This window comes from Bacillus sp. V33-4, assembly GCF_002860225.1.
In the GTDB taxonomy this organism is placed as follows: domain Bacteria; phylum Bacillota; class Bacilli; order Bacillales; family Cytobacillaceae; genus Bacillus_BJ; species Bacillus_BJ canaveralius.
On sequence record NZ_PGVC01000042.1, the window covers coordinates 1 to 57671 of the forward strand.

At 44.1% G+C, this 57671-nt stretch carries 52 protein-coding genes, 1 tRNA gene, 1 riboswitch and 1 other annotated feature (1 of these 55 running past the window's edge); of the genes, 52 read left to right on the forward strand and 1 reads right to left on the reverse strand.

Annotated elements, in window-relative coordinates; genetic code table 11:
- Window positions 1-185 precede the first annotated feature (185 nt).
- The 21 genes from zapA (at window position 186) to CVD23_RS15300 (ending at window position 24308) form a co-directional block, all read left to right on the forward strand.
- Window positions 186-449, forward strand: a complete 264-nt coding sequence (gene zapA / locus CVD23_RS15195; protein ID WP_373270895.1) for a cell division protein ZapA — start codon at window positions 186-188, stop codon at window positions 447-449.
- 7 nt (window positions 450-456) lie between these two features.
- Complete coding sequence (locus CVD23_RS15200) at window positions 457-999, forward strand: CvpA family protein (RefSeq protein WP_101578184.1); 543 nt, start codon at window positions 457-459, stop codon at window positions 997-999.
- 160 nt (window positions 1000-1159) lie between these two features.
- On the forward strand, window positions 1160-2875 hold the full coding sequence (gene polX, locus CVD23_RS15205; protein ID WP_101666479.1) for a DNA polymerase/3'-5' exonuclease PolX: 1716 nt from the start codon (window positions 1160-1162) through the stop codon (window positions 2873-2875).
- Between the two features lie 39 nt (window positions 2876-2914).
- A complete protein-coding gene (locus tag CVD23_RS15210; RefSeq protein WP_101666480.1) occupies window positions 2915-5272 on the forward strand; it encodes an endonuclease MutS2 in 2358 nt (785 codons plus the stop codon).
- Between the two features lie 18 nt (window positions 5273-5290).
- Window positions 5291-5695 carry a DUF350 domain-containing protein gene (locus CVD23_RS15215; RefSeq protein WP_101578187.1) on the forward strand — a complete coding sequence of 135 codons (405 nt, stop codon included), beginning with the start codon at window positions 5291-5293 and terminating at the stop codon, window positions 5693-5695.
- A 286-nt stretch (window positions 5696-5981) separates the two neighbouring features.
- Window positions 5982-7685, forward strand: coding sequence for an AMP-binding protein (locus CVD23_RS15220; RefSeq protein ID WP_101578188.1), 1704 nt, complete (start codon window positions 5982-5984; stop codon window positions 7683-7685).
- Between the two features lie 274 nt (window positions 7686-7959).
- Window positions 7960-8550, forward strand: coding sequence for a TetR/AcrR family transcriptional regulator (locus CVD23_RS15225; RefSeq protein ID WP_101578200.1), 591 nt, complete (start codon window positions 7960-7962; stop codon window positions 8548-8550).
- A 30-nt stretch (window positions 8551-8580) separates the two neighbouring features.
- Window positions 8581-9354 (forward strand): enoyl-CoA hydratase, encoded by a 774-nt coding sequence (locus CVD23_RS15230; RefSeq protein WP_101666481.1) that lies wholly within the window; start codon window positions 8581-8583, stop codon window positions 9352-9354.
- A gap of 40 nt (window positions 9355-9394) precedes the next feature.
- Entirely contained in the window at window positions 9395-10168 is a 774-nt protein-coding gene (locus CVD23_RS15235) for an electron transfer flavoprotein subunit beta/FixA family protein (protein WP_101666482.1), read from the forward strand.
- A 77-nt stretch (window positions 10169-10245) separates the two neighbouring features.
- A complete protein-coding gene (locus tag CVD23_RS15240; protein WP_101666483.1) occupies window positions 10246-11223 on the forward strand; it encodes an electron transfer flavoprotein subunit alpha/FixB family protein in 978 nt (325 codons plus the stop codon).
- Between the two features lie 215 nt (window positions 11224-11438).
- Window positions 11439-11753, forward strand: coding sequence for a thioredoxin (gene trxA, locus CVD23_RS15245; protein ID WP_101578192.1), 315 nt, complete (start codon window positions 11439-11441; stop codon window positions 11751-11753).
- 273 nt (window positions 11754-12026) lie between these two features.
- Window positions 12027-13217 (forward strand): hypothetical protein, encoded by a 1191-nt coding sequence (locus CVD23_RS15250; RefSeq protein WP_101666484.1) that lies wholly within the window; start codon window positions 12027-12029, stop codon window positions 13215-13217.
- A gap of 117 nt (window positions 13218-13334) precedes the next feature.
- The gene (locus CVD23_RS15255) at window positions 13335-14285 is read left to right on the forward strand and encodes an NAD-dependent epimerase/dehydratase family protein (protein ID WP_101579560.1); all 951 of its coding nucleotides are present in this window, start codon (window positions 13335-13337) and stop codon (window positions 14283-14285) included.
- Window positions 14269-15186 (forward strand): lysylphosphatidylglycerol synthase transmembrane domain-containing protein, encoded by a 918-nt coding sequence (locus tag CVD23_RS15260; protein ID WP_101666485.1) that lies wholly within the window; start codon window positions 14269-14271, stop codon window positions 15184-15186. The genes CVD23_RS15255 and CVD23_RS15260 overlap by 17 nt, the downstream gene beginning before the upstream one ends.
- A gap of 6 nt (window positions 15187-15192) precedes the next feature.
- Window positions 15193-16662: an alkaline phosphatase family protein gene (locus CVD23_RS15265; protein ID WP_101666486.1), complete on the forward strand. Its 1470-nt coding sequence runs from the start codon at window positions 15193-15195 to the stop codon at window positions 16660-16662.
- Window positions 16655-17416, forward strand: coding sequence for a glycosyltransferase family 2 protein (locus CVD23_RS15270; RefSeq protein WP_101666487.1), 762 nt, complete (start codon window positions 16655-16657; stop codon window positions 17414-17416). Before CVD23_RS15265 ends, CVD23_RS15270 begins: the two co-directional genes overlap by 8 nt.
- A 103-nt stretch (window positions 17417-17519) precedes the next feature.
- Window positions 17520-18281, forward strand: a complete 762-nt coding sequence (locus CVD23_RS15275) for a hypothetical protein (protein WP_101579558.1) — start codon at window positions 17520-17522, stop codon at window positions 18279-18281.
- A gap of 55 nt (window positions 18282-18336) precedes the next feature.
- The gene (locus CVD23_RS15280; RefSeq protein WP_101579557.1) at window positions 18337-19266 is read left to right on the forward strand and encodes an FTR1 family iron permease; all 930 of its coding nucleotides are present in this window, start codon (window positions 18337-18339) and stop codon (window positions 19264-19266) included.
- 64 nt (window positions 19267-19330) lie between these two features.
- Window positions 19331-20836 carry a hypothetical protein gene (locus tag CVD23_RS15285; RefSeq protein ID WP_101666488.1) on the forward strand — a complete coding sequence of 502 codons (1506 nt, stop codon included), beginning with the start codon at window positions 19331-19333 and terminating at the stop codon, window positions 20834-20836.
- A complete protein-coding gene (uvrC, locus tag CVD23_RS15290; RefSeq protein ID WP_219619931.1) occupies window positions 20829-22601 on the forward strand; it encodes an excinuclease ABC subunit UvrC in 1773 nt (590 codons plus the stop codon). Before CVD23_RS15285 ends, uvrC begins: the two co-directional genes overlap by 8 nt.
- A gap of 70 nt (window positions 22602-22671) precedes the next feature.
- A riboswitch (Lysine riboswitch) is annotated at window positions 22672-22847 on the forward strand.
- A gap of 231 nt (window positions 22848-23078) precedes the next feature.
- Window positions 23079-24308: an aspartate kinase gene (locus tag CVD23_RS15300; RefSeq protein ID WP_101579553.1), complete on the forward strand. Its 1230-nt coding sequence runs from the start codon at window positions 23079-23081 to the stop codon at window positions 24306-24308.
- Between the two features lie 106 nt (window positions 24309-24414).
- On the opposite strand, the gene CVD23_RS15305 is transcribed toward CVD23_RS15300, so the two are convergent.
- Entirely contained in the window at window positions 24415-24867 is a 453-nt protein-coding gene (locus tag CVD23_RS15305; protein WP_101579552.1) for a YslB family protein, read from the reverse strand.
- Between the two features lie 464 nt (window positions 24868-25331).
- Between CVD23_RS15305 and CVD23_RS15310 the strand changes: the two genes are divergently transcribed.
- From CVD23_RS15310 to CVD23_RS15465, 31 genes are all read left to right on the forward strand, one after another.
- Window positions 25332-25940, forward strand: coding sequence for a succinate dehydrogenase cytochrome b558 subunit (locus CVD23_RS15310; RefSeq protein ID WP_101579551.1), 609 nt, complete (start codon window positions 25332-25334; stop codon window positions 25938-25940).
- A 58-nt stretch (window positions 25941-25998) separates the two neighbouring features.
- Entirely contained in the window at window positions 25999-27756 is a 1758-nt protein-coding gene (sdhA, locus tag CVD23_RS15315; protein ID WP_101666490.1) for a succinate dehydrogenase flavoprotein subunit, read from the forward strand.
- A 6-nt stretch (window positions 27757-27762) separates the two neighbouring features.
- Complete coding sequence (sdhB, locus tag CVD23_RS15320) at window positions 27763-28524, forward strand: succinate dehydrogenase iron-sulfur subunit (protein ID WP_101666491.1); 762 nt, start codon at window positions 27763-27765, stop codon at window positions 28522-28524.
- A gap of 187 nt (window positions 28525-28711) precedes the next feature.
- Entirely contained in the window at window positions 28712-29176 is a 465-nt protein-coding gene (locus CVD23_RS15325; RefSeq protein WP_101666492.1) for an acyl-CoA thioesterase, read from the forward strand.
- A 145-nt stretch (window positions 29177-29321) separates the two neighbouring features.
- A complete protein-coding gene (gerE, locus tag CVD23_RS15330) occupies window positions 29322-29546 on the forward strand; it encodes a spore germination transcription factor GerE (RefSeq protein WP_009796032.1) in 225 nt (74 codons plus the stop codon).
- 155 nt (window positions 29547-29701) lie between these two features.
- Entirely contained in the window at window positions 29702-30181 is a 480-nt protein-coding gene (locus CVD23_RS15335) for a MarR family winged helix-turn-helix transcriptional regulator (RefSeq protein ID WP_101576132.1), read from the forward strand.
- A gap of 10 nt (window positions 30182-30191) precedes the next feature.
- Window positions 30192-30992 (forward strand): glutamate racemase, encoded by an 801-nt coding sequence (gene racE / locus CVD23_RS15340; protein WP_101576131.1) that lies wholly within the window; start codon window positions 30192-30194, stop codon window positions 30990-30992.
- A 259-nt stretch (window positions 30993-31251) separates the two neighbouring features.
- A complete protein-coding gene (locus tag CVD23_RS15345) occupies window positions 31252-32079 on the forward strand; it encodes an SPL family radical SAM protein (RefSeq protein ID WP_101576130.1) in 828 nt (275 codons plus the stop codon).
- 212 nt (window positions 32080-32291) lie between these two features.
- On the forward strand, window positions 32292-33368 hold the full coding sequence (locus CVD23_RS15350; RefSeq protein WP_101666493.1) for a GerMN domain-containing protein: 1077 nt from the start codon (window positions 32292-32294) through the stop codon (window positions 33366-33368).
- 144 nt (window positions 33369-33512) lie between these two features.
- Complete coding sequence (gene rph / locus CVD23_RS15355) at window positions 33513-34280, forward strand: ribonuclease PH (protein ID WP_101576128.1); 768 nt, start codon at window positions 33513-33515, stop codon at window positions 34278-34280.
- 3 nt (window positions 34281-34283) lie between these two features.
- Window positions 34284-34895 (forward strand): XTP/dITP diphosphatase, encoded by a 612-nt coding sequence (locus tag CVD23_RS15360; protein WP_101576127.1) that lies wholly within the window; start codon window positions 34284-34286, stop codon window positions 34893-34895.
- Window positions 34892-35416: a metallophosphoesterase gene (locus CVD23_RS15365; RefSeq protein ID WP_101576126.1), complete on the forward strand. Its 525-nt coding sequence runs from the start codon at window positions 34892-34894 to the stop codon at window positions 35414-35416. Before CVD23_RS15360 ends, CVD23_RS15365 begins: the two co-directional genes overlap by 4 nt.
- A 127-nt stretch (window positions 35417-35543) precedes the next feature.
- A tRNA-Arg gene (locus tag CVD23_RS15370) sits at window positions 35544-35617 on the forward strand.
- Window positions 35618-35822: 205 nt separating this feature from the next.
- Entirely contained in the window at window positions 35823-36029 is a 207-nt protein-coding gene (locus CVD23_RS15375; protein ID WP_101576125.1) for a spore coat protein, read from the forward strand.
- A 17-nt stretch (window positions 36030-36046) separates the two neighbouring features.
- Window positions 36047-36406 (forward strand): spore coat protein, encoded by a 360-nt coding sequence (locus CVD23_RS15380; protein ID WP_101576124.1) that lies wholly within the window; start codon window positions 36047-36049, stop codon window positions 36404-36406.
- A gap of 18 nt (window positions 36407-36424) precedes the next feature.
- Window positions 36425-37564, forward strand: a complete 1140-nt coding sequence (locus tag CVD23_RS15385; protein ID WP_101666494.1) for a zinc-dependent alcohol dehydrogenase — start codon at window positions 36425-36427, stop codon at window positions 37562-37564.
- A gap of 491 nt (window positions 37565-38055) precedes the next feature.
- Window positions 38056-38961: a branched-chain-amino-acid transaminase gene (gene ilvE, locus CVD23_RS15395; RefSeq protein ID WP_101666496.1), complete on the forward strand. Its 906-nt coding sequence runs from the start codon at window positions 38056-38058 to the stop codon at window positions 38959-38961.
- Window positions 38962-38966: 5 nt separating this feature from the next.
- Window positions 38967-39233: a binding site (T-box leader), on the forward strand.
- A 111-nt stretch (window positions 39234-39344) separates the two neighbouring features.
- Window positions 39345-41060 carry an acetolactate synthase large subunit gene (ilvB, locus tag CVD23_RS15400; RefSeq protein ID WP_101576120.1) on the forward strand — a complete coding sequence of 572 codons (1716 nt, stop codon included), beginning with the start codon at window positions 39345-39347 and terminating at the stop codon, window positions 41058-41060.
- Window positions 41057-41575, forward strand: a complete 519-nt coding sequence (gene ilvN, locus CVD23_RS15405) for an acetolactate synthase small subunit (RefSeq protein WP_101576119.1) — start codon at window positions 41057-41059, stop codon at window positions 41573-41575. Before ilvB ends, ilvN begins: the two co-directional genes overlap by 4 nt.
- A 38-nt stretch (window positions 41576-41613) precedes the next feature.
- Window positions 41614-42636: a ketol-acid reductoisomerase gene (gene ilvC, locus CVD23_RS15410; RefSeq protein WP_101576118.1), complete on the forward strand. Its 1023-nt coding sequence runs from the start codon at window positions 41614-41616 to the stop codon at window positions 42634-42636.
- The gene (locus CVD23_RS15415; protein ID WP_101576117.1) at window positions 42623-44170 is read left to right on the forward strand and encodes a 2-isopropylmalate synthase; all 1548 of its coding nucleotides are present in this window, start codon (window positions 42623-42625) and stop codon (window positions 44168-44170) included. Before ilvC ends, CVD23_RS15415 begins: the two co-directional genes overlap by 14 nt.
- 23 nt (window positions 44171-44193) lie before the next feature.
- The gene (leuB, locus tag CVD23_RS15420) at window positions 44194-45306 is read left to right on the forward strand and encodes a 3-isopropylmalate dehydrogenase (RefSeq protein ID WP_101666497.1); all 1113 of its coding nucleotides are present in this window, start codon (window positions 44194-44196) and stop codon (window positions 45304-45306) included.
- Between the two features lie 50 nt (window positions 45307-45356).
- Window positions 45357-46769, forward strand: a complete 1413-nt coding sequence (gene leuC, locus CVD23_RS15425) for a 3-isopropylmalate dehydratase large subunit (protein ID WP_101666498.1) — start codon at window positions 45357-45359, stop codon at window positions 46767-46769.
- A 14-nt stretch (window positions 46770-46783) separates the two neighbouring features.
- Window positions 46784-47359 (forward strand): 3-isopropylmalate dehydratase small subunit, encoded by a 576-nt coding sequence (gene leuD, locus CVD23_RS15430; protein ID WP_101576114.1) that lies wholly within the window; start codon window positions 46784-46786, stop codon window positions 47357-47359.
- 97 nt (window positions 47360-47456) lie between these two features.
- A complete protein-coding gene (locus CVD23_RS15435) occupies window positions 47457-48485 on the forward strand; it encodes a tetratricopeptide repeat protein (protein ID WP_101576113.1) in 1029 nt (342 codons plus the stop codon).
- A gap of 163 nt (window positions 48486-48648) precedes the next feature.
- Window positions 48649-49941, forward strand: a complete 1293-nt coding sequence (tig, locus tag CVD23_RS15440; protein ID WP_101666499.1) for a trigger factor — start codon at window positions 48649-48651, stop codon at window positions 49939-49941.
- A gap of 581 nt (window positions 49942-50522) precedes the next feature.
- Window positions 50523-51788, forward strand: coding sequence for an ATP-dependent protease ATP-binding subunit ClpX (clpX, locus tag CVD23_RS15445; protein ID WP_101576111.1), 1266 nt, complete (start codon window positions 50523-50525; stop codon window positions 51786-51788).
- A gap of 150 nt (window positions 51789-51938) precedes the next feature.
- Window positions 51939-53606, forward strand: coding sequence for an ATP-dependent protease LonB (gene lonB, locus CVD23_RS15450; protein ID WP_101576110.1), 1668 nt, complete (start codon window positions 51939-51941; stop codon window positions 53604-53606).
- A 318-nt stretch (window positions 53607-53924) separates the two neighbouring features.
- On the forward strand, window positions 53925-56252 hold the full coding sequence (lon, locus tag CVD23_RS15455) for an endopeptidase La (protein ID WP_101576109.1): 2328 nt from the start codon (window positions 53925-53927) through the stop codon (window positions 56250-56252).
- A complete protein-coding gene (gene yihA / locus CVD23_RS15460; RefSeq protein ID WP_101666500.1) occupies window positions 56249-56830 on the forward strand; it encodes a ribosome biogenesis GTP-binding protein YihA/YsxC in 582 nt (193 codons plus the stop codon). Before lon ends, yihA begins: the two co-directional genes overlap by 4 nt.
- A 531-nt stretch (window positions 56831-57361) precedes the next feature.
- A protein-coding gene (locus CVD23_RS15465; RefSeq protein ID WP_245917325.1) for a transporter substrate-binding domain-containing protein crosses the window boundary here: on the forward strand, window positions 57362-57671 show its 5' portion. It continues 473 nt past the right edge of the window; the window shows 310 of its 783 coding nt (coding positions 1-310); it begins with the start codon at window positions 57362-57364; its stop codon lies off the right edge, out of view.

Sequence of the window (57671 nt, forward strand, 5' to 3'; positions counted from 1 at the left end):
TTGGCTCTAAACCATGAGAATGAATAGATTGAATTTTTCGACAGTATTTATGCAACACTAGTGTTATCGTTTATATAATATAAAATGTTGATGGCCACGTTCTTAATCTGTAATGACCCTTTGACTTTCCCTGATTTTACGTTCATGTTATAGTATAGATTAGGATTCTTAGATTGGGGGCATAAATGTTGTCAGATCGACAAAACACTCGCACTATTGTAGATATATACGGACAGCAATATGTCATTGTCGGTCCGGAAAGCAATAGCCATATACGGCTGGTCGCCACAATGGTCGACGATAAAATGCGCGAAATCAGCTCGAAGAATCCTTCACTCGACACGAACAAGCTGGCCGTTTTAACGGCTGTGAATGCCGTGAATGATTATTTAAATATAAAGGATCGGTTAGAACGGCTTGAAAACGAATTAAAAAGAGTAAAGGACTGAAAAGGTCATGCTGGATCTCGCAATTATTATTATTTTAATTTTTGGCTTTTTGATAGGTTTAAGAAGAGGATTTATATTACAGCTGATCCATTTGACAGGTTTCATTATTGCCTTCATTATCGCACATATGTATTATGATCAGCTGGCTCCCAAGCTGACGCTTTGGGTACCGTATCCTTCCTTTAACAGCGATGCAACCTTTGATATGCTGCTTGGGAACGCGGATTTGGAAAGTGCCTATTACCGGGCGATCGCGTTCGCTGCGATTTTCTTTGCTGTGAAAATACTGCTGCAAATCATCGGTTCGATGCTTGATTTCGTTGCTCATTTACCAATTTTAAAACAGCTTAACGTCTGGGCGGGCGGAATACTCGGGTTTGTAGAAGTTTATCTTATCATTTTTATTCTATTATACATAGCTGCGCTTCTTCCAGTTGAAAATATTCAAAGGCCATTAAACGATTCGCTAATGGCACAATACATAGTTGAGCATACTCCGTTTTTATCGCAGCAGATCAAAGAATTGTGGATTGAATATATGGCTGCATAACTTCTCTTTCATGGAGAAGTTTTTCTTTTCGTACCGACGGCTGCTGCTCAAGCTAGATTTAAGTAAGCTTTTCCTGGTTTGTGTTGTATCATGCAAGGACTGTTGACCAACTGAAAAGAATGGCGCTAACAAAATGCAATCGAAAAGGCAGGGACCATTTATGACTGTTAATAAGAAAGATGTTATTCGTTTGCTGGAAACGATCGCTATCTATTTGGAACTTAAAGGAGAAAATCCGTTCAAAGTTGTCGCATTCCGAAAAGCAGCTACTGCGCTTGAAATGGATGACCGCAGCCTTTCAGAGTATGACGACTTGACAAAACTGTCCGGTATTGGAAAAGGAACAGCGGCTGTTATCGAAGAATATATCGAAACAGGAAGCTCAACTGTGTTAAAAGAACTGCAGGAGGAAGTTCCGCCCGGGTTAATTCCGTTATTACAACTGCCGGGATTGGGCGGAAAGAAAATTGCCAAGCTCCATCAAGAACTTGGGATTGAAGATGTTTCCGACCTTTTGGAAGCATGTACGGCAGGAAAAGTTAAGGAGCTTCCCGGATTTGGGAAAAAGACGGAAGAGAAGATCATCGCTGCCATCAAAAATGCCGGCACGCGTCCTGACCGGCTTCCGGTAGCTTACATGCTTAAAATTGCCGAATCGATAGAAGCGGAGGTTTCAAAGATGCCCGGGGTTGTAAAGTTTTCCCGCGCCGGAAGCCTCCGCAGATTGCGGGAAACGGTCAGGGATTTAGATTTTATCATTGCGACCGAAAACCCGCTTGCAGTGAAGCAGCAGCTGCTTGAGCTTCCCGATATTAAGGAAACGATCGCAGCAGGAGAAACAAAGGTATCAGTGACGTTCGATTACAGTTACGATGTTTCCGCGGACTTTCGTCTTGTCAAACCTGAAGAGTTTGCGACTACCCTTCATCATTTTACAGGCTCGAAAGACCATAATGTCAGAATGAGGCAGCTTGCCAAGGAGCGGGGCGAAAAAATCAGTGAATACGGTGTTGAAGTGATTGAAACTGGTGAAGTGCTCACCTTCGATTCGGAACATAATTTTTACAAGCATTTTGGATTGCCGTTCTTTCCTCCGGAAATCCGTGAAGATGGCCGTGAAGTGGAGGAATATTCCGAGGAACTGGAGCTGATCAAGCTCGATGCGATAAACGGTGATCTTCATATGCACTCGACCTGGAGTGACGGTGCCCACACGATCGAAGAAATGATTGACGCGTGCAGGCAGAGAGGCTATAAATATATGGCAATCACGGACCACTCCCAGTATTTAAAGATCGCAAGCGGCTTAACGCCAGAACGGCTTCGTAAGCAAAAAGAACTGATCAGACAATTAAACGATAGATACGATGATATTGAGATTCTTGCCGGAGTTGAAATGGATATTTTGCCTGACGGGTCGCTTGATTTTGATGATGATTTGCTTGCGGAAATGGATATTGTCATCGCTTCGATTCATTCCGCTTTCTCGCAACCAAAAGAGAAAATTATGGAAAGGCTCAAAACAGCGCTGTCAAATCCCCATGTCGACATTATTGCCCATCCAACCGGCCGGGTGATTGGGCGCAGGAAAGGATATGAAGTCGATATGGATATGCTGATCAAGCTCGCAAAAGAAACAAATACCGCGCTTGAGCTAAATGCCAATCCGAACCGTCTTGATCTGGCAGCGGCGAATATTCAGAAGGCCCACGAAGCCGGTGTTAAAATCGTAATCAACACGGACGCCCATAAAATAGATACGTTAGCAGATATGGAAATCGGCGTGTCGGCGGCACGGAAAGGCTGGACACCAAAGTCTTCTGTTCTAAATGCTTTAAGCACAGATGAATTTTTGGACTTTCTGCACCGCCGCTAGAACTGGACGCCAATTACAGCGCGAAAGGAGAGAGTCTCCATGCAGGAAAGAGTATTAAAGGTTCTCGAATTTGATAAAGTGAAGGAGCAGCTGCTTGAGCATGTTTCTTCTTCGCTCGGCAGGGATAAGGCAAAACAACTGCTGCCATCGAGCGATTTTGCTGAAGTAGTAAAGCTTCATGAGGAAACCGACGAAGCTGTAAAAGTACTTCGATTAAAAGGTAATGTTCCGCTCGGGGGTATTTTTGATATCCGTCCCCATACAAAAAGAGCCGTTATTGGCGGAATGCTGAATCCGCATGAGCTTGTCGAGGCAGCAAGTACGATTCATGCGAGCAGGCAGATGAAAAGGTTTATCGAGGATATCCATGAAGAGACAGTGGAACTCCCGATCTTAACGGATTATACAGGCAAAATTACGGTTCTTGCTGATTTGGAGCAAAATATAAAAATCGCCATCGATGAAAGCGGCGAAGTCCTTGACAGCGCCAGTGAGGCGCTCAGGTCACTGCGGCATCAGTTAAGAACGAAAGAAGCGCGGGTCCGCGAGCGCCTCGAGAGCATGATACGTTCAACAAATGCCCAAAAAATGTTGTCGGATGCGATTGTCACGATTCGAAATGACCGGTTCGTAATTCCTGTCAAGCAGGAATACCGGGGCCATTACGGAGGGATTATCCATGATCAAAGTTCCTCAGGTCAGACATTGTTCATTGAACCGCAGGCAATCGTACAATTAAATAATGAGCTGCAAAGCATCCGTGTCAAAGAGCAACAGGAAATTGAAAGAATTTTGATCGACTTGTCGCTACAAGTTGGAGAAAGCAAAGAAGAACTGGACCGGATTGTCGATGTTCTGGCTGAACTTGATTTTATGTTCGCGAAAGCCAGGTACAGCAGCCGGATTAAAGCATCAAAGCCAAAAATGAACAATGAAGGGCGACTATTTTTGATAAAAGCCCGCCATCCGCTGATATCGATCGATGAGGTTGTCGCAAACGATATTTCGCTTGGGACGGATTTCTCAACGATTGTGATCACCGGCCCCAATACAGGCGGAAAAACCGTTACTTTAAAAACGGCCGGCCTTTGCACGCTAATGGCCCAGGCAGGTTTGCAAATTCCTGCGCTCGACGGTTCAGAGCTGGCAGTATTTGATGCAATTTATGCAGATATCGGTGATGAACAATCGATCGAGCAAAGCCTCAGTACCTTCTCATCACATATGGTGAACATTGTTGATATTTTATCGAAGGTTGATTTTAACAGCCTTGTCCTGTTTGATGAACTTGGGGCCGGAACCGATCCACAGGAGGGAGCAGCACTGGCGATCTCGATTCTCGACGAGGTTTATAAACGCGGGGCAAAGGTAATCGCAACGACCCATTACCCGGAATTAAAGGCTTATGGTTATAATAGAGAGGGAGTGGTTAATGCAAGTGTCGAATTTGATGTCGAGACATTGAGCCCAACCTATAAACTGTTAATTGGCATACCCGGCCGAAGTAATGCGTTTGAAATTTCGAAGCGGCTCGGGCTTAGTGATAACGTCATTGCCATTGCCCGTTCGCATGTAAGCGCAGACAGCAACCAGGTTGAAAATATGATTGCCTCGTTGGAAGCAAACAGGAGGCAGGCTGAGAACGAGCTTGAAGAAGCCCATCAGCTTTTAACGGAAGCAGAAATGCTGCGAAAAGATTTGCAAAAGCAAATGGCCGCTTATTATGACAAAAAAGACAGCTTACAAGAAAAAGCGGAGAAAAAGGCAGCCGATATTATCGAAACAGCCAAGCAAGAAGCGGAAAGTATTATTCGTGAATTAAGGCAGCTGCGCATCGAGAAAAATGCCGAGGTCAAGGAACATGAGCTAATCGATGCTAGAAGGCGTCTCGACGCGGCTGCCCCGCAGAAAAAAATGAACAAGACCACCGCAAAACAGAAAGAGCAAAAGGATGACTTTAAGCCTGGGGATGAAGTAAAGGTTCTGACTTTTGACCAAAAAGGTCATCTCATTGAACGCGTGTCTGAAACAGAATGGCAAGTTCAGATCGGCATTTTGAAAATGAAGGCTGACGAAAAAGATCTCGTCTACGTGGGCCGAGAGAAGCCTGTTGAAACGAAGCCGATTGCCACCATCAAGGGCAGGGATTACCATGTTGGACTTGAGCTTGATTTGCGGGGCGAACGATATGAAGATGCTTTGTCAAAGGTTGAAAAATATCTTGACGATGCCCTCCTGGCAGGCTATCCGCGAGTTTCAATTATTCACGGCAAAGGAACCGGCGCATTGAGGCAGGGAGTTCAGGAGTATCTGAGAAATCATCGTGCCGTGAAAAAAATTCGTTTCGGGGAAGCCGGTGAAGGCGGGTCCGGTGTGACGATCGCCGAATTTAAATAGTTGGCAGGGAGAATCGATATGAACCAATTTTGGGAGAACGAGTATGTATTGACGGCAGCGAATTATAGTGTAGTCATCCTTTGTATTGTTGTCTTTTTGGCCATGTTTGAACTAGTTACAAAATATAATAATTGGGAAGAAATAAAGAAAGGCAACTTGGCAGTGGCAATGGCTACAGGCGGGAAAATATTCGGGATCGCCAATGTTTTCAGCCATTCAATCGTGCAGCATGATACACTATTTACGATGATTGGCTGGGGGCTTTTCGGCTTCTTCCTGCTGCTGCTCGGCTACTTTATTTATGAATTTCTCACTCCAAAATTTAAAATTGATGATGAAATAAAAAATGATAACCGGGCCGTCGGCTTTATTTCGCTCGTTATTTCGGTTGGTTTGTCATTCGTAATCGGAGCGGGGATATAAGGGGAGACGAAGTTGGAAACATTAGCAAAGGTATTGTTGGCATTATGCGGCCTGTTCGTATTGATCGGCCTTGTTTATATGGTGTTTTTTGCATAAGTGAAACCGGGACTTGCTGAGCAGGTACCGGTTTATTTTTATCGATTAATCGTTGGGCCATAGCCGCAGAAGTCAAATTCGTGACAAATGCGTTCGGACTATTCTATTTGTCATGGAATCTTCATTATATTATAATTAGGTGGAAACAGTTTGAATGTTCTAAAAATTCTTCGCGAACAGGAGGAAGTGTATGTCAGAGAATAGACCATGGATCAAACATTACCCGGAAGAAATCCCCTCGACCCTTACTTACAGTAATGAGCCAGTCCATCAGTATTTAACACGGGCTGCAGAGGAGTTTCCCGAAAAACCAGCCATTCACTTCATGGGAAAAGAGCTGACTTATCAACAGGTTTATGACTCAGCACGCAAGTTTGCCGGTTATTTGCAAAGCCTGGGCATCAAAAAGGGCGACAGGGTTGCAATTATGCTTCCAAACACCCCTTCGGCGGTGATTGTCTATTACGGGATATTGCAGGCAGGAGCTATTGTTGTTCAAACAAATCCGCTCTATATGGAGCGGGAGCTTGAATACCAAATGAAGGATTCAGGAGCAAAAGTAATTATTACCCTTGATATCTTATTCCCGAGGGTAACGAAGGTGATGCCGAAGACTGATCTTGAGCACATAATTGTAACCGCTATCAAAGATTATCTCCCGTTTCCAAAAAATCTTGTTTATCCGTTTATTCAGAAAAAGCAATACGGAATAGTAGTCAACGTGAAGCATGAAGGGAACCATCATTTGCTGGCAGAAATACTTAAACAGCCGCTGAGGCCGATTGCAGAACATGAATTTGATTATGAAGAAGATCTCGCTTTGCTTCAATACACCGGCGGAACAACCGGATTTCCAAAAGGGGTGATGTTGACCCATAAAAACCTTATCGCCAATGCGGTAATGTGCCAGGCCTGGCTTTATAAGTGCAAGCGTGGCGAGGAAATTGTCCTCGGAATTTTACCGTTTTTTCACGTGTATGGGATGACTACTGTCCTTTTGTTGTCTGTCATGCAGGCTTACAAAATGGTGTTGCTTCCAAAGTTTGACGCGGAAACCACCTTAAAGACAATCCAGAAGCAGCGTCCAACATTGTTTCCAGGTGCTCCAACCGTTTATATTGGCCTATTAAACCATCCGGATTTACAAAAATACGATCTATCTTCAATTGATTCGTGCATAAGTGGCTCTGCCCCGCTACCTGTCGAGGTTCAGCAAAACTTTGAACAAGCAACCGGCGGAAAACTGGTCGAAGGCTACGGCTTGACGGAATCTTCCCCGGTCACGCATGCGAATTTCTTATGGGACCGTCCACGGGTTAAAGGCAGTATTGGAGTTCCGTGGCCTGATACGGACAGTACAGTTCTTTCAATGGAAACCGGGGAACCGCTTCCGCCAGGGGAAATCGGCGAAATTGCCGTGAAAGGGCCTCAAGTAATGAAGGGCTACTGGAACCGTCCGGAAGATACGGCACAAACATTGAAGGATGGCTGGCTGTTGACCGGAGATCTTGGTTATATGGATGATGATGGATATTTTTACGTTGTTGACCGGAAGAAGGACATGATTATTGCTGGAGGCTTTAATATTTATCCTCGTGAAATTGAAGAAGTCCTTTATGAGCACCCTGATGTCCAGGAAGTCGTTGCCGCAGGCATTCCTGATCCGTACCGCGGGGAAACGGTAAAAGCATACGTTGTTTTAAAAGAAGGTTCCTCTTTATCCAGTGCAGAATTGGATGAATTTGCCCGCAAGCATTTGGCAGCTTACAAAGTTCCAAGAGTGTATGAATTCAGAAGTGAGCTTCCAAAGACAGCGGTAGGGAAAATTTTAAGGAGAGCACTTGTAGAGGAAGAGAAAAAGCGGTTTGAAGAAGAAGAGAAAAAACAAGCTTAATTATTTTTTCTGTGATGATCACGGCTCTTTAATTCAAACAGGCAATGCTTGCCAGCCTGTTCACAGACTGTCATAATAAACTAGACAAGATCAAATGAAATAAACAGATATTTTCTTGACAGAAAACTTTTGTGCAACTATTATAAAAATATGAATGACTATTCATTCATATTTTTATAGGTTGCACTTTTTTATTGATAATTATGGAGAGTGGTTTTTCAATATGACAGTTTTGAAAAAACAAAGTCAGCATTTTTTGAAAGGGGGCAGCGGCTTGAAAAAAAGTAAGCCGAAATACATGCAGATCATCGATGCCGCGGTCATCATCATTGCCGAAAACGGCTACCATCAAGCCCAGGTATCTAAAATCGCCAAGCAGGCGGGCGTGGCTGACGGAACGATTTATCTATACTTCAAAAACAAAGAAGACATCTTAATTTCCCTCTTTCAAGAGAAAATGGGTGACTTTGTGGAAAAAATCGAACAAATGATTGCAGGAAAAGAACAGGCTGCAGAGAAATTATTAGTGATGGTCGAAAACCATTTCAGGATGCTGTCAGAGGATCACCATCTGGCGATTGTCACCCAGCTTGAGCTGAGGCAGTCAAATAAAGATTTACGTTTAAAAATCAATGAAGTGTTAAAAGGTTACTTGCAAGTAGTAGATAAGATTCTCTTGGAGGGCAAGGAAAATGGTGAGTTTTCAAGCGATCTTGATGTCCGGCTTGCCAGGCAAATGATTTTTGGAACGATGGACGAAACGGTGACAACCTGGGTAATGAACGAGCAAAAATACGATCTTACCGCATTGGCCGGCCCTGTCCACCGTCTGCTCGTCAATGGCTGCGGAAACGCGGGGCATTAATCTGCAAGATTTATACGAGGAGGAATGATAATGGAATTTTTAAAATGGTCCAGCTCTGATCGAGTCGCAACGATTATGCTTGAACGGCCGCCGGCCAATGCCCTTTCTTCAGGCGTTTTGAAAGAGCTTTCGGCCGTATTGGACGAGATTGAGTTCAATGATGATGTCAGGGTAGTTCTTATTCACGGAGAAGGACGCTTTTTCTCGGCTGGGGCAGATATTAAGGAATTCACAACCATCGAAACGGGTGAAGAGTTTGCCGTGTTGGCAGGCTATGGGCAGCAATTGTTTGAGCGGATGGAGCAATTTCCAAAGCCGATTATTGCCGCGATTCATGGTGCAGCTCTTGGCGGAGGTCTTGAACTTGCAATGGCCTGCCACTTCCGTCTTGTCACCGAGACTGCAAAGCTAGGGCTCCCAGAGCTGCAGCTTGGATTGGTTCCCGGTTTTGCCGGATCGCAACGGCTGCCCCGCTATGTCGGTGTGGCAAGGGCTGCGGAAATGCTGTTGACGAGTGACCCGATCACCGGTGTTGAGGCCGTCCAATTTGGACTCGCCAACCATGCCTATCCGGAAGGGGAGCTGCTCGAAAACGCTTATAAAATCGCTAAAAAAATTGCGAAAAAAAGCCCTGTTTCCGTCAAAGCAGCAATCGAGCTTTTAAATTACGAAAAAACAAGTGAATTTCACAGCGGCGTCCAAAAGGAGGCAGAGCTTTTCGGCAAAGTTTTTATGTCCGAGGATGGACAGGAAGGAATCAAGGCATTTATCGAGAAGCGCGAACCGGAGTTCAAGGGAAAGTAAGCTATGCAATTTGCCATAAATTTATTTTGGAGGGGACACAATGAACATTTACGTGTTGATGAAAAGAACTTTTGATACTGAAGAGAAAATTACGATTTCCGGCGGGAAAATCAATGAAGATGGTGCAGAGTTTATTATCAACCCTTACGATGAATATGCGATAGAAGAAGCGATTCAGGTTCGTGATGCTCATGGCGGAGAAGTAACCGTTATTTCGGTAGGTAATGAAGAAGCAGAAAAACAGCTGCGCACTGCCTTGGCAATGGGCGCAGACAAGGCTGTTCTCATCAATACAGAGGATGACCTTGAATACGGTGACCAGTTTACAACAGCAAAAATTTTAGCTGAATACTTAAAGGATAAAGAAGCAGACCTGATTTTGGGAGGGAACGTGGCGATCGATGGCGGTTCCGGCCAGGTTGGCCCACGCGTTGGAGAACTATTGGGAATCTCCTATGTAACCACGATTACAAAGCTTAGCATTGATGGCGGCACTGTCACCGTTGTCCGTGATGTCGAAGGAGATTCGGAAGTAATAGAAACAAGCCTTCCGCTGCTTGTCACGGCACAGCAAGGACTGAATGAACCGCGCTATCCTTCTCTTCCGGGAATCATGAAGGCGAAAAAGAAACCGTTTGACGAGCTTGAACTCGATGATCTTGATCTGGACGAAGATGACGTCGAAGCGAAGACGAAAACAATTGAAATTTATCTTCCACCTCAAAAAGATGCCGGAAAGGTGCTTGAAGGTGACTTGGGAGACCAGGTAAAAGAGCTTGTCAGCCTTCTTCACACTGAGGCAAAAGTCGTCTAACACGGCGATCCGAAGCTGGGACTTCCGGCAAACAAGAAATCGGAATTTTTAAATAAAAATCAGGGGGTAAAACATATATGACCAGAAAAGTATTAGTGTTAGGCGAAGTCCGTGACGGATCATTGCGCAACGTTTCGTTTGAGGCGGCTGCTGCAGGGAAATCAGTAGCAGAAGGCGGTGAGGTAGTTGGTGTTCTTGTCGGCAGTTCTGTAAGCGCTTTAGGGGAAGAATTCATCCAGTATGGTGCGGACCGGGTCGTAATCGTTGAAAATGAAAAATTGGGCCAATATACGTCAGATGGTTATGCACAGGCATTGATGGCTGTTATTGAATCGGAACAGCCGGAAGGACTTATCTTTGGCCATACTGCGCTTGGAAAAGACTTGTCTCCAAAAATTGCAGCCAAGCTTGATTCCGGTCTTATCTCTGATGTTACGGCGGTCGAGGCAGCAGGCGGCAACCTCGTATTCACACGTCCGATTTATTCAGGAAAAGCTTTTGAAAAGAAAATTATTACTGAGGGCATTATTTTTGCAACGATCCGCCCTAACAATATTGACCCGCTTGCAAAGGATGAAGCACGCGCAGGCGATGTATCTTCTCTAGCTGTTGAAATTACCGATCTGAGTACAGTTATTAAGGATGTTGTCCGCAAAGCAAGTGAAGGCGTCGATTTGTCAGAAGCAAAAGTAGTGGTCGCCGGCGGGCGCGGCGTAAAAAGCGAAGACGGCTTCGAACCGTTAAAGGAACTGGCCCAAGTGCTCGGAGGCGCTGTCGGCGCTTCACGCGGTGCTTGTGATGCGGAATATTGCGATTATTCCTTGCAGATTGGCCAAACAGGAAAGGTTGTCACTCCAGACCTTTACATTGCATGCGGAATATCGGGCGCAATCCAGCATTTAGCGGGAATGTCCAATTCAAAGGTCATTGTCGCGATCAATAAAGATCCGGAAGCAAATATTTTCAAAGTGGCCGATTATGGAATAGTCGGTGATTTGTTTGAAGTCGTGCCAATGCTGACAGAGGAATTCAAGAAGCTGAAAGTTCATTCTTAATCTTCGGGAAAAGTCGGGCAGGTCATTAGACCTGTCTTGTTTTTTTACCGGATTACATCTTAAACGCATTAAAAGCGGCTCATAAAAGATGTTTGTCCAAATTAAAGATAGGGAACGCTAGTAAGAGTCAGCACTAAGCAAATTATTCGCAAGCAAAAGTTATCAATGTTATAATTCAAACCATTAAAGGCTTACTAAAATAGGAGGAAGACATTATGGCAATCATACATGCAACAGATCAAAGTTTTACTGAAGACACAAGCGAAGGTATCGTATTGGCGGATTTCTGGGCGCCTTGGTGCGGACCTTGTAAAATGATTGCACCGGTTCTTGAAGAGCTTGACTCTGAATTGGGCGATAAAGTAAAAATCGTGAAATTAGATGTAGATGAAAATCAGGAAACAGCAGCAAAATTTGGTGTAATGAGTATCCCAACTCTAATCGTATTTAAAAACGGTGAAGCAGTCGACAAAGTTATCGGTTTTCAGCCGAAAGAAGCACTTGCTGAAAAGCTGAATCAGCACCTGTAATAGTGAAAGCAGTCCATATCAGGGCTGCTTTTTCATTTAATATCCGGTCTGAGCCGAAACCGGGTATAGTGTTAATTGGCCAAGTGAAAGATTTATAGCCGAAAGGAGCGGTTTGATATGGCATTACAAAGCCATGCTGGATCGCCCCTTTTTTTGTTTATATTTGGACATACTTTTTTTAAGAAAACCATTGACGATGAAAATCATTATCGATTATAATTACTAATGAAAATCATTATCAATTATAAATTACATATTAGGTGGGAGAAACCAATGAAAAAGAGGGACTTAAAACGAATTTTTGCCAGTTTTTTAATTGCCAGCATTGCCTTAACAGGATGCAATACGGGTGGCAGCGCTGAAAAGACCGAGCAAAAGCCAAAAGAAGAGACTGCAGAATCGGAAGAAACTAAGGAAGTAAACATTGAAGAAACAGACACCGCCAAACAAACAGCCGTATTTACAGAAATAAAAACAGAACTCGATAAAGCAACGGCAGGCCAGCCAGTTGACTGGGATCTCGTTTTAGAAAAATATAATGGTGGACTTCAAGGCCCTGTCAGCGAAATTAATGGCGAATATGACCAAGCAATCCAAACCGCGATTGCTGCGGGCAAATCCGGCGAATTGGAGCCAGTCCTAGCTAAACAATTAGTCGACAAGCTAACTCAATCTTATTTTTATCAAAAACAAAAGTCATTGCAAAAAGAAGCAGCAACCGCGGTTACTGAAGGAAAACAAGAAGATGCAAAGCTTTTATTTGAACAAATTAAATACCTTGCCAATCAAATTTTTATCCCAACTGCAGCAAAACGGGATGAATACTATCAATTAGCAGGTGAATCCAGCATTGTTGAAAATATCAATTCTGGACTGTCTGCACAGGAAGAGGCATTGAACGCGAATAAAGCTGAGGACTTTGGCGTTTATGTCCAATTAACGGATAAATCCATTTACAGAAGCTATTACCTCGCCGCAAATTCCTATGCTGAAAAAATTGAAGCCGCAGTCAAAGAGGGCAAGAATGCCAGTGAATTAAAAATTATGCAAGTAGAAGCTTGGGGCTTCCTTCAGGCAATTAAACAATCATTGTCCGGCGGAGATGAAGCTGCAACAGCGAAACTTGATGAGATTTTCTCTTTGAATACGACTGATCCGTCAACGATAAAAGCGGAAGAAGTAAGTTCCCTATTTGCTAAAGCGATAGCGGGAAAAATTAAGGGGTATTATGAAAAGGCTCCACAAGCTGCAGAGGCAATCGAAGCAAAAACCGAAGCGCTAGAAGGAAATATGTTTTTAAAAGCACTTGAACAGGAATTAACTAAGAAGCTTGGCGAACAGAAAGCTGCTGAAACTTTAACAGCAGCAGAAGAATTTTATAATTTGATTGCTGACAATAAACCAGAGGAAGCTAAAGCCACCGCTGCGACTGTCATCGAAGCGGTAGATCAGCTGATTCAATAATGTAATGAAGGCCGCAAAATGCTGCGGCTTTCTTTTTTTACTGCCAGAAACAGTTGGGAGTATCATTCCTCTTATGGTAGATTGGTATGTGTTAGATTATTTAAAGAGGTGCGCATTATGAAAGTCTTAGTAACCGGCGGAGCTGGATTTATCGGGAGCCATCTGGCGCAGAGGTTAATTAACGAACAACATGAAGTGACGATTGTCGATAATCTTCACTCTTATTATTCTCCTGAGCGGAAAAAACAGCATCTCCGAAATATACAAAACGCCGGAGATTTCAAATTCCATCATGTTGATCTATTGAACAGCGAGGAAACACTGACCATCTTCCAGCTGATATCTCCAGAAGCGGTTATCCATCTTGCGGCATTGCCGGGGGTTGCCTATTCGATTATGAACCCACTCAAGTATGTTGATTATGATATAAAAGCGACTATTAATGTTTTGGAAGCTTCCGGCAAGTCAAATATCTCGCAGTTCATCTTTGCTTCTTCGTCATCAGTATACGGAAACGTTCACGAAATGCCCTGTCATGAAGAGATGGCAAAAGGAAATGTGATTTCGCCATATGCTGCATCAAAGTATTCAGCAGAAGCGTTTTGCCGTGTATATGAGCATCTATATGGTTTTCCCGTTAAGATCTTGCGCTTTTTTACGGTATACGGTCCATGGGGACGGCCGGATATGGCCATTTCCTCATTTATTAAGAAATTGCTAAAATCTGAACACATTAGCGTATACGGAAATGGCAGCGCGAGGGACTATACATACATTGATGATATTATTACCGGAATTTACTATGCGCTGACCAGGCTGGACAGCAGCGAAGTCCTCAATATTGGTTCAGGAAGGCCTGTTTCGATGGACACGCTGATAAATGAGTTGAAAACGTATTTCCCAAACATGAAAGTCAAGCGGGAAGTCTGGCGGAAAGGGGATGTCCATTCAACCTGGGCGGATATTACCAAAGCGGGAATTCACTTGGGGTATCAACCTTCTGTTGATTTTCAGACCGGAATCGCGAGAACCATCGAATGGGCAAAGCAATATGAAAGCTTCCTTTAAAAAGATCCTTGCTATCCTTTTGTTGCTTGTTTTTTTGATGCTCACCTATTATTTTTTTGACTGGGGATATTTATCGGCCGGCTGGAAACAACTCTGGCATAAGCCGGGAATTGTGATAGCTGTCACAACGGTTTATTTGCTATCGTTTGTCTTAAAAGCCGCAGCCTGGAAAGTATATTTAAACGGAAGGCCGAGATTCACCTCCTGCCTGCTCGGCTTATTTTACAGCCTGTTGGTCAATCACATTATTCCCGTTAAAGCAGGGGATATCGTACGCGCAGGCGTCCTTCCTGCAAGGGATAAACATATTACGGCAGAAGAAGCGATTCATTCGGTCATCATCCTGAGAACACTCGATATGGCTTGCCTTTCCATAATAGCATTGGCTGGGATTTTTGTATTTGATGTTGGATATAAGATCCCGTATTTATTACTTTTGTTTATTCTTATCTCAGGTTTAACAGCTTTTATTTATATTAAGAAAAAGTTTCCCGCAATCGTCGACCGCCATTTCTTATTGCTAAAACAGGCATTTTCAGGCTTCAACAGCCTGTCGATTTTTCTATTGACGTTGACAAGCTGGCTGTTGGAAGCAGCAGTTCTATTTGGGACTGTTTTTGCTCTTGGCGGGAAGATCTCGATTTTTGAAGCTGTTTGGATAAATAGTATCACAATTGCCGGACAAGTATTTCAAATGACCCCGGGTGGGATTGCAAGCTATGAAGCGATTATGTCATTTGCCTTAAATTTAGTAGGTTTTTCACTAAAAGAAGGATACACAGTGGCGCTTTTAACCCATGGCATTAAATTTCTTTTCTCTTACTTGGCCGGAGCCGCGAGCTTAATGGTATTTCCGGTTTCGCTAAAAATCATAAAAACATTGATAAAACGGAGAGGGTGAAGGAGCATGAAAAGTGCTTCGACGTTTGAAAAAATTGCTGCAAGATGCTGGAATCTCTTAAATGAGGGAAAACCTTTTACACCTATTTTTGTGATCGGGACGATGCTTCTGTTTCATTTTGCGGATCTGTTTGATAGCGGAAAATTATATGCTTTATTTATTTCATTCTTGATCGTTATTCCGCTCCTGGTCGCTTATTTTATTTATGACTTTCCATTATTTTTACGAAATTATTTATGGATGCCGTTCGTTGTTTATCTAATAGTTTGGAACACAGTGAGCGTGCCCCTGCTGTTATTTGCTACAGCTCTCTATTTTTTCTTTACGATATTTTTTTGGGGAACATTGTATTACCACTTAAGAATTGGAACATCGTGGCTGAACTTTACACGTTTTTGGAAGCTTGTGCTGAAAAACAGTGATTCCACAAGCGGCAATGCCCAGGAACAGCTGCCCAAATTGTTTCTGATTTTGTCAGTCTGGGAAATGGCCTATCAAAATGGTGTCGCCCTGTCAGCTGACGGCCTGATTGGATTAGCGCTTTTTTATGGATTTGTTTTTATATTTACCGTCATCCTGCACAGGAATTTGTTTGACTGGAAACCAAAGATGAATCCCGGGTATACGAGTGCGGACCATCCTCCGGGAAAGCCTCTGTCCGATAAAGTGGTCGTGATCGTGATCGACGGAATGAGGAAAGAACGGTTTTCTGAAGCTAAAACTCCGTTTCTGGATTCTCTGAAGGAAAACGGAACGGAATTTATGAATATGGAGACAGTGTATCCGGCCAGGACAGTTGTTTGTTTCACTTCGATGTTTACCGGAACATACCCTTATGAACATGGGATTAAGTCAAACATGGTCTGGAAGCTGGGGATTAAAGTGGAAAGCATCTTTGATTCACTCAGAAAAATCGGCAAAAAGGGACGCCTGCTCGGAATTGCCCACTTAGTAGATTCGATGGGCGATGATGTTGAAACGGTAACGGCTGTTATGCACAATGATCAAGCAGACCCGAATATTATCGAGCGCGCCAAGAAAATCATGAAGGAGCAGGATCCCGATTTGCTAGTCGTGCAAATGATCGCAACCGACCAAACAGGGCACAGCAGAGGAGTCCTCTATGATGAATATATCGATAAAATTCAGGAAGCCGATGCCCTTGTTGAAAATTTTGTAGCGTGGCTCGATAAGGAAGGTAAAATGAAAAATACGACGCTCATCGTCTGTGCAGACCATGGGCAAGCAGATGGCATCGGCGGCCACGGCCACTTAGACGAAGGGGAACGGTTTGTACCATTTTTCATGAACGGTCCTGAGATTTTAAAGGGTAAGAAAGTGGAAGATAAACATAGCCTTGTATCGGTCGCCCCAACAATCGCTTATTTGCTGGGGGCTCCATATCCTGATCATAGCCGCGGCAAAGTTTTGCTTGAAGCGCTGCATGAACCAAAGGAAGAGTGCAAACATGCGTAAACAGCAAGTGATTGTTTTTTTACCGGCATACAATGAGGAAGCTGTGATTGGAGATGTGATTGCCCGCATTCCCCGCAATTTTCATTCACAGGTCGATGTCAAGGTTCTTGTCATCGACGATGGTTCCAAAGATCAAACCACCACCATTGCGAAGGAAGCAGGGGCAGATTGTATTGTAAGCTTTAAAGAAAATAAAGGGTTGGGTGCTGCGGTGCGCGCGGCCCTGCAGGAATGCTGGAAACGGGGGGCCGACATTGGGGTCATGATCGATGCGGACGGTGAGTATCCCCCGGAACAAATCCCTGAGTTGATAAAACCGATTTTTTCAGGGGAAGCTGATTATACAATGGGTTCCCGGTTTCGCGGGACGATAAACGGGATGAAGCTGCACCGGCGCCTCGGAAATTATTTTTTTACTTTTCTGCAATGCTTATTGATTAGAAAAATCATTTTTGACGGCCAGTCCGGCATGCGGGCTTTTTCCAGACAAGCGATTGAGCACGCCGAAATCATCCATGACTACAACTATGCCCAGGTGCTAACATTGAATCTTGTCAGGAAAGGATTTCGGGTCAAGGAGATTCCAATCCAATATCATGTTAGGACAACGGGCGACTCTTTTATCAAATTCAAGGCTTACATCGGTTCCGTGTTGCCAGCGATATGGCAAGAAATGCGCAGGCCTGTCAAAAAGGTGGTCATAGATCGCAATTCAAATGCATTAACGGATGAAAAAATAAGCCCTTCCAGGTAAAAAGCATTTTCATTATAAAAAATGTGATATTTCTGAGAAAATATCTAAAACTGGATTGACATTAATATTGATAATCATTATCATTAGTAATGGAGGGAAAGCAATGAAAAAATATCTATTTTTATGTTTAACAGCTATATTTATTTGTGCAAGCATCGGGGTTAATCAGTCATTTGCCTATTCATATGGCGATCCGAATGAAGAAAAACTCGCGGAAGTTTACAAAGAAATGATGATTAAATTAGATGAATCCCCTCCAAATTTTGCTTCTGCCAAAGCTCTTTATGAAACGGTACAAGAGGAAGTTGATATGCACATGGGGCCTGAGCCTTCCGAAGTGATCCTAAACGATTTAGAAGAGGAAAATAAAGAAGGCGTAACAGAAAACATGGAGAAGCTGCTCGTCTTAAATATCGCAAGGCGGCTTGAAGGCATTGAGCAAAATTTTAATGAATATGACACAAGCAAGAAACTGCTCGCAAAGGGTTTTGCTACATATGAAGCGTTATCTCCTAAAATTGAGGCGGAACATCCGGAAACCGATAATAAGCTGAGAGCTGAATTTGATGCTGCTTTAAACGCTCTTGGGAACCCGGGATTGTTCGGAGTCGGCAAGAAGGAATCAGATATTGAAGCCTTCAAATCCAGCAAGGAAACGATTTTAGCAACACTGCAAGAAGAGTACAACATCGAAAGCCTCGAAGTAGGCCATTTTACTGAAAGTGAAAACAACACTGAAACGGCTTCGGGCAAAAAGGACTGGACCGATCTATCCAACTTGCGAAATTGGATTCCGCTCGTTTTGATTGTTGCAATCATTGCTGGTGTAACAGGTTTCACTCTCAGAAAAAGAAAATTGAAATAATCCGGCATTAAAACCGGACCAAAAATAGAAAACATCTTGGGAAGGGGAAAGCATAGTGGAAATCCAGGCGCTGTTGATCACGTTCCGCGAAGTTTTTGAAGCCTTGTTGATCGTGGGAATTATTACGACTTACCTGAAAAGAATGGATAACGGTAAATACACAAAGTTTGTCTGGCTGGGAGCGGGTCTCGCCGTGATAGCGAGCATTGGTGTAGCTATGTTATTCCAGGTTGTCTTTACCGGTTTTGCGGCAATGGGTAGTGAAATGTACTTAAAAGTCAGCATTATGATCGTTTCGACAATCTTGCTAACCCAAATGGTATTCTGGATGGCAAAGCACAGCCGCGATTTAAAAGGGGAAATGGAAGGCAAGATGGACCGGTTTATATCTACTGGCAATATTGTTGGCATGGTCATCCATTCCTTTCTTGTTGTATTGCGGGAAGGCGTTGAGACAGTATTTTTCTTTGCTGCAATTACCGGCGGAAACATTGGGGCCGCCATGCAGGGCTGGGGAGCGATCACCGGAACGGTATTGGCCGCGGTCGTCGCTTATGTATTCTTCAAGGGTACAATGCGTGTTCCACTTAAATCATTCTTTAGAGTGACCGGGGCGTTTATTATTTTGATCTCGGCAGGATTGCTTGTCCAGGCGATTTCAATGATGCAGGATTTAAATATTATCGGAAGCGTCATTCCCCATCTGTACGATATTACCTGGTTTTTACCTGAGCATCCGATTGATTACAGCCACTATCTTCGCGATCATGGAACAGCACCATTGTTGTCAGGTGAAATTGGCATTTTCCTGAAAGCATTGTTTGGCTATTCCTCGATGCCGTCAATTGAAGAAGTGATCGCCTATTTCGGCTACTTTACAGCGATATACCTGCTGACCTCACCCCGGCAAAGCCGTCCAGCGGAACACAAGGCACGTATGGAAGAAAATCCGATAATGGACGAGTTGGACGCCCAAGTGAAATAACAAAAAGTACAAGGTAATCTGCCTTGTACTTTTTGTATTGAAGACACGTAAAGATGGTGATGATTTGCAAAAGATTCGTGATCTGGCCGGACGCAATTTCTTGTCCCCGGCCATCCTATACTTCTTCAGCCTGGCTTCGATCACTACGGTGATTGTCGTTCAGCTTATTTACGTCAATCCGTTTGCGTCGACATGGGATCAGGTAGATTTCACCCTTGGATTGCAAAGATACGATATAATGGCTATGCAGCCCCATTTTCCCGGCTATCCCTATTTTATTTTAGGGGGAAAGTTTATCCACTTGTTCATCGAAAATCCGTCCCAGGCATTGACGATTTTTAATATACTTTGTTACGTGAGTGCCCTGTACCCTATATACAGGTTAACAAGGGTCTATCTTGCCAGCGAGTTTTCTGCGTTGATGACTGCCGTGTTATACACTGCAAGCTTTTGTATTGTCATGGTAAACCAGCCGATCTCGGAAGGTGCTGCGCTTGCGTTTTTATGGTGGTACTTGTGGAGCCTGGAAATCTCTTTGATCAAAGAGCGGAGATGGTTCATGATCGTGCCGCTTTTTTTGTTAAGCATCATTTTAGGCATTCGCCTATCTTATCTGCCCTTTTCAATCGGTGTCATCTACCTTTTTTATATAAAATGGAAAACGAACCGGCTTTCACTCAAGGAAGTCTTTGGATTATCTGTAGTGGCGATCGTTTTTCAGCTCGTATGGGTGATAGCGATTATTGTGTCGGAAGGTGGTATGTCCGGATTCTTAAAACTGTCGCTTGGCTTTACAAGTGGACATTTTCAGAGCTGGGGTGGCGCCGTCGCACCTGGAAGTGAATCTGTAGCCGCCAGGGCCGGTCAGCTCGTTTTCGACAATTTCTTTTGGACGGGAATTTCCGCTCAATCGGTGGTACTCGGCTGTTTGTATGGATTGCTTATTTTGTTATTTCTGTATGGATTCAGGTTGAAATTTTTTTTGCAAAGCCAATTTTTACATATGCCGGCCTTATTGTTCGGTTTTTATTTTATTTGGGCGCTTCTTGCGCAAAATATTGATAAGCCAAGGCATATTCTCCCATTAACGGTGTTATTCCTTTTTGTTATACTGGTTTTTATGCTATCCCGTCGGAAAAACCCGCTCATAACCGCGATTTTAGTTATGATATTAGCAGTTCAGGTCGTACAATCTGCAAGGCTTGTGAAAGAGCAGGCAACAAATGAGCCGGCGGTCGTGCAAATGGCCAACTATCTTAAACAAAGCAACCAGAAAATAGTCGTTTATACATGGGAGGAAACAAGGGTTTTTAAATACCTGGATGCTTCATTTCCCCATAAGCGGATCGAAACTTTTCAAGTATTCCAGCATGATTCCGCTTTTTATTCCGATCGGAATATTTTACTAACAGATAAGGTTGTCAAGGGATTTCACGCCCAGGAAATAAATTTGGATGGAATGCTTGAAAAAGTCGCGGAATTCCACTCAAATGAATTATTTGACCCAGTTTATTCCGACATCACTTTATATAAATGGAAAAGCAACAAAGGAGGTGGACAGAATGAATGAAATGATAAAAAATAAGCTGATGCTTCTTCCCGACCAGCCCGGATGTTATTTGATGAAAGACCGGCAGGGGACGATTATTTATGTCGGAAAAGCGAAGGTTTTGAAAAACAGGGTTCGTTCCTATTTTACCGGCTCGCATGACGGGAAAACGCTCAGGCTTGTAAACGAAATCGAAGACTTCGAATATATCGTGACCTCATCGGATATTGAGGCCTTGATTCTTGAATTGAACTTGATCAAGAAATACGATCCAAAGTATAACGTCATGCTGAAGGATGACAAAAGCTACCCGTTTATCAAGCTGACAGCCGAACGACATCCACGGCTGATCATTACGAGAAACGTGAAAAAGGACAAGGGAAAGTACTTCGGCCCATACCCGAACGTTCAGGCAGCCAACGAAACGAAAAGGCTTCTTGATAGAATCTATCCACTCCGCAAATGTTCGACATTGCCTGATCGGGTTTGCCTGTACTACCACCTCGGGCAGTGTTTGGCACCTTGTGTGAATCCGATTGGTGAAGATGAATATAAAAATATCACCGATGAAATAATCCGCTTTCTCAATGGCGGTTACAAAGAAATTAAAGCGGAATTATCGGAGAAAATGGCTGCCGCAGCTGAAGAACTTGATTTTGAAAGGGCGAAGGAATACCGCGACAAGATCGCCCATATCGAAGCGACGATGGAAAAGCAAAAAATGACGACGACCGACTTTACGGACAGAGATGTGTTTGGTTATGCAGTTGATAAAGGCTGGATGTGTGTGCAAGTTTTTTTTGTCAGGCAAGGCAAGTTAATCGAACGGGATGTTTCGATGTTTCCGATTTATAACGAGCCGGAAGAAGAACTGCTCACCTATTTGGGGCAGTTCTATGAAAAAGCGAACCATTTTAAACCGAAGGAAATATTAGTGCCGGATTCGGTTAACACACAAATGGCGGAGGAACTCCTTCAAGTAAAGGTCTTAAAGCCGCAGCGCGGACAAAAAAAGGAGCTTGTTAAGCTTGCCGTGAAAAATGCGAAAATTGCGCTCGCGGAAAAATTTTCGCTGATCGAACGCGATGAGGAAAGAACGATTAAAGCAGTCGAAAATCTTGGTGCAACGCTGGGCATCTATACCCCGCACCGGATTGAGGCTTTTGATAATTCGAATATCCAGGGAACAAGCCCGGTATCGGCACTCGTTGTTTTTATTGACGGAAAGGCGGAAAAGAGAGAATACCGAAAGTATAAAATAAAAACAGTCAAAGGGCCTGATGACTATGAATCCATGCGAGAAGTAGTCAGGAGACGATATTCGAGAGTGTTGAAGGAAGAACTTCCTTTGCCTGATTTGATCATTATTGACGGTGGCAAGGGCCATATAGAAGCCGTCAGAGATGTGCTGGAAAATGAGCTCGGCCTCGATATACCGATTTCCGGTCTTGTTAAGGATGACAAACACCGGACTTCCCAGCTCCTGTTCGGAACTCCGCTTCAGGTCATTTCGCTTGAAAGGAACAGCCAGGAATTTTACTTGCTGCAGCGTATCCAAGACGAGGTCCATCGCTTTGCGATTACCTTTCATCGTCAAATTCGCGGAAAAGGGCTTTTTCAGTCCTTGCTTGATGACATCCCGGGAATTGGTGACAAGCGGAAAAAAGGCTTGCTGAAGCATTTTGGATCTGTGAAAAAAATGCGCGAAGCATCGCTGGAAGAATTGGTTGCTACCGGACTCCCCGCGAATGTAGCAGCAGATTTGTTCGAAAAATTGCAGGAATGACATTGTCAGCTTGGCTGCATCTATGCTATAATAAATCAAACTTTTATATCACATCACTTTAGAGCGTTAAAGTGAAGGTAGAGGTGCAAATTTCATCAGTAAAAGCTTGGAGAAGATTGAGCTTCCATGAAAAGCTTTGAAAGGGAAATTTGCCGAAGTGAAGAAATGCTCATTCGTTTCTTTGCTGGTCCTGAATTGAAAAAATGCAGGATTGTCAAGACATGGTCTTGGAGAGCTATCTCACTGTGCATGCGTATTTTTACGGAAACAAGCCTGAAACTGCTTGTTCCGATTATTGATTACGTCCGTCACAGCAATGGGATAGTTATCTCATTGCTTTTTTTGTTGCTTAATTTCGTCTGGCGAAATACGGAAAATCTGATGCAATGGAGCTGGATAGGCTCTTTAAAAAAGCGTGATAGTCCCGATAAGAGATCGGATAACAACTAATGAATTAACGAGAAAGAAGGGGAAACAGTGGGATTAATTGTTCAAAAATTTGGGGGAACCTCGGTTGGCAGTGTAGAACGGATTTTGAACGCAGCAGAAAGGGTTATTGAAGAAAAACAAAGGGGTAATGATGTTGTTGTCGTCGTTTCGGCAATGGGAAAAACGACCGATGAACTCGTCGGTCTTGCCAAACAAATTTCCGCGCAGCCAAATAAGCGTGAAATGGATATGCTGCTGACAACCGGGGAGCAGATTACGATTTCCCTGTTATCAATGGCTTTAAATGAAAAAGGCCATGAAGCAGTGTCTTTTACGGGCTGGCAGGCAGGAATTTCCACGGAGCACATTCATGGAAACGCGCGCATCCTTGATGTTAAAAAGGAAAGGATCCAGGAACAGCTTAAGAACGGGAATATTGTCATTGTCGCTGGATTTCAAGGAGTAACCGAAGCAGGCGAAATTACGACGCTTGGCCGGGGCGGATCGGATACGACCGCTGTTGCTCTGGCAGCTGCATTGCATGCTGATAAATGCGATATATACACAGATGTGACAGGAGTTTTCACAACAGATCCACGCTATGTAAAGGAGGCCCGCAAGCTTTTTTCCGTCTCCTATGACGAAATGCTTGAGCTGGCTAATTTAGGTGCCGGTGTGCTTCATCCACGCGCAGTCGAATTTGCAAAAAATTACCACGTCCCGCTGGAAGTGCGATCCAGCATTGAACGTGAAGCAGGAACAATCATCGAGGAGGAAGTATCAATGGAACAAAATTTAGTTGTACGCGGGGTGGCGTTTGAAGATGAAATTACCAGAATGACGGTGTTTGGGCTGCCTAATTCTTTGACAAGCCTGGCAACCATTTTCTCAACACTGGCGAAACACCGCATCAACGTGGATATCATTATCCAAAGCACGACATCAGCCGATACAACAAACCTGTCTTTTTCAATTAAAAGTGAAGATTTCCATGAGGCTTTGCAGGTGCTTGCAAATAACAAGACTGTGCTGAATTACGAGAGAATCGAATCAGAAGCAGGCCTTGCCAAGGTGTCAATTGTCGGTTCAGGAATGATTTCAAACCCGGGTGTGGCTGCTGAGATGTTTGAGGTGCTTGCGGCAAGCGGCATTCAAATTAAAATGGTCAGTACTTCAGAAATAAAAGTTTCGGCAGTAGTAGAGGAACAACAAATGCTGAAGGCGACCGAAGCTTTGCATCAGGCATTTGAGCTTTCAGGGACTAAGGTCCAGCTGTAAGGGGGAAGTGTGAGCCGTCCGCATCAACAATAAAAAAGCTTTCAAAGGGCAGGCACCTTTAAAAGCTTTTTTATTCGGCGGAAACGAATAACTAACTGAAGTGATGTTATCTAGCAATGGAATCTTTAATATCCCATTTAACGGTAAAATGGACTTTTGCCCCTTTTTTACGCGGATGTACAAATGCCTCTGCAACAGCGTTCTTTTGCATCTCAATCTGCTGGGCCAGGAAGCCGGCTTCCAGCTGGAAATGTCCGCTATCTTTCATTTTTAATTTCTTTGAAATCCGCTCGTTGTACAGATCGGCTTCCAGTTCATGTCTTGTTTCTTTTTCAATCGTAAGGATGCCCCAATCAGCCTGTTTAAAAAAGGCGCCGATGTCGGCAAAATTCTTTAACGGGTATTTACGGGCTAAACGCTTACCCGCCCAGTATAAAATTTCTGGTGCATCGCTGCCAAGCAATTCGGTTAGCAGCGTTTCCCGAATCAGTTCGTAGCCGAATTCAGTTACAGTTGGAAGATCTTCTTCCGTTTGTTCTGTTGCTGAGATAATACTCAATGCGCTTCCCCTCTTTCTATAAATATATTATATACAATTCCCGCTGAATGTAAGCTAAATTTTATAGAAAAAGACTGTGCGAGTAACAAGAAAATATTGTTATTTTAATATATTCGTTACCATACCTCTAAACAACAAATTGCAAACTTCTAAAAAAACTATTTTGCAAGTGATTTCCCTGTTTTAATACCATTTAATTGAATTTTTTATTACTGCATAACATGTGGTCAAGCTGATTTTGACTGTTCTGGAATAATATCAATATATTTTAAAAATTTTATTTATATAGACATTTTTGTGTATCCGTTTTCTTGACGCTCTATGTTGATGGGAGTAAAATGAACATGTCACATAATTGTAAAAAAATGAACCTAATATTTTACAATGTTGATAGGGTGCAGTCCGGCAAAAGGGGATTGTCGAAAAACCTGAGCGTCACTTTTAAAAAATAGGGGGGTAAGTTCATGGCAGGTAATCGGGAGTTTGTTTACCGGAGATTGCATTCATTACTGGGAGTGATTCCGGTCGGGTTATTTCTAATCCAGCACTTGACAGTGAATCATTTTGCGACCGGGGGAGAAGAGTCCTTCAATAACGCAGCACATTTTATGGAAAGTCTACCATTCAGGATTTTCCTTGAAGTCTTTTTAATTTACTTGCCGCTGCTGTTTCACGCAATTTATGGACTTTATATTGCTTTTACTGCAAATAATAATGTCAGCAGGTTCGGTTATTTCCGTAATTGGATGTTTATGCTCCAGCGGGTTTCAGGTGTCATTACGCTGATTTTTGTGGCGTGGCACGTCTGGGAAACACGTGTTGCTGCTGCCTTCGGGGCCCAAGTTAATTATGAGATGATGGAGAATATCCTCGCGAATCCATTAATGTTCTGGTTTTATGTGGCCGGAGTAATTTCGACCGTATTCCATTTTGCTAACGGCCTTTGGTCGTTCTTTGTCAGCTGGGGAATTACCGTAAGTCCGCGTTCTCAAAGAATTTCTACATATGTAACGCTTGGAGTGTTCATTGCGCTTTCAATCATTGGAATTCGCGCGCTGACCGCCTTTGTTTAAACAAATGCAAGAACGATAGATTAATATGGACGGACTACTGATTGGGGAGTGAGTCACGATGAGTAAAGGGAAAGTGATCATAGTAGGCGGCGGTTTAGCCGGCTTAATGGCAGCCATTAAGGTTGCGGAAGCGGGGACGCCGGTAGAGTTATTTTCGTTAGTGCCGGTGAAGCGTTCCCACTCTGTTTGTGCCCAGGGCGGCATCAATGGGGCAGTTAATACGAAAGGTGAAGGTGACTCCCCGTGGGAGCACTTTGATGATACTGTATATGGGGGAGATTTCCTTGCCAATCAGCCTCCTGTCAAAGCGATGACAGAGGCGGCACCGGGAATTATCCACCTTTTAGACCGTATGGGTGTTATGTTTAACCGGACACCTGAAGGACTGCTTGACTTCCGCCGCTTTGGCGGAACCCAGCATCACCGCACCGCTTTTGCCGGCGCTACGACAGGACAGCAGCTGCTTTATGCTTTGGACGAGCAGGTGCGCCGCTACGAGGTGTCAGGACTTGTTACGAAATTCGAAGGCTGGGAGTTTCTCGGTTCTGTTGTCGACGAGGATGGTGTTTGCCGTGGAATCGTTGCGCAAAACCTGAAGACGATGGAGATCAAATCATTTCCAGGCGACGCTGTTATTCTTGCGACCGGCGGACCAGGGATTATCTTTGGCAAATCAACAAATTCTGTTATCAATACAGGTTCTGCTGCTTCGATCGTGTACCAGCAGGGAGCTTATTATGCGAACGGCGAATTCATTCAAATCCACCCGACGGCGATCCCGGGTGATGATAAGCTGCGCCTGATGAGTGAATCTGCCCGCGGTGAAGGCGGACGCGTCTGGACCTATAAAGACGGGAAACCATGGTATTTCCTTGAAGAAAAATACCCGGCATACGGAAACCTTGTTCCTCGTGATATCGCAACAAGAGAAATCTTCCATGTCTGTGTCGATCAAAAGCTTGGAATCAACGGTGAAAACATGGTTTATCTTGACCTTTCCCATAAAGATCCGAAAGAGCTTGATATAAAGCTCGGCGGAATTATCGAAATCTATGAAAAATTCATGGGTGATGATCCGCGCAAGGTCCCAATGAAGATCTTCCCTGCGGTTCATTATTCAATGGGCGGTTTATGGGTCGACTATGATCAGATGACCAATATTCCGGGCTTATTTGCTGCCGGTGAATGTGATTATTCACAGCACGGCGCCAACCGCCTTGGTGCAAATTCGCTATTATCCGCGATATACGGGGGAATGGTTGCCGGCCCGAATGCGATCCGTTATATCAACGGCCTTGAAAAGAGCATTGATTCGATCTCTTCTGCACTGTTTGACGACTATGTTCAGCAAGAGCAAGAAAAATGGAACCAGATTATGTCATTGAATGGAACTGAAAACGCCTATGTTCTCCATAAGGAGCTCGGTGAGTGGATGACAGATAACGTCACGGTTGTCCGCCAAAATGACAAGCTTTTAAAAACCGATGAGAAAATAGTTGAACTGCTCGAAAGATACCAAAATATCAATATTAATGATACAGCCAAGTGGAGCAACCAGGGGGCGGTGTTCACAAGGCAGCTGCAAAATATGCTGCAGCTCGCCCGTGTCATCACGATTGGTGCCTATAACCGTAATGAAAGCCGCGGTGCCCATTATAAACCGGAATTTCCTGAGCGTAACGATGAGGAATTCCTGAAAACCACGATGGCCAAGTTCGTCGATGCAAAAGCTGCACCTGCTTTCCATTATGAAGATGTTGATACATCTCTAATCGCACCGCGCAAGCGCGATTACTCGAAGAAGAAAGGGGAGTAACAAGGTATGTCAGAGACAAGAACAGTCCGTTTTGAAATAACACGCCAGGATAGCCCTGATCAAGCCCCCTACCAGGAGACTTTTGAGCTGGAATACCGACCTAATATGAACGTGATTTCGGCATTGATGGAAATCCGCCGAAATCCCGTTAATGTGAAAGGTGAAAAAACAATCCCGGTCGCCTGGGATATGAACTGTCTCGAGGAAGTGTGCGGTGCCTGTTCGATGGTCATTAACGGGAAACCGCGCCAATCGTGTACAGCTCTTGTTGACCAGCTTGAACAGCCGATTCGCCTTGAGCCGATGCGGACATTCCCGGTAGTCCGCGACCTCCAGGTCGACCGGAGCCGTATGTTTGATTCTCTGAAAAAAGTAAAAGCGTGGATTCCAATCGATGGAACCTACGATTTAGGACCAGGCCCGCGCATGCCTGAGAAAAAACGGCAATGGGCATACGAGCTTTCTAAATGTATGACTTGCGGCGTTTGTTTGGAAGCATGTCCGAACGTCAACAGCAAATCTGATTTTATCGGTCCGGCACCGTTGTCTCAGGTTCGCTTGTTCAATGCGCACCCAACCGGTGAAATGAACAAATCTGAACGCCTCGAAGCGATTATGGGAGACGGCGGGCTGGCCAACTGCGGAAATTCACAAAACTGTGTCCAATCATGTCCAAAGGGAATTCCGTTGACCACGTCGATTGCTGCACTGAATCGCGACACTTCCTTCCAATCTTTTAAAAACTTCTTTGGAAGTGATCAAGCTTAATAAAGATAAAAACAACCTCTTTTCATATTTTGAAGAGAGGTTGTTTTGTTTGGATAAATAGGATGTTAAGCACCGGCCGGACCATTGGTCGGTGTTTTTTCGGTTTACCAAATAGTTTTCAAAGCGGCGGAAAAACAATATAATAAGAGAAAAGATGAATAACCATTCATTATTTGGGAGGAAGCAGATGAAGAAGTTCAGCTATATTAAAGAATGGGATTCCTGGCAGGAAGAGTTTGATTTTTCTTTTCCAGTTCAAGTCCGTTTTTCCGAAACGGATATGTTTGGCCACCTGAACAATACGGTTCCATTTGTTTATTTTGAACAGGCACGGATTGAGTTTTTCAAAAGCAAAGGCTTTATGCAAGAATGGGTAAAAACCGGAAATGAGACGATTCCGGTTGTAGCGGATCTGCAATGCGACTTTTTGAACCAGGTGTTTTTTGACGAGCAAATAGATATTTTTGTGAAAGCAGACTCTATCGGGAATTCCTCGGTCGATCTTCATTACATGGGGAAAAAGAAGAATGGGGAAGTTTGTTTTGTTGGACGAGGAACAATGGTCCAGATCTCCAGGAAAACAGGGAAAGGCGTTCCATGGTCTGAAGAAGCGAGGGTGCTCCTCGGTTCTTCGCAAAAAATCCAATCGTAAAGGCTCGGTGTACAATTTTTTATAAAAAGGCTCTCCGTCAAGCGAATGTAGTCACTCCATTTCTTTTGTTTACATATGATATGGTGACTAAATATATACCCACCCCGCGGTTCAAGGCTGGCGAAGGCAAGGAGGGTTACAATACTTGAAGGAGAATGAATATACTCACAAGCCACTACTCACAAAAAGAGAACGAGAAGTATTCGAACTGTTAGTACAAGACAAAACAACAAAAGAGATCGCTGGTGAATTATTTATAAGCGAGAAAACGGTTCGCAATCACATTTCCAATGCCATGCAAAAGCTTGGCGTTAAGGGGCGTTCACAAGCCGTTGTAGAGCTCCTTCGTATGGGAGAGCTAGAACTTTGATTTATGCCGGCGTCCTTTTTAAGGGGGCCGGTTACACATTTAAGGACAATCTTACTTCCTTGCCTGTTATTTCTATCTTGAAATTTCGGCTGAAAAGGTAGAAAATAAAAGAAACTAAAGAGAACTGTTGATTGTTAATAGAGGAGTTGTGCCTTATGAAGCTCGATGGCTTGAATGAAAATGCCGAAACAGAAAGCGCTGCAGGCGAAACAAATATTGTTGCAGATATTGAAAAAGATTTGCGTTACATAGCGGGAATCATCAAGCAAAAAGGAAGAGAGATTTTAAGCAATTATACGATTACTCCTCCTCAATTCGTTGCCCTGCAATGGCTTTTTGAAGACGGTGATATGACGATCGGGGAGCTTTCCAATAAGATGTATTTAGCCTTCAGTACGACAACTGATCTTGTTGATCGCATGGAAAAGAACAGTCTGGTGATGAGGGTAAAGGACCCAAATGATCGCCGGGTTGTCCGTATTCACCTGTTGGAAGAAGGCAAGAGGGTGATTGACGAGGTCATAAAAAAAAGACAAGCCTATTTGCGGGAAGTGCTCCGCAATTTTTCCGGCGAAGAGGTATTGCTTTTAAAAAATAACTTAATGAGATTACATCAAGATATGCGCGAAGAATGAGGCGAGATTTTTGAAACAACCGATAGGCATCATTGATTCGGGAGTTGGCGGACTGACGGTTGCCAAGGAGGTCATGCGCCAGCTTCCGGCTGAACAGATATATTACGTGGGCGACACAGCCCGCTGTCCATATGGTCCAAGATCCAGTGAAGAAGTAAAACGTTTTACATGGGAAATGACACAATTTTTGCTTGCCAAAAATATTAAAATGCTCGTGATCGCTTGTAATACAGCAACTGCCGTTGTCCTGGACGAGATTAGGAACGAGCTTTCGATTCCGGTCGTTGGTGTCATTTACCCTGGTGCAAGAACGGCATTGAAAGTGACAGACAACCACCAGATCGGCGTGATTGGCACGGAAGGAACGATCAAGAGCGGTGCCTACGAAACAGCATTAAAGTCGATTAACAAGCGCGTCGCTGTCAAAAGCCTCGCCTGCCCGAAGTTTGTACCACTGGTAGAGAGCGGTGAATTTTCCGGCCCTGTTGCCAAAAAAATCGTTGCCGAAACACTGCAGCCCTTGAAAAATAAAGGGCTCGATACGTTGATTTTAGGCTGTACCCATTATCCCCTGCTCGAAGGACTGATTAAAAATACGATGGGAAGCGGTGTGAAGGTAATCAGCTCCGGCGAAGAAACAGCCCGGGAAGTGAGCACGATTCTTCATCATAATCGCATGTTAAACAGCAGTGACAACGATCCTGACCACCAATTTTTTGTCACTGGTTCAAGAGCGATTTTCACCAAAATTGCTTCGCAATGGCTCAAGAAAAGAATTGGAAATGTGACGATGATCAAACTTGGCACATGAAAAGAATATACTTCTGCGATACCACAGTTTCTTGTGGTATTTTTTTTTATGAGTGAGCATAACCGTTGGGATTTCGGCAAAAAGTTATATAATTGAGTAAATATCTCAATGTATCAAGCAAAACCGAAAAACGAATTAAATTGTTTTAATAAACCCAGGAGGATTCCGTATGAAACGAATAATACCATGTTAATTTTCAATAATTGTTCGTTTTTCAATTAAACAAATGCTTTATGATTCAACAATAAAGGTGATCAACATGAACATACAACTGAAAGATATTGTTTCCAAGAGTATTTTAACTCCCGGAAGAGGTTTGTTGGAAGAGTATTCTCATTCAATCAATCCGTATGCCGGTTGTGCTTTCGCATGCAAGTATTGTTACGTCAGACAACTGCCTGTGTCCCTTTACCGTGAAGAAGAATGGGGAACATGGGTTGATATTAAAACAAATGCTGCTGAACTTTTAAGAAAAGAGCTTGTAAAAGCGAAGAAAAAAGGGCCGGTAACCTTGTTTATGTCATCTGCTACCGATCCGTATCAGCCGATTGAAGCCAAAACGAAATTAACAAGGAGCTTGTTGGAAGTGATGCTGGATGAACAGCCTGATTTTCTGTTTGTCCAAACCCGCTCACCGTTAGTCACGCGGGACATTGACCTATTTAAACAGTTTGGTGACAGAATCAGAGTGTCGATGACGATTGAAACGGATAAGGAAGAAGTCAGAAAGGCATTTTCACCTTCAGCTCCGCCTATCCCTGCCCGAATGAACGCTTTACAAAAGATAACGGATGCAGGAATACTGACACAAGCAACGATTGCCCCGTTGCTGCCTTGTTCTAAGGAGTTCCCCAAAAAACTAAAAAACATCGCCAGCCGGGTAACATTGGATGATTATTGGATGGGAGATGGAGGCGGGGGGAAACGAACAGAAAAGCTGGGGATTTATCAGATATATGAACAAATGGGATTGGAAAAATGGTATAACCCAACAGCATATAAAGTCGTCTTAAAAATGCTCAAAGATGAACTGGATGATGTGAATTTGTTAATTTCACAAAAAGGGTTCGGCCCGGGGAAAAATTAAAGATAAGATAAAGCGGTTTTGGCGGCCAAAGGAGTCGGGTCAAAATTAGGAAAAAAGGTGCCATGGGGTGCCTTTTTTTACTATAGAAACAAGCTTGCCTGCCCAAAAAAAGAGTTCATGATTGGCGTATGCCAAATTTTCTTCCAAAAGACGGTCTAATTTAAAAAGAGGCTCGTATACTTTTAGTACAAACTGTCTTAGGAGGGATTTAAATGTCTAAACATAAAAAAACAACTTTTGTTTCGGCCATATTTATGTCATCCGTGTTTTTGTCCGGCTGCGGATTGTTTGGCGGAGAGGAGAAGATTGATCCGCCTCAAGAAGCAACGTACGGGGAGGAGGCAGAAACAGAAACAGATGAATCAGCAGAAACAGGTGATCAAACAGAGAAAATGGCCGGAGATAAGGACGCTGCAGAAACGACCGTCCCGACAGAGTTGTACTTAATCGATGAAAAAGGCTATGTTACCGCACAGACACTCGATTTGCCAAAAGCCGAAGGAGTCGCCAAACAGGCGCTTGAGTATCTTGTCGAAGGCGGCCCAGTAACAGAAGTTCTTCCTAAAGGATTCAGGGCAGTTTTACCTGCAGATACGACGGTTTCAGTCAATATAAAAGACGGCGTTGCTACCGTAAATTTTTCAAAGGAATTCCAGGAATATAAGGCTGAAGACGAACCTAAAATCCTCCAGGCCATTACATGGACGCTAACACAGTTTGATTCCGTCCAAAAGGTCAAGCTGCAGATGAATGGGAACGAATTAAAGGAAATGCCTGTAAACGGCACTCCGATCGGCGAAGAACTGAGCCGGGCGAACGGAATCAATCTTGATACAGCAGAAATGATCGATCCGGCAGACACTAAGGCTGTCACCGTTTATTATCTTGGTGGTGAAGAAGGAGCGTATTATTATGTACCTGTAACGCGCCGGGTTTCAAATGAAGTGGGCAACAATGTTGAAGCAGCTGTGAATGAATTAGTGAAGGGACCTAGCTATAGCTCCAATCTGCTTTCTGATTTTGATCCCGATATAGAGCTGCTTGATGCGCCGAAGATTGAAGATAGAACAGTAACGTTAAACTTCAATGAATCTGTCTATGGAAGTGCTGAAGAGAAAATCGTTTCCCAGCATTTATTGAATGCTCTTGTCCTGTCTTTAACCGAACAAAAAGGGATAGAAAGCGTTTCGGTGACGGTGAATGGCGAAGCCGGCGTTGTCAATGATAAGGGTGAAGAGCTTTCAGAACCCGTTACCCGTCCTGAAAAAGTCAACACAGGTAGTTTTTAAAAAAAATTTTTTGATATACTATATAAAGAATAAGCCAGAGGCCGCCAATTTTTGCCGCCTCTTCTTTATTGTTATAATGAATGATAATCACTACATAACTGTCGATTCCCTAGTAACTGCGGAAAACAAAAGGAGGAACAGAGAATGCGTGTGGATGGACGCGAACGAAATCAATTAAGGCCTGTACATATCGAAACGAATTATATTAAGCAGCCGGAAGGATCGGTTCTCATTTCTGTGGGAGATACAAAGGTTATCTGTGCCGCAACGATTGAGGACAGGGTGCCGCCGTTTATGCGTGGAGAAGGCAAAGGCTGGATTACGGCGGAATATGCGATGCTTCCTAGGGCAACGGAGCAAAGGAATATAAGGGAGTCCTCAAAAGGGAAAGTAAGCGGGCGGACGATGGAAATCCAGCGTTTAATTGGCCGGGCGTTGAGATCGGTCGTAACGCTTGACGCGATCGGAGAACGAACGGTGTGGATCGACTGCGATGTCATCCAGGCAGATGGCGGAACTAGAACTGCTTCGATTACCGGGGCTTTTGTGGCAATGGCGATTGCCCTCCACAAGCTGTATGAAAAAAAGTCCATTAAAACCTTTCCGGTCAGTAACTTTTTGGCCGCCACAAGTGTTGGTATTTTAAGCGATAAACAGGCCGTTCTTGATTTGAATTATGCCGAGGATTCAAATGCGGAAGTAGATATGAATATAGTCATGACTGGCAATGGCGAATTTGTTGAGCTGCAAGGAACAGGTGAGGAATCGACTTTTTCATATGACCAGCTTCAGGAACTGATTAAGGTAGCCCAGGAAGGGTTACTGGAGTTGTTTGAATATCAAAAGGAAGCTCTTGGTGATGAGATAGCAGCGCTTATCAAGGGCAGCAGCGTGGAAAAAGAGGAGAAATAAATTATGAAAGAAGTAATCATTGCAACAAAAAATCGTGGCAAGGCGAAAGAGTTTGAAAATTTATTTGGCCCCCATGGGTATGTCGTAAGGACACTTCATGACTACCCGGAAATCGCGGAGATCGAGGAAACGGGGGCAACTTTTGCTGAAAATGCCGTGTTAAAGGCCGAGTCTGTAGCAAAGGCATTGGGGAAAATGGTGATTGCTGATGATTCAGGGCTGATTGTCGATGCCCTTGGTGGAAAGCCGGGTATTTTTTCGGCAAGGTATGCGGGTGAGGAAAAAAATGACGATGCCAATATTGACAAAGTTTTAGCCGAATTATCAGGGATTAAAGAAGAAGGCCGGACCGCCAGATTTTACTGCGCGCTTGCAGTTGCGAGACCGGGGCACCCGACCGAAACGGTTTCAGGTACATGTGACGGGTTGATCCTTTTTGAACGAACCGGGACGAACGGCTTTGGGTATGACCCGATCTTTTTTGTAAAAGAAAAAAACAAGGCAATGGCGGAGCTCGAACCTGAAGAAAAGAATCAGATCAGCCACCGCGCCAGAGCCCTGCAAAAGTTGGGCGAAATGCTTGCAACATTTTCGGTAGAGGATGAGCGGGCATGAAGAGAGCGTTAATTGTGAGTGACAGTCACGGCTCATCCGAAGTATTGGAGAGGCTTAAGGAAAAGCATCGCAGCGAAGTTGACGTGATGCTCCATTGCGGCGATTCGGAGCTTGCTGCTGATCACAGTGCATTGTCCGGTTTCTCCGTCGTAAGGGGAAATTGTGATTATGGTCAAAAGCTTCCTGATGAGCTCGTCGAAGAAATCGACGGACAAAGACTTTTCGTGACACATGGACATCTTTATTCCGTAAAATCAACACTTATGAACCTGCATTATCGGGCCAGGGAATTAAACGCCGATATCGTTTGCTTCGGGCATTCCCATGTTCTTGGTGCGGAAATGATTGATGGTATACTTTTCATCAATCCGGGAAGCATACTGCTGCCGAGACAGCGTCTCGAAAAAACATATGTTATCCTCGAACTATCTGAAAAAGAGTTGATTTTGCGTACTTTTGATATTGATAAAGGCGAGCTTACCGGGCTGGAACAGTCATTTGCTCTTCCAAAACTCAAGTAACTATTCTATAATATGGGAGAGAAAGTTCTTTTTTCTCCCATAAGAATGACGAGAAATATTGTTAATCGTATTGACATTTTATTATTTGGCTAATATAATAAAGTTTGTCTTTAAAAAAGAATATCATGTCCCAGTAGCTCAGCTGGATAGAGCAACGCCCTTCTAAGGCGTCGGTCGGGAGTTCGAATCTCTCCTGGGACGCTATGTTAAGAGAAAGCGTGCAATATTGCGGTTTATTCCAAAAAACCGTTGATATTGCACGCTTTTTTTATTGCTTCGCCTCCTGTTGATCAAAACAACTACAGAAGGCTTTTTTCTCAATAAACTTCTTTAATGATTCATGCGAATAAACTGGGGTAACTGGGAGAAAAATACCTTTGTTATACAAAAAACAGGAGGTGACCAGATGGAATCACAAGAACTGGCGTGGCATGAAACGATGGAAACACATGAAATCCTCAACTTTAAAACGGTGTGCTTGCTTAGATCGAAATTGATGCAAGGTGTCTGCTTTGATAATGATCTAAAGCAGCTGTTAGAAAAAGACGTGCAACAATCGATTCAAGATGTCAATGAACTGCTCAATTTTTACCAGCAAGCAAAATTAAACTAAATTGGTGGTGAGAAAGAATGAAAGATTACTTAGATCCGCGCAACGCTGAAGGAATGCCCAATCTTGCTGATTCAGCGATTGCACTGGATTTTTTGCTGGCCGTTAAAAATGGAGTGAGGAATTATGGGTATGCGATCACAGAAACGGCAAGCCCGGAACTGAGAACAACTTTACACAAGCAAATGGAAGCAGCGATTGATCTGCACGGTGAGATATCCGAATTGATGATGAATAAAGGGTGGCTCCATCCTTATGATATAAATGAACAAATTCCATTGGATCTGATATCTGCTGAGACCGCGGTCCAAATTGCTGGCATGACGCTCTTCCCGAATGATACAGACCGGCTCGGAATGTTTGCTACGCCGAATAAATGAATGGAGGAGAAATGAACAATGAAAGCCGTTACGTATCAAGGCATTAAAAATGTCAGCGTCCAAGATGTCGATGATCCCGCTATTATGAAAGCAGACGATATAATCGTAAAAATTACAGCATCAGCGATTTGTGGCTCTGATTTGCATTTAATTCACGGCCTGGTACCAAATATGCCTACAGACTTTATCTTTGGACATGAACCGATGGGAGTGGTCGAAGAAGTGGGTCCAGAGGTAACCAGACTGAAAAAAGGGGACCGGGTCATTATCCCGTTTAACGTTAGCTGCGGTGAATGCTGGTATTGTAAACACGATATCACAAGCCAATGCGATAACTCGAACCCTCACGGAGACATGGGAGCCTATTTCGGCTATTCTGAAACAATGGGCGGCTATGCCGGAGGACAGGCTGAGTACATGCGGGTACCATATGGAAATTTCACTCCTTTCAAAATACCGGAGGACTCCGAGGTCGACGATGAAAAATTAGTGTTGCTCGCCGATGCCGCGTCGACAGCTTACTGGAGTGTTGATCATGCCGGTGTTAAAGCCGGTGATACCGTGATTGTTCTCGGTTGCGGCCCGGTTGGCTTGCTTACGCAAAAATTCGCCTGGCTTAAAGGTGCGAAAAGGGTTATCGCTGTTGACTTTCTCGACTATCGTTTGGAGCATGCAAAAAGAACCAATAAAGTAGAAGTCGTAAATTTTGAAAAAGAAGAAAACATTGGCACCCATTTGAAGGAGATTACCCAGGGCGGAGCAGATGTCGTCATCGACTGTTCAGGAATGAGCGGGAAGATGACACCGATGGAATTTCTGGCAACTGGTTTAAAGCTTCAGGGCGGAGCACTTAATGGTGTGATTATGGCGACGCAGGCAGTGCGCAAGGCAGGAACCATTCAAATAACAGGTGCTTATGGCGGCCGGTATAACGGTTTCCCGCTTGGTGATATATTCCAGCGAAACATCGACATCAGAACCGGACAGGCGCCGGTTATTCCATATATGCCTGTTCTATACAATTTGATTGCTGAAGGAAAGGTTGATCCCGGAGACGTTGTTACACATGTTCTTCCTCTCGATCAAGCCAAGCACGGATATGAAGTCTTTGACACAAGAACTGAAGGGTGTATCAAGGTTGTTTTGAAGCCGCATTAAGCTTGGTTATCGCAATAAAACCCGGTTCCGAATCGCATGTTCAGAACCGGGTTTTATTTTGTTGATAGAATGAAGGTGAGTTTGCCACGATTTTTTGAAAACGGTTTCTTTTGCGTTAGAAAATCTAACATAAATTGCACGTTTCTTCCATATTATATAACTTAGCAATTTCCCCCGAATTCTAACGTTCCTATTAACCAAAAAAAATGAAAAAAATAAAAAAATTTTTGAGTCCTGAAAATGTGAATCTATCAACAATGTAAGCGGATACATAAAATCAGATAAATCTAAATTATCTAATAATTCACGTAAATGGTCTTGACGAGCGCTTGAAATCGGCGTAAGATAATCCTCAAATAAAAAAAACACAGAATTTTTCAGCAAATTAAAAATGGTTTATGAACGGAGAGCATTTCCGGTCTACAGCTTTTTTAAACAAAAAGTTTACCGATTTAAAGCGTTTGTTGATTACAGTGTGGAGGTGCGCTTTTGTGTCCGAACAATGGATTTTTTTAAACGGAGAATACGTAACGAAAGAAAACGCAAAAGTATCCGTTTATGATCATGGTTTTTTATACGGCGATGGCATTTTTGAAGGGATTCGTGTTTACAGCGGCAATATTTTTCGAATGAAGGAACATATGGACCGCCTGTACCGATCAGCTAAATCGATTATGCTGGAAATTCCATTTACAGCGGAAGAGTTTACGAAGGTAATTGTCCAAACCGTTGAGAAGAATCGCTATGAAAACGCCTATATAAGAGTTGTTGTTTCAAGGGGAGTCGGCGACCTCGGGCTTGATCCTTTCAAATGTAAACAGGCCAATGTCGTTGTTATCGTCGAGCCGCTCGCGATTTTTCCGAAAGAGCTTTATGAAACAGGGCTTGAAATTGTCACTGTGGCAACACGAAGAAATCGTCCTGATGTGTTAAGCCCGAAAGTAAAATCGTTAAACTACTTAAACAATGTGCTTGTCAGAATCGAAGCCCATCTGGCCAATGTTAGTGAAGCGCTGATGCTGAATGACCAGGGTTATGTAGCTGAAGGTTCAGCAGATAATGTTTTTATTATCAAGGACAACAAGTTCTATACACCGCCCGGCTATATCGGGGCGCTTGAAGGAATTACAAGAAACGCCGTGATGGACATTGCTGTTGAACTTGGTTATGAAATGAAAGAAGAACCGTTCACACGGCATGATGTATACACAGCTGATGAAGTGTTCCTGACTGGAACGGCAGCAGAAGTGATCGCGGTCGTCAAGGTTGATGGCAGAGTGATTGGCGATGGTGCCCCTGGTGTCCATACGAAAAAGCTTCTTGAAAAGTTCAGGGAAAGAGTTGTTTCTGAAGGCGTAAAAGTTTATTCGCAAAATACAGCATCACATGTCAGTTAAATATCGAAAAAGCGCAGAAGAGGATAAGTAGCCATATGCAGCGGAATCTACAGAGAGCCGGATAAGCTGAGAACCGGCGAGACCAGCATATAGTGAACTCACCTCCGAGCATCGGCTTGAACGGTTATTTCAAGTAGAGCCGATCGGGTGCAAAAGCACCCGTTACAAAATCGAACAGCGGAAAGATCGCTGTTCACGAGTGCACGCAAGCGTTTCTGCGTGAACAAGGGTGGTACCGTGGAACAGGTTAACAAAGCCTTTTCATCCCTTTGTCTAAACAATTTAGGCAACTTTTGGGGTGGGAAGGCTTTTTCTTTTTGAAAAAAATGGACGCTGATCAGCGTTTGAAGGTTACTTTACAAGTTGGAGGAGGTCAACAATCAATGTTGCAGGAAGCTGCCTTTAAGGAAAAAAAGGCTGAACAGAAAGCGATTAGCGGTGCAGAGCTATTGCTTGAATCATTGGAAAAAGAAAACGTTGAAGTCATTTTCGGCTATCCCGGCGGAGCTGTTTTGCCGATTTACGACAAGCTCTATGATTCAAAAATCATGCATGTGCTGCCAAGGCATGAACAAGGCGGAATTCATGCGGCAGAAGGATATGCAAGAATTACCGGGAAACCTGGAGTCGTGATTGCCACTTCGGGCCCTGGAGCGACAAACATTGTGACAGGGCTTGCTGACGCCCTGATGGATTCGCTCCCGCTAGTCGTATTCACGGGCCAGGTGGCGACAGGAGTAATTGGGACAGATGCTTTCCAGGAAGCGGATATTCTTGGGATTACAACCCCGATTACGAAGTACAATTACCAGGTCCGCAACATTGAAGATATTCCTCGCATCGTCAAAGAAGCCTTCTACATTGCAAGCAGCGGCCGGCCAGGTCCGGTATTGATCGATGTTCCGAAGGATATGGCGGCAATGGCGGCCGTGCCTCCGGAAGAACAGGAAATTGAGCTGCCTGGCTATCAGCCGAATTTGCAGCCGAACTTTTTGCAAATCAGAAAATTGACTGAGGTCGTCAGCAGGGCGAAACGTCCCGTCATTCTGGCTGGAGCAGGTGTCTTACACGCAGGCGCATCCGACGAATTAATGCGATATGCCGAGCAACAGCAGCTTCCCGTTGTTCATACACTGCTCGGGCTCGGCGGATTTCCGGCCGACCATCGACTATCTCTCGGCATGGCTGGGATGCATGGCTGTTATACGGCAAACATGGCTTTATACGAATGCGACCTCCTGATCAACATTGGTGCGAGGTTTGATGACAGGCTGACCGGGAATTTACGGCACTTTGCCCCAAAAGCAACCGTAGCCCATATCGATATCGATCCTGCTGAAATTGGTAAAAATATCCCGACACAAATTCCGGTTGTAGCCGATGCTAAACAAGCTTTGGAGCAAATGGTCGGACAGGAAGGAAAACAACCTGAACATAAGGAGTGGCTGGACACCCTCGATTCATGGAAACAAAAGCATCCTTTTCATTATGAAACTGGTTCGGGCTTAAAACCGCAAAAAGTAATCGAGATGCTGTATGAAAAGACAAACGGCGAAGCGATTGTCGTGACCGATGTGGGCCAGCATCAAATGTGGGCGGCCCAATACTATCCGTTTAAGAACCCTGATCGATGGGTGACTTCAGGGGGGCTAGGCACGATGGGCTTTGGGCTTCCGGCCAGCATCGGCGCACAGCTGGCCGATCAGGGTGCATGTGTGCTGGCGATTCTCGGCGATGGCGGCTTTCAAATGTCGACCCAGGAACTGGCTGTTATTGCTGAAATGGAGCTTCCGGTAAAAATCGTGATTCTCAACAACCGGGCGCTCGGCATGGTAAGACAATGGCAGGAAATCTTTTACGAGTCCCGCTTTTCGCACAGCAAGTTCTCGATGCAGCCATCGTTCGTAAAACTGGCAGAAGCTTATGGAATAAAAGGTTATGAGATTACTTCCCCGGAAGAAGCCGATGTGATCTTAAATCAAGTTTTACATGACAGGGAACCCGTTTTACTCGATTTCAGGGTTGAGCCGGATGAAAATGTATATCCGATGATTGCACCGGGGAAAGGAATTAATGAGATGGTAGGTGTTAAACAATGAAAAGGATAATCTCATTAACTGTTCTGAACCGGCCAGGCGTGTTAAATCGAATTACGAACCTTTTTTCGAAGCGGAATTACAACATCGAAAGTATTTCGGTCGGGCATTCGGAACAGGAAGGGATATCGAGAATCACCTGCGCTGTACATGTGGACAACGACAGGGTTGTTGAACAAATCGCCAAACAGCTGAACAAACAAATCGACGTGATAAAAGTAGCTGATATTACCGACCAGGATATCGTTGCCCGGGAACTGGCACTCATTAAAGTTCTCGTAACGGCGAACACAAGAACGGAGATTTACTCGCTGATTGAACCGTTTCGGGCTTCAGTGATTGATGTCAGCAAGGACAGCGTCGTGATTCAAATAACCGGCGAGTCAGATAAAATCGAAGCGTTTATTGAACTGATCAAACCATATGGAATCAAGGAACTGGCAAGAACGGGGACTACTGCTTTTGCGAGGGGTACCCAGCGCTCGTCACAATCCAATAAAACTTACTCAATCGTCTAAAAAACTACTATTTTTACAATTAGGGAGGAAGATGAAAAATGGCAAAAATGTATTATAACGGTGATGCAAACAGTTCTTATTTAAATGGAAAAAAGGTCGCAGTTATCGGCTACGGATCACAGGGCCATGCCCATTCCCAGAACATGAGGGACAGCGGAGTTGATGTAGTTGTCGGTCTAAGAAAAGGGAAATCATGGGATAAGGCAGTCGAGGACGGTTTTCAAGTTTATTCTGTAGCGGAAGCGACTGCTGCAGCGGACGTAGTGATGATCCTGCTTCCGGATGAGCAGCAGCCTTCAGTCTATAATAAAGAAATTGCGCCGAACTTAAATGGGCAGGCGTTAATGTTCGCACACGGGTTCAACATCCATTTCAACCAGATCGTCCCGCCTGCGTCAAGCGATGTGCTGCTTGTCGCTCCAAAAGGACCTGGTCACCTTGTCAGAAGAACGTACGAGGAAGCTGCCGGTGTTCCTGCGTTGTTTGCCATTTACCAGGATGTGAGCGGCGAGGCAAGGGAATTGGCGCTTGCCTATGCGAAGGCGATCGGATCGCTCCGTGCCGGTGGATTGGAAACCACGTTTAAAGAAGAAACCGAAACCGATTTGTTCGGTGAACAAGCCGTTTTATGCGGAGGGCTCACTTCACTTGTAAAAGCGGGCTTTGAAACGCTCGTCGAAGCCGGTTACCAGCCTGAACTTGCCTATTTTGAGTGTCTGCATGAGCTGAAGTTAATCGTTGACCTTATGTATGAAGGCGGTCTTGAAGGAATGCGCTATTCGATTTCCGATACGGCCCAGTGGGGTGATTTTGTCAGCGGTCCGCGTATTGTAAACGGCCAGGTGAAGGAAGAGATGAAGGCTGTTTTGAAAGACATCCAGGAAGGAAAGTTTGCTAAAGGCTGGATTCTCGAGAATCAGGCAAACCGTCCGGTCTTTAATGCGGTTAACCGAAATGAAAAAGAGCATCAAATTGAAGAGGTTGGCAGGGAGCTAAGAAAAATGATGCCATTCGTCAATCGCAAAAAACAGAAAGAAGTGGTCGTAAGTGCGCAAAATTAACATTTTTGACACGACGCTACGGGACGGGGAGCAATCAGCCGGAGTCAACTTGAATATGTCGGAAAAGCTCGAAATCGCAAGGCAACTAGAGCGGTTGAATGTCGACATTATTGAAGCCGGCTTCCCTGCCGCTTCAAAAGGAGACTTCAGTTCTGTACAGCAAATTGCCGGGCTTATCAAAAACGCATCAGTAACGGGGCTGGCCCGTTCGGTTAAGTCGGATATAGACGCTGCCTGGGAAGCGCTAAAAGGCGGAGCAGAGCCGAGGCTACATGTGTTTATTGCGACATCACCGATTCACCGTCAATACAAGTTAAAGCTAACGGCGGACGAGGTTAAAGAAACAGCAGTTGCAACGGTTAAATATGCCGTATCCAAGTTTCCGATCGTCCAATGGTCTGCTGAAGATGCGTGCCGCACCGAGCTCCCGTATCTCGCCGAAATTGTCGAAGAAGTGATTCAGGCCGGTGCCCATGTGATTAATATCCCGGATACAGTCGGCTATATTTCGCCAAAGGAATACGGCGCCATTTTTCAATACTTAAGAGAACATGTTCCGTCCATTCATAAAGTTTCATTATCGGCGCACTGCCATGATGATCTCGGGATGGCGATCGCCAACTCGCTGGCAGCGGTTGAGCATGGGGCTACCCAGGTTGAAGGAACAATCAACGGGATTGGTGAGCGAGCGGGCAATGCGGCGCTTGAGGAATTCGCTGTAGCATTGCAGATAAGAAATGATTATTATCAGGCAATAACAAATATAAATTTAAAGGAAATCAGCCGCACAAGCAGTTTGGTCAGCAAATTAACGGGTATGCCTGTACCGGCAAATAAAGCCGTTGTTGGCAAAAATGCCTTTGCCCATGAATCGGGAATTCACCAGGATGGGGTCTTAAAAGAGAAAACGACATACGAGATCATCTCTCCTGAGCTTGTTGGCTTCCAGACGAATTCGATGGTGCTTGGAAAGCATTCAGGACGGCATGCCTTTAAAACCCGTCTTGATGAACTCGGTTTAACCGTTCACGATGATGAAGTGAAGTCGTTATTTCAAGTTTTCAAAGATTTAGCTGACCGTAAAAAGGAAATGACCGATGATGATTTAGCGGCCATTGTTCTTGAAGAGAAGCTTTCCAAAGAACAGCGCTTTTACGACTTGATCTCGATTCAAATCCAATATGGAACAAACCAGGTTCCGACGGCAACTGTGACGTTATCAGGATGCAACAATGAACTGATCCAGGAAGCGGGAACCGGCGCAGGAAGCATCGAAGCTTTGTATAACACGCTTGAAAAGAGCATGGAAGGAAATATTAACCTGCTTGATTATCGGATTCAGTCGGTGGGAGCCGGGCGGGACGCGCTCGCACAGGTATATGTGAAAATGCGCTATGCCGGTCATGAAACAAGCGGAAGAGGTCTTGCTCAGGATGTTCTTGAAGCGTCTGCGAAAGCGTATTTGAATGCGGTCAACCGGGTTCTTTATACAGAGGAACTGCAATTAAAGTTAGTGCAGCAGCAATCATCTTAAATCAAAAGACGGAGGGATAATAGATGAAGAAAAGAATCGCGGTGCTTCCTGGCGATGGAATCGGCAAAGAAGTCACTAAAGGAGCTATTGAGGTTTTACAGGCGATCGGAGAACGATTCGGACATCAATTCTATTTTTCTTACGGGAAAATTGGCGGTGAAGCGATTGATGATTCCGGCACACCTCTTGCTGAGGAGACTGTTCAGCTTTGCCGCGAAAGCGACGCGGTGCTGCTTGGTGCAGTCGGGGGGCCAAAATGGGACCGCCTCCCTGTTGATCTCCGTCCGGAAAGAGGATTGTTGAAGCTTCGCAAAGACCTTGATTTATACGCAAATTTACGGCCGACAAATTTTTATGCAAGCCTTGCCGATTCCTCCCCTTTGCGCATCGAGGTGATCGAAGGTGTTGATCTGCTGATGGTCAGGGAATTGACAGGCGGCCTCTATTTTGGAAAACCGAGCGAGCGCACGAGACAAAACGGTGAAGAGGCTGCAGTTGATACGCTCTTTTATCAGCGTCAAGAAGTTGAAAGGGTGATCGAGACCGCCTTCGAACTGGCAAGCAAACGCAACAAGAAGGTAACTTCGGTAGACAAAGCAAACGTGCTTGAATCAAGCCGGATGTGGCGCGAAGTTGCTGAAGAAACAGCCAGGAAGTATCCGGATGTTGAGCTAACAAACATGCTTGTCGATAATGCAGCGATGCAGATGATCAAGAATCCGAAACAATTTGATGTCGTGGTAACAGAAAATATGTTTGGCGATATTTTAAGCGACGAAGCCTCGGTGTTAACCGGATCGCTTGGCATGCTGCCATCAGCAAGCTTGTCGTTATCAGGACCTTACTTATATGAGCCGATCCATGGGTCTGCACCAGATATTGAAGGGAAAAATATTGCCAATCCAGTCGGGATGATTTTATCGGCAGCAATGATGCTCCGTTTATCGTTTGGATTGGAAGAAGAGGCTGTCGCTGTTGAAAATGCGGTCGTCCAGGTTCTGGAGGCCGGCTTCCGGACACGGGATATTGCTGCTTTTGGTAAAACAGCGTCGACGACTACGGAAATGGCCGGAGAAATAAAAGCTGCTCTTCATGATGATGAAGCAATCTTGAATATTATGAGCGCGTACGCCTAAACAGCGCGTGTCTTCTATTAAAAGACGCTTATAAAGAAAGGGATGACAGGATGGGGAAATCAATAATCGACAAGGTATGGGAAAAGCATGTTGTCCACCGGGAAGACGGGAAGCCGGATTTATTATATATTGACCTCCATTTAGTGCACGAAGTAACCTCCCCGCAAGCTTTTTCCGGCCTGAGAATGAAAAAACGAACGGTGAGGCGGCCGGACCGGACGTTTGCGACGATGGACCATAATATTCCGACGATGGGCCGTTTTCAAATTGATGATCAAATTGCCCTTAATCAAATTAACGCACTGCAACAGAACTGTGAAGAATTTGAAGTACCGATTGCCGATTTATCAAGCCCGGAGCAGGGAATTGTCCATGTTATCGGCCCTGAGCTCGGATTGACCCAACCAGGGATGACGGTTGTCTGCGGTGACAGCCATACTTCGACCCATGGTGCCTTCGGTGCCCTGGCTTTTGGGATCGGAACAAGTGAAGTGGAGCATGTTTTGGCAACCCAGACATTATGGCAGACAAAACCGAAAACGCTGAAGCTTGAAATTTCAGGAAAGCTGGCAGCCGGCGTCACCGCCAAGGACGTTATCTTATTTATTCTTGCAGAATACGGAATTAAATTTGGAACAGGATATGTGATTGAATATTGCGGCGAAGTCATTGAAAACATGTCAATGGAAGAGCGGATGACCGTTTGCAATATGTCGATTGAGGGTGGGGCGAAGGCCGGCCTTGTCAGTCCTGATCACACGACATTTTCCTATTTGAAGGGGAGAAAGTATGCTCCAAAGGGAGAAGAATTTGAGAATAAGGTGCAGGAATGGCTGACACTGGCATCCGATGCTGATGCTGAATATGATCAAGTCTTGCATATTAAAGGGGAAGAAATCACACCGATGGTCAGCTGGGGTACCAACCCTTCAATGACGGCCCCGATCTCCGGCCATATCCCGTTCGCTGCCGATTTTGACAGTGAAATGGAAAAAAGATCTTTGCAGAGAGCTCTGGACTATATGGGCTTGCAAGAAGGCAAGAGAATGGATGAAATCAACATTCAGTATGTGTTTATCGGCTCATGTACAAATTCACGGATTGAAGACCTTCGGGCCGCTGCTGAAATCGCGCGGGGCAAACAGGTTCACACTGGCGTAAGGGCATTGGTGGTGCCTGGTTCACAGCAGGTTAAAAAGCAGGCAGAAGAAGAGGGGCTCGCGCAAATCTTTATTGAAGCCGGTTTTGAATGGAGAGAATCGGGTTGCAGCATGTGTTTGAGCATGAATGCAGACATTGTTCCGTCAGGCTATCATTGTGCCTCAACATCGAATCGTAATTTTGAAGGGCGCCAAGGAGCGGGGGCAAGAACACATCTTGTCAGCCCGGCAATGGCTGCCGCTGCTGCCATCCATGGACGATTCGTCGATATTAGAAGTTTGTCTGCAGCGGAAACGGTATAAAGGAGGAGTCTCAGGTGGCGGAATTATCGAATTTTAGAGGGAAAGCAGCCGCAATGGACCGGGCCAATGTCGATACAGATCAGATTATTCCGAAGCAATTTTTAAAGCGGATTGAGAAAACGGGCTTCGGCCAATTTCTGTTCTATGACTGGCGATACAATGCTGACGGCAGCTTAAACAAGGAATTTGAATTAAACCGGCCGGAAAATGCAGGCGCGGAAATTCTCATCGCAAATGAAAATTTCGGCTGTGGATCTTCTCGGGAGCATGCACCATGGGCGCTTTCTGATTATGGTTTTAAAGTGGTCATTGCCCCTTCGTTTGCTGATATATTTTATCAAAACTGCTTAAAGAACGGGATTGTTCCAGTTTCATTAGCGGACGAAGAAGTCGGCTACTTGCTGAGTAAAGCCAAGAGTGAGCTGTATTTTCTTACCGTCAATCTTGAGGAAGAAAAAATTCATGATCAGGCCGGCTTTGAAGCTTCGTTTACAATTCATCCTTACTGGAAAAAGCTCCTTCTTCATGGCTGGGACGAAATCGAAATCACTCTGCAGTATGAAGATAAGATTCTTGCTTACGAAAAATAACTTTTAGAGGTTCACAGTCTTCTCCTGTGAATCTTTTTGTTTTTCTTACTGTTCATGCTAAACTTACTTTAACTTTTACAGTAAGGCGGTTTACATAATGAAAAAAGGCAATCGGTCGAGGACAGATGAAAATATCATTCTTTTTCCCGACCTTGAAAAACGCTTAATTGAAAAAGGACTCGACCACCTGCAGCAAAAAAAGTTTCATGATGCAATTGGCTTTTTCACGGAAGCAAAAAGTCTCGATCCTTCAAACAGCGATGTTTATATCGGTTTGGTGCTTGCCTATTTCGAGTCCGGCCAGCTTGCAAAAGCAAAGGAATTGGCGAAAGAGATGCTGAATCAAGGCATTGGTGACTATATTCAAATTGTTGATTTATATTTGATGATCCTTGTTCAGCTGAATGAATATGGGGAAATTACAGCTACAATTGAAGTGCTGCTTCAGGAGCGGCAAATTCCGAAGGACAAGCTCGAACATTTTTCAAAAATGCTTCATTTCAGCCGCCGCATGAGTGAGGGAAGAGCGGATCAAGCAACAGAAGCAGCACTGAATGATGAGAGTATGATCGATGAGTTGAACCTTTTTTCCTGCCAGAATCCGAAAGAACAGATGCTGCTCATTGCAAAGCTGGCAAACCGGAATATCCGCCCGTATGCAGGAGAGATTACCGCTTACTTAAGTGCGGAGGAAGGCCATCCCTTTTTAAAAACGATGCTATTAAATCTTCTGACCGAACACGAATACGAAAAAGAAGTGTTCGTTAAAAAGTTGGGCAGAAGCGAGAACTTCAATCCGGCAGAGCTCGGGTCCGTGCAAAACCAGCAGGGCCTCATCAATATTTCAGAGTTGCTGCGGGAGAAGCTGGAGAATGACGATCCGGTTCTTTTTGAAAATATTAAAAGCTTGCTTGAACGCCACAGTTTTCTGTTATATCCATTTGAATTCAAACCGGAGGACCCGCGCATTTGGGCGGCTGCCTACCATTTTATTTCTTTACAATATCATGGTGTCGATAGACGGAAAGAGGATATCGCGGCTGAGTATGGTGCAGAACGGGATGAGATGGAAGCAGCTCTCGAATTTATTTTAATGGTAGAAGAAATTTCATATCCGATTATATAGCTTCGCTGTTGAAAGAAAAGCAACGTATGTTATAATGTAGTGGTTGTATTATGTGAATTTTTATCTATTACATGAAAAATGGATTATGACTTGCACGACAAGACATATTCATATCAAATTCGATGAACGAAATGATAATAGATTGTTGGAGGGAAAAAACAGTATGTCTGCAAAATGGGAAAAGTTAGAAGGGAACCAAGGGGTTCTCACGTTTGAAGTAGATGCAGAGAGGTTAAACGAAGGTTTAGACTTTGCATTTAAAAAAGTAGTAAAGCAAGTAAATGTTCCTGGCTTCCGTAAAGGAAAGATGCCGCGCGGAATGTTCGAAAAGCGTTTTGGCGTGGAATCATTATATCAGGATGCAGTTGACTTTCTTCTTCCGGAAGCATACTCAAACGCAGTAGAAGAAGCAGGAATTGAACCTGTTGACCGTCCGGAAATCGATGTTGAGCAAATTGAAAAAGGCAAGAATGTTATTTTCAAGGCCAATATTACTGTGAAACCAGAAGTTAAATTGGGTGAATATAAGGGCATCGAAGTAGAAGCTGTCGACACAAATGTTACAGATGAGGATGTAGAAAATGAGCTGAAGTCTTTACAGGAGCGCCATGCAGAGCTTGCTGTCAGAGAAGAAGGCACTGCGGAAAACGGTGATACATTAGTCATCGATTTTGAAGGCTTTGTTGACGGAGAAGCTTTCGAAGGCGGAACATCTGAGAACTACTCACTTGAGATTGGCTCCGGATCATTCATTCCCGGATTTGAAGAGCAGCTCATCGGAGTGGCAGCAGGTGAAGAAAAAGAAGTGGAAGTAAGCTTCCCCGAAGAATACCATGCTGCTGAATTAGCTGGCAAGCCTGCCACTTTCAAAGTGAAAGTTCATGAAATCAAAACAAAAGAACTTCCTCCTTTGGACGATGAATTTGCTAAAGATGTAGATGAAGAAGTAGAATCTTTGGACGCTTTAAAAGAAAAAATTAAAAACCGTCTTGAAGACAGCAAGAAGCATGAAGCAGAACATGTTGTCCGTGATACAGTTGTCGATAAAGCGGCAGAAAATGCTGAAATCGAGATTCCTGCAGTCATGATTGATAACGAAGTAGACAGAATGCTTAATGAGTTTGAACAGCGCATCCAAATGCAGGGGATGAATCTTGAACTGTATTACCAATTCTCTGGCCAGGATGAAGACGCACTTCGCGGCCAAATGAGCGAAGAAGCAGAGAAGCGCGTTCGTGCAAACCTAACTCTTGAAGCGATTGCGAAAGCAGAAAATCTCGAAGTTAGCGATGAAGAAGTAACTGAAGAGCTGACAAAAATGGCTGAAATGTACAACATGCCTGTTGAAAACATTGAAAAAGCTTTAGGCAGCCTTGAAGGGATTAAAGCAGATTTACAAGTGAGAAAAGCGGTTGATTTCCTTATTGAAAACAGCAAAACGAAAGCAACCGAATAATAATCATTCAAAATGGAATAGATAACCAGGTGTTGAAACAGTGACTTAATTTCTCTACCGTGGTAAAATTAAGTAACCGGCAAGGCGCGAGAAATCGTGCCTTGTTTTATACACAAAAGAGGAGGAGCGGCAGTTTAACAAACATAGTTCTGTGTACATATTTGTAAATATCAATACATATAACGAAGAAAAGAGTTTTAATATAAAATCATCATTTTCCTTTCAAACCTTGATTGCGCCTAAAGGAAAGCCAGAAGAGACAAACTGGTGATTTTTTGTTTTAAAACATCCGATTTAATCTCCACATTTATGGTTAAGCTTAGTTAAACGGCAATAACCAGGGGCCGACTTTCAACTCCAAGTGTTATCATTTCCTGTCTGGTACAAAAATGTGTTACAATGCAATACATAATTGTTACGAGTTCCCATGCGAGGCCGGGCATCAGGTGCCTCATTTGTTGGCTTTTTTCAACGGCCGCCTGATTTTCAGGGCACAGGCGATAAGTTGAAAATGTTTCTGTCCGTTAGCTCAAGAATTGCAGCTTTATATATTGTTCAAAAGTTTTACGAGGGGTGAAGGCATGTTTAAGTTTAATGATGAAAAAGGGCAGTTAAAATGTTCTTTCTGTGGTAAAACACAGGATCAAGTTCGTAAATTAGTTGCGGGCCCTGGTGTATATATATGTGACGAATGCATCGAGCTTTGCACTGAAATCGTTGAAGAAGAACTCGGTACTGAGGAGGAAGTTGAGTTCAAGGATGTTCCGAAACCAAAAGAAATTCGCGACATTCTCGACGAATATGTCATTGGCCAGGACCAGGCGAAAAAGTCGCTGTCTGTAGCCGTTTATAATCACTACAAACGTATTAATTCAAACAGCAAAATTGATGATGTAGAGCTTTCTAAAAGCAATATCGCGATGATCGGTCCGACGGGAAGCGGTAAAACATTGCTTGCGCAAACATTGGCACGGCTCCTCAATGTTCCTTTTGCGATTGCGGATGCTACATCGTTAACTGAAGCAGGTTATGTTGGCGAAGATGTCGAAAATATTCTTCTCAAGCTGATTCAGGCTGCTGACTATGATGTAGAAAAAGCCGAAAAGGGTATTATTTATATCGATGAAATTGATAAAATTGCCCGTAAATCGGAAAATCCCTCGATAACAAGGGATGTTTCCGGTGAAGGAGTCCAGCAAGCCCTGTTAAAAATACTCGAAGGTACAGTAGCAAGCGTTCCGCCACAAGGTGGCCGCAAGCATCCACACCAGGAGTTTATCCAAATTGATACAACCAATATTTTATTTATTTGCGGCGGTGCTTTTGACGGTATCGAACCGATTATTAAACGCCGGCTCGGCCAAAAGGTAATTGGTTTTGGATCCAATGCAAAACAGCCTGAAGTCGAGCAAAAAGAACTGTTATCCAAGGTTCTTCCCGAGGATTTATTGCGCTTCGGCCTTATCCCGGAATTTATCGGGCGTCTGCCGGTGATCGCAAGCCTTGAACAACTTGATGAAGATGCGCTAATTGAAATTCTGACCAAACCTAAAAATGCGCTTGTCAAGCAGTATCAAAAGATGCTTGAGCTTGATGACGTCGAATTGGAATTTGAAGAAGGTGCTTTGAAGGAAATATCGAAAAAAGCAATTGAAAGAAAAACAGGGGCGCGCGGACTCCGCTCGATCATCGAAGGAATCATGCTCGATGTGATGTTTGACCTGCCGTCCCGTGATGATATTGAAAAGTGTATCATCACCGCTGAAACAGTTGTAGAAAACAGCCTGCCGAAGCTTATCCTTAGCGATGGCACCGTCGTCGAAAAAGAACGGAAAACTTCCGCATAACATATGAATCCAGGCCAAACTCTTAAAAGGGTTTGGCTATTTTTATTCACATTTTGCCTATGTTTTTTCTTATTATTCCTTGTTTATTCCATATAGGTGAAGGAGATACTAGCTTATATTAAAGAGAATAACCAAGCAGGAGGGAACACTATGAGTTGGACGGGCATTGCCCTTTTTATACAGCTGTTTTTCGGTATCGTGATCGGGCTTTACTTTTGGAATTTATTGCGAAACCAGAGAACGCAAAAAGTATCAATCGACCGGGAATCGAAGAAGGAGATGGAGCAACTCCGAAAAATGAGAGCCATTTCACTGACCGAGCCTTTATCAGAAAGAGTCCGCCCTACCACCTTTGGCGATATCGTCGGACAGGAGGATGGGATTAAAGCATTAAAAGCAGCACTTTGCGGCCCCAATCCACAGCATGTGATTATTTACGGTCCGCCCGGTGTTGGAAAAACAGCTGCAGCACGGCTTGTTCTGGAAGAGGCAAAGAAAAATGACAAGTCTCCGTTTAAACCGGCCTCAGTATTTATTGAGCTTGACGCAACGACTGCACGCTTTGATGAGAGGGGCATTGCCGATCCGCTGATTGGCTCGGTCCACGATCCGATTTACCAGGGAGCCGGTGCGATGGGACAAGCAGGTATTCCCCAGCCCAAGCAGGGCGCCGTAACCAACGCCCATGGCGGCGTTTTATTTATAGACGAAATTGGAGAGCTTCACCCAATCCAAATGAACAAGCTCCTGAAAGTACTGGAAGACCGCAAAGTATTCCTTGAGAGTGCCTACTATAATGAAGAAAATGTCCAAATTCCCACCCATATACACGATATTTTTAAAAATGGCTTTCCCGCTGACTTTCGGCTCGTCGGGGCGACGACCCGGACTCCGAACGAGATCGCTCCTGCGATTCGCTCCCGCTGTATGGAAGTCTTTTTCAGGGAACTAAATCAAGAAGAGATTTTGAAAATAGGAAAAAACGCAGCCGATAAAGTTAAGCTCTCGATTACGGACACCGGTTTGGCCATTTTGTCCAGCTATGCCCGCAACGGACGCGAAGCTGTCAATTTAATACAAACCGCAGCAGGTCTTGCGATTACAGAGGAAAGAACTTTTATAAAGGATGAAGATATTGAATGGGTCATTAATACAAGCCAGCTTAGCCCGAGAATGGAAAGGAAAATCAGTCCTGCCTCTACCATCGGTTTGGTGAGCGGGCTTGCTGTGTACGGTGCCAACAATGGTGCGTTGCTGGAAATTGAAGTAACCGTTATTCCTGCCAAAGAAAAAGGTTCCATCAATATTACCGGAATTGTCGAAGAGGAAAGCATTGGTGACAGGGGAAAATCAATTCGTCGCAAGAGCATGGCTAAAGGTTCAATTGAAAACGTGATCACGGTGCTGCGATCAATGCATGTACCTGCAGATGAATTTGATATTCACGTTAATTTCCCGGGCGGTATACCAATAGACGGTCCATCCGCGGGAATCGCAATGGCAACAGGTATATACTCAGCGATCTATAAAATTCCGATTAACCATACGGTAGCGATGACGGGTGAAATAAGCATCCACGGGAATGTCAAGCCTGTCGGTGGCGTATACCCAAAAGTGATCGCAGCCAAAAAAGCAGGTGCCACAATGGTGATCATTCCCGAAGAGAATATGCAGGCGATTTTAAACGAGATAGACGGGATCAACATCATGCCTGTCAGCCATCTTGACGAAGTATTCAAACTTGCGCTTGTGCATGAACATAAAAAAGATCTGGTAACACCGGCATCAATCGACATTGCCAAAAAAGAAAGCATTTAACCGCTTTTTCCGCTTCGGTTTGCTTTAGGAATATCGCAGATCGAAGTTTTTCTTTTAATGAATGAGGTAAAGGTATTAATAGCAGACATATTTTTGTAATAAAAACTGGATAATAAGAAAAGCGAATTTTGAAAATGAGTCCCGCTTAGATGATTGACCAAAGTGCAGTGCTGCCGGAGCTGCTTGCATAATTGGCAATTGCGGCCTTCCCATGCCTTGTTAATAGACACTGCTTCGTAAATGGGTTAGAATTGTACAAAGATTATCCTGAAATATTTTAAACGGATAAAACGATTTGCATTTTGGAGGTGCAAGATTATGGCGAAAAAGAAAGAGATCATCGTCCCCCTCCTGCCGCTTCGGGGTTTGCTTGTATATCCGACCATGGTCCTTCATTTGGATGTAGGCCGGGACAAATCAGTACAGGCACTCGAAAAAGCAATGGTAGATGACCATTTAATTTTTCTGACAACACAAAAAGATATATCGATAGATGAACCTGCGGAAGATGACCTTTTTCGTATGGGAACATTAACGAAAGTAAAGCAGATGCTGAAGCTGCCCAACGGGACAATCCGGGTTTTAGTTGAAGGCTTAAACCGCGCTGAAATCAGTTCCTTTAAGGATGAAGAGGATCATTTTACGGTTTCGTTAAAGGTATATGAAGACAGGGAATCAAAAGATGTGGAAGATCAGGCATTAATGAGAACGATGCTCGAATATTTTGAGCAATACATAAAGATGTCGAAAAAAATATCTGCAGAAACTTATTCCTCTGTTTCGGATATCGAGGAGCCCGGCCGAATGGCAGATATTATTTCTTCCCACCTTCCGCTTAAGCTAAAAGAAAAGCAGGATATTCTCGAAACAATCGATGTGAAAGAACGGATCAACCGGGTCATCGAAATCATTCACAACGAAAAAGAAGTGTTAAACTTAGAGAAGAAAATTGGCCAGCGTGTCAAAAAGTCGATGGAAAGAACACAAAAAGAATACTATTTGCGCGAGCAAATGAAAGCGATCCAAAAGGAACTCGGCGATAAAGAAGGCAAAACCGGTGAAATAGCCGAGTTAACCGAGAAAATTGAACTTGCAGGCATGCCTGAGCATGTCAAAGAAACAGCGTATAAAGAACTGGACAGATATGAAAAGGTGCCGACGACCTCTGCCGAAAGTGCCGTGATCCGTAATTACATCGAATGGCTCGTGTCTATTCCATGGTCGAAATCAACGGAAGATGACTTGGACATCCATAAAGCTGAACGCATCTTGAATCAGGACCATTATGGTCTTGAGACAGTAAAAGAACGTGTGCTTGAATATTTGGCCGTCCAGCAGCTGACCCATTCCTTAAAAGGGCCGATATTGTGTCTGGCCGGCCCTCCAGGCGTCGGAAAAACCAGCCTTGCCCGCTCGATAGCGAGATCATTAAACCGCAATTTTGTCCGGGTCTCTCTTGGCGGAGTCCGTGATGAGTCCGAGATTCGCGGCCATCGCCGCACATATGTTGGCGCAATGCCGGGCCGCATCATCCAGGGAATGAAAAAGTCCGGCACGATCAATCCTGTTTTTCTCCTTGATGAAATTGATAAAATGTCTAACGATTTTCGTGGCGACCCGTCAGCGGCGATGCTCGAAGTACTGGATCCTGAACAAAACCATAATTTCAGCGACCACTATATTGAAGAACAATACGATTTATCAAAGGTTATGTTTATTGCCACCGCCAATAACCTGGCGACGATTCCAGGACCTTTGCGTGACCGGATGGAGATTATTACAATTGCCGGCTATACAGAGCTTGAAAAAATTAATATTGCCAAGGACCACCTCCTTCCCAAGCAACTAAAAGACCACGGTCTATCAAAAGCACAGCTGCAGCTTCGCGAGGATGCCATTCAAAAGGTGGTCCGCTATTATACACGAGAAGCTGGAGTACGGGGGCTCGAGCGCCAGCTTGCAACAATCTGCAGGAAAACGGCGAAGATCATTGTCTCAGGTGAAAAGAAACGTGTCGTCCTCACAGACAGAGGTGTGGAGGAATTTTTAGGCAAACCGAAGTTCCGTTATGGACAAGCTGAACTGGAAGATCAAATCGGTGTTGCAACCGGCCTTGCCTATACGACTGTCGGCGGGGATACACTGCAAATTGAGGTATCACTTGCACCCGGAAAAGGGAAGCTTGTGCTGACGGGAAAATTGGGTGATGTCATGAAGGAATCTGCCCAGGCTGCTTTCAGCTATGTCCGTTCCAAAGCTGAAGAGCTGGGGATCGACAAAGATTTTCACGAAAAGCATGATATTCATATCCATGTGCCTGAAGGAGCAGTTCCAAAGGACGGCCCATCAGCAGGAATTACGATTGCCACCGCACTCGTCTCAGCATTGTCGGGCAGGGCGATCCGAAGAGAAGTCGGCATGACAGGTGAAATTACCTTGAGAGGGCGCGTCCTGCCGATTGGCGGGGTCAAAGAAAAAACGTTAAGTGCGCACCGCGCCGGCTTAACAAAAATTATTCTTCCAAAAGACAATGAAAAAGATATCGATGATATACCGGAAAGCGTTCGTGAACAGTTGGATTTTGTGTTGGTTTCCCATGTTGATGAAGTGTTAAGCCATGCTTTAATAAGCGGTGAAACCACATGAAAGTAGTCAGCTCGGAAATTGTCATCAGTGCCGTAAAGCCTGATCAATATCCACCGGAGGATTTGCCCGAGTTTGCCCTGGCTGGCCGCTCGAATGTAGGAAAATCATCGTTTATCAATAAAATGCTCAATCGCAGGGGTTTGGCAAGGATCTCGTCAAAACCCGGGAAAACACAAACTTTAAACTTCTATTTAATTAACGACGTGCTTCATTTTGTTGACGTTCCCGGATACGGATACGCCAAAGTTTCCAAGCAGGAGCGTGAAGCATGGGGAAGAATGATCGAAACATACTTAACAAACAGGGAACAGCTCAAGGCCGTTCTCCTGATTGTTGATCTGCGGCATCCGCCAACAGAAGACGATATCATGATGTATAACTTTTTGAAGCATTATGATATCCCGTGCATCATCATTGCGACAAAAGCGGATAAAATTTCAAAAAGCAAATGGCAAAAGCATTTGCGAATTACAAAAGAAACACTTGATCTTGATGAGCATGACCATATTGTCCTCTTTTCCTCGGAAACAGGCGAGGGCAAAGAAAAAGCCTGGTCGATCATTGCGAGTTATATGTGAACAAAAAAGCCTGACAGCTCTGTGCCGTCAGGCTTTTTCGTGTTTAGATAGATATATATATAAATGTACGTAATCGGAGGAAATTTCACAATGTGCTAAGGTACACCGAAAAACGAATGAAGTTGTCTAAAATAAACAAGAGAATGCCGTAGGAAACGAATAATAATACTTAATATTAAATAACTGTTCGTTTTTGGAATTAAAGAATTGCTTAACGAAATTCACTCAGGTAGAACTTCATGTTATTTCGTGCCAGCTGTCATAAATCTTGCTCTTTAATAATATTAATAAGGAAAAAATAACTATGCGAAAGGAAAGTTTCTTAAAACTATGGTTTGATCATGAGCATTTTGGGGGATATGGGAGGATAGGGCCGAAAAAAGCGACTAGGAGCAGATGGTTAATAGTGACCCGGTGTAATCACTGATTTTCTCGAATTATCGTATAATATGAATTTTGTGAAAATTACTGCTGGATGTTAAGGTTAATAGTGTTACAAAAAAGTAGAGAAAAAGAGGGGGAATCATTCAAGTGAAAAAGTTACTTAGCTCAGCCATTATTTTCTTCTCGGTTTTTATTCTTGGGGCATGCGGCTCTGAGGAAGCTGAATCAAATGGAATGAACTTAGCAGAAGAAGGTAAATTCACATTTGCTTCTTCCGGTGAATTCAATCCATTTAGCGTAACCGGTGCAGATGGAAAAATGACCGGTTTTGACATTGAAGTAGGTGAAGCAGTAGCGAAAGAGCTCGGACTTGAACCGGTTCAAAAAAAGTTCAAGTTTGGCGGAATTGTTGAAGGCGTAAAGTCAGGCCGTTTTGACGCAGCTGTGGCAAGCCACA

Bases quoted from the DNA above. Each gene is read 5' to 3' on its own strand.
- zapA (WP_373270895.1), top strand. From the start codon at position 186: ATGTTGTCAGATCGACAAAACACTCGCACTATTGTAGATATATACGGA.
- CVD23_RS15200 (WP_101578184.1), top strand. From the start codon at position 457: ATGCTGGATCTCGCAATTATTATTATTTTAATTTTTGGCTTTTTGATA.
- polX (WP_101666479.1), top strand. From the start codon at position 1,160: ATGACTGTTAATAAGAAAGATGTTATTCGTTTGCTGGAAACGATCGCT.
- CVD23_RS15210 (WP_101666480.1), top strand. From the start codon at position 2,915: ATGCAGGAAAGAGTATTAAAGGTTCTCGAATTTGATAAAGTGAAGGAG.
- CVD23_RS15215 (WP_101578187.1), top strand. From the start codon at position 5,291: ATGAACCAATTTTGGGAGAACGAGTATGTATTGACGGCAGCGAATTAT.
- CVD23_RS15220 (WP_101578188.1), top strand. From the start codon at position 5,982: ATGTCAGAGAATAGACCATGGATCAAACATTACCCGGAAGAAATCCCC.
- CVD23_RS15230 (WP_101666481.1), top strand. From the start codon at position 8,581: ATGGAATTTTTAAAATGGTCCAGCTCTGATCGAGTCGCAACGATTATG.
- CVD23_RS15235 (WP_101666482.1), top strand. From the start codon at position 9,395: ATGAACATTTACGTGTTGATGAAAAGAACTTTTGATACTGAAGAGAAA.
- CVD23_RS15240 (WP_101666483.1), top strand. From the start codon at position 10,246: ATGACCAGAAAAGTATTAGTGTTAGGCGAAGTCCGTGACGGATCATTG.
- trxA (WP_101578192.1), top strand. From the start codon at position 11,439: ATGGCAATCATACATGCAACAGATCAAAGTTTTACTGAAGACACAAGC.
- CVD23_RS15250 (WP_101666484.1), top strand. From the start codon at position 12,027: ATGAAAAAGAGGGACTTAAAACGAATTTTTGCCAGTTTTTTAATTGCC.
- CVD23_RS15255 (WP_101579560.1), top strand. From the start codon at position 13,335: ATGAAAGTCTTAGTAACCGGCGGAGCTGGATTTATCGGGAGCCATCTG.
- CVD23_RS15260 (WP_101666485.1), top strand. From the start codon at position 14,269: ATGAAAGCTTCCTTTAAAAAGATCCTTGCTATCCTTTTGTTGCTTGTT.
- CVD23_RS15265 (WP_101666486.1), top strand. From the start codon at position 15,193: ATGAAAAGTGCTTCGACGTTTGAAAAAATTGCTGCAAGATGCTGGAAT.
- CVD23_RS15270 (WP_101666487.1), top strand. From the start codon at position 16,655: ATGCGTAAACAGCAAGTGATTGTTTTTTTACCGGCATACAATGAGGAA.
- CVD23_RS15275 (WP_101579558.1), top strand. From the start codon at position 17,520: ATGAAAAAATATCTATTTTTATGTTTAACAGCTATATTTATTTGTGCA.
- uvrC (WP_219619931.1), top strand. From the start codon at position 20,829: ATGAATGAAATGATAAAAAATAAGCTGATGCTTCTTCCCGACCAGCCC.
- CVD23_RS15310 (WP_101579551.1), top strand. From the start codon at position 25,332: ATGGCAGGTAATCGGGAGTTTGTTTACCGGAGATTGCATTCATTACTG.
- sdhA (WP_101666490.1), top strand. From the start codon at position 25,999: ATGAGTAAAGGGAAAGTGATCATAGTAGGCGGCGGTTTAGCCGGCTTA.
- sdhB (WP_101666491.1), top strand. From the start codon at position 27,763: ATGTCAGAGACAAGAACAGTCCGTTTTGAAATAACACGCCAGGATAGC.
- CVD23_RS15325 (WP_101666492.1), top strand. From the start codon at position 28,712: ATGAAGAAGTTCAGCTATATTAAAGAATGGGATTCCTGGCAGGAAGAG.
- CVD23_RS15335 (WP_101576132.1), top strand. From the start codon at position 29,702: ATGAAGCTCGATGGCTTGAATGAAAATGCCGAAACAGAAAGCGCTGCA.
- CVD23_RS15345 (WP_101576130.1), top strand. From the start codon at position 31,252: ATGAACATACAACTGAAAGATATTGTTTCCAAGAGTATTTTAACTCCC.
- CVD23_RS15350 (WP_101666493.1), top strand. From the start codon at position 32,292: ATGTCTAAACATAAAAAAACAACTTTTGTTTCGGCCATATTTATGTCA.
- rph (WP_101576128.1), top strand. From the start codon at position 33,513: ATGCGTGTGGATGGACGCGAACGAAATCAATTAAGGCCTGTACATATC.
- CVD23_RS15360 (WP_101576127.1), top strand. From the start codon at position 34,284: ATGAAAGAAGTAATCATTGCAACAAAAAATCGTGGCAAGGCGAAAGAG.
- CVD23_RS15365 (WP_101576126.1), top strand. From the start codon at position 34,892: ATGAAGAGAGCGTTAATTGTGAGTGACAGTCACGGCTCATCCGAAGTA.
- CVD23_RS15375 (WP_101576125.1), top strand. From the start codon at position 35,823: ATGGAATCACAAGAACTGGCGTGGCATGAAACGATGGAAACACATGAA.
- CVD23_RS15380 (WP_101576124.1), top strand. From the start codon at position 36,047: ATGAAAGATTACTTAGATCCGCGCAACGCTGAAGGAATGCCCAATCTT.
- CVD23_RS15385 (WP_101666494.1), top strand. From the start codon at position 36,425: ATGAAAGCCGTTACGTATCAAGGCATTAAAAATGTCAGCGTCCAAGAT.
- ilvB (WP_101576120.1), top strand. From the start codon at position 39,345: ATGTTGCAGGAAGCTGCCTTTAAGGAAAAAAAGGCTGAACAGAAAGCG.
- ilvN (WP_101576119.1), top strand. From the start codon at position 41,057: ATGAAAAGGATAATCTCATTAACTGTTCTGAACCGGCCAGGCGTGTTA.
- ilvC (WP_101576118.1), top strand. From the start codon at position 41,614: ATGGCAAAAATGTATTATAACGGTGATGCAAACAGTTCTTATTTAAAT.
- leuB (WP_101666497.1), top strand. From the start codon at position 44,194: ATGAAGAAAAGAATCGCGGTGCTTCCTGGCGATGGAATCGGCAAAGAA.
- leuC (WP_101666498.1), top strand. From the start codon at position 45,357: ATGGGGAAATCAATAATCGACAAGGTATGGGAAAAGCATGTTGTCCAC.
- CVD23_RS15435 (WP_101576113.1), top strand. From the start codon at position 47,457: ATGAAAAAAGGCAATCGGTCGAGGACAGATGAAAATATCATTCTTTTT.
- tig (WP_101666499.1), top strand. From the start codon at position 48,649: ATGTCTGCAAAATGGGAAAAGTTAGAAGGGAACCAAGGGGTTCTCACG.
- clpX (WP_101576111.1), top strand. From the start codon at position 50,523: ATGTTTAAGTTTAATGATGAAAAAGGGCAGTTAAAATGTTCTTTCTGT.
- lonB (WP_101576110.1), top strand. From the start codon at position 51,939: ATGAGTTGGACGGGCATTGCCCTTTTTATACAGCTGTTTTTCGGTATC.
- lon (WP_101576109.1), top strand. From the start codon at position 53,925: ATGGCGAAAAAGAAAGAGATCATCGTCCCCCTCCTGCCGCTTCGGGGT.
- yihA (WP_101666500.1), top strand. From the start codon at position 56,249: ATGAAAGTAGTCAGCTCGGAAATTGTCATCAGTGCCGTAAAGCCTGAT.